53 protein-coding genes (1 of these 53 running past the window's edge) are annotated in these 57,671 nt (G+C 39.5%); 40 read left to right on the forward strand and 13 right to left on the reverse strand.

Annotation, left to right across the window (positions count from 1 at the left end):
• The 15 genes from ACF8D3_RS08440 to ACF8D3_RS08510 all read left to right on the forward strand — a co-directional run.
• Positions 1-729: acetyl-CoA C-acyltransferase (locus ACF8D3_RS08440; RefSeq protein ID WP_392471085.1), on the forward strand; the 729-nt coding region annotated here is incomplete at its 5' end.
• 8 nt (positions 730-737) lie between these two features.
• Positions 738-2,093 (forward strand): 3-carboxy-cis,cis-muconate cycloisomerase, encoded by a 1,356-nt coding sequence (pcaB, locus tag ACF8D3_RS08445; RefSeq protein WP_392471086.1) that lies wholly within the window; start codon positions 738-740, stop codon positions 2,091-2,093.
• Positions 2,090-2,875, forward strand: a complete 786-nt coding sequence (pcaD, locus tag ACF8D3_RS08450; protein WP_392471087.1) for a 3-oxoadipate enol-lactonase — start codon at positions 2,090-2,092, stop codon at positions 2,873-2,875. The genes pcaB and pcaD overlap by 4 nt, the downstream gene beginning before the upstream one ends.
• 41 nt (positions 2,876-2,916) lie before the next feature.
• Complete coding sequence (locus ACF8D3_RS08455; RefSeq protein WP_004880304.1) at positions 2,917-4,269, forward strand: MFS transporter; 1,353 nt, start codon at positions 2,917-2,919, stop codon at positions 4,267-4,269.
• A gap of 31 nt (positions 4,270-4,300) precedes the next feature.
• Positions 4,301-4,714 carry a 4-carboxymuconolactone decarboxylase gene (pcaC, locus tag ACF8D3_RS08460; RefSeq protein ID WP_392471089.1) on the forward strand — a complete coding sequence of 138 codons (414 nt, stop codon included), beginning with the start codon at positions 4,301-4,303 and terminating at the stop codon, positions 4,712-4,714.
• 10 nt (positions 4,715-4,724) lie between these two features.
• Positions 4,725-5,450: a protocatechuate 3,4-dioxygenase subunit beta gene (gene pcaH / locus ACF8D3_RS08465; protein ID WP_023014362.1), complete on the forward strand. Its 726-nt coding sequence runs from the start codon at positions 4,725-4,727 to the stop codon at positions 5,448-5,450.
• A gap of 12 nt (positions 5,451-5,462) precedes the next feature.
• Positions 5,463-6,092 carry a protocatechuate 3,4-dioxygenase subunit alpha gene (pcaG, locus tag ACF8D3_RS08470; RefSeq protein ID WP_392471090.1) on the forward strand — a complete coding sequence of 210 codons (630 nt, stop codon included), beginning with the start codon at positions 5,463-5,465 and terminating at the stop codon, positions 6,090-6,092.
• A 69-nt stretch (positions 6,093-6,161) separates the two neighbouring features.
• A complete protein-coding gene (gene aroD / locus ACF8D3_RS08475; RefSeq protein WP_392471150.1) occupies positions 6,162-6,995 on the forward strand; it encodes a type I 3-dehydroquinate dehydratase in 834 nt (277 codons plus the stop codon).
• A gap of 20 nt (positions 6,996-7,015) precedes the next feature.
• Positions 7,016-8,476 (forward strand): nitrous oxide reductase family maturation protein NosD, encoded by a 1,461-nt coding sequence (locus tag ACF8D3_RS08480; protein WP_392471091.1) that lies wholly within the window; start codon positions 7,016-7,018, stop codon positions 8,474-8,476.
• A gap of 19 nt (positions 8,477-8,495) precedes the next feature.
• The gene (locus ACF8D3_RS08485; RefSeq protein WP_061392301.1) at positions 8,496-9,824 is read left to right on the forward strand and encodes a carbohydrate porin; all 1,329 of its coding nucleotides are present in this window, start codon (positions 8,496-8,498) and stop codon (positions 9,822-9,824) included.
• A gap of 16 nt (positions 9,825-9,840) precedes the next feature.
• Positions 9,841-12,264 carry a glucose/quinate/shikimate family membrane-bound PQQ-dependent dehydrogenase gene (locus ACF8D3_RS08490; protein ID WP_392471092.1) on the forward strand — a complete coding sequence of 808 codons (2,424 nt, stop codon included), beginning with the start codon at positions 9,841-9,843 and terminating at the stop codon, positions 12,262-12,264.
• Between the two features lie 202 nt (positions 12,265-12,466).
• Positions 12,467-12,967, forward strand: coding sequence for a 2-oxo-4-hydroxy-4-carboxy-5-ureidoimidazoline decarboxylase (gene uraD / locus ACF8D3_RS08495; protein WP_392471093.1), 501 nt, complete (start codon positions 12,467-12,469; stop codon positions 12,965-12,967).
• A complete protein-coding gene (gene uraH / locus ACF8D3_RS08500; RefSeq protein WP_278396670.1) occupies positions 12,967-13,302 on the forward strand; it encodes a hydroxyisourate hydrolase in 336 nt (111 codons plus the stop codon). Before uraD ends, uraH begins: the two co-directional genes overlap by 1 nt.
• Positions 13,303-13,354: 52 nt before the next feature.
• The gene (locus ACF8D3_RS08505) at positions 13,355-14,728 is read left to right on the forward strand and encodes a nucleobase:cation symporter-2 family protein (RefSeq protein WP_392471095.1); all 1,374 of its coding nucleotides are present in this window, start codon (positions 13,355-13,357) and stop codon (positions 14,726-14,728) included.
• Positions 14,729-14,919: 191 nt separating this feature from the next.
• Positions 14,920-16,215, forward strand: coding sequence for a hypothetical protein (locus ACF8D3_RS08510; RefSeq protein ID WP_061392297.1), 1,296 nt, complete (start codon positions 14,920-14,922; stop codon positions 16,213-16,215).
• 148 nt (positions 16,216-16,363) lie between these two features.
• On the opposite strand, the gene hpxO is transcribed toward ACF8D3_RS08510, so the two are convergent.
• Together hpxO and ACF8D3_RS08520 are read right to left on the reverse strand one after the other, a co-directional pair.
• Positions 16,364-17,521, reverse strand: a complete 1,158-nt coding sequence (gene hpxO / locus ACF8D3_RS08515) for an FAD-dependent urate hydroxylase HpxO (protein WP_392471098.1) — start codon at positions 17,519-17,521, stop codon at positions 16,364-16,366.
• 227 nt (positions 17,522-17,748) lie between these two features.
• Positions 17,749-18,459: a FadR/GntR family transcriptional regulator gene (locus tag ACF8D3_RS08520; RefSeq protein WP_061519317.1), complete on the reverse strand. Its 711-nt coding sequence runs from the start codon at positions 18,457-18,459 to the stop codon at positions 17,749-17,751.
• A 160-nt stretch (positions 18,460-18,619) separates the two neighbouring features.
• On the opposite strand from ACF8D3_RS08520, the gene alc reads away from it, so the two are divergent.
• Both alc and ACF8D3_RS08530 read left to right on the forward strand, forming a co-directional pair.
• Positions 18,620-19,624 (forward strand): allantoicase, encoded by a 1,005-nt coding sequence (gene alc / locus ACF8D3_RS08525; RefSeq protein ID WP_392471100.1) that lies wholly within the window; start codon positions 18,620-18,622, stop codon positions 19,622-19,624.
• 266 nt (positions 19,625-19,890) lie between these two features.
• The gene (locus ACF8D3_RS08530; RefSeq protein WP_392471102.1) at positions 19,891-20,424 is read left to right on the forward strand and encodes an ureidoglycolate lyase; all 534 of its coding nucleotides are present in this window, start codon (positions 19,891-19,893) and stop codon (positions 20,422-20,424) included.
• 12 nt (positions 20,425-20,436) lie between these two features.
• Here ACF8D3_RS08530 and ACF8D3_RS08535 read toward each other — a convergent pair whose 3' ends face one another.
• Positions 20,437-21,450 carry an isopenicillin N synthase family dioxygenase gene (locus ACF8D3_RS08535; RefSeq protein ID WP_392471103.1) on the reverse strand — a complete coding sequence of 338 codons (1,014 nt, stop codon included), beginning with the start codon at positions 21,448-21,450 and terminating at the stop codon, positions 20,437-20,439.
• A 673-nt stretch (positions 21,451-22,123) separates the two neighbouring features.
• Here ACF8D3_RS08535 and ACF8D3_RS08540 point away from each other — a divergent pair.
• From ACF8D3_RS08540 to ACF8D3_RS08555, 4 genes are read left to right on the forward strand one after another with little or no spacing between them, the layout of a single operon-like run.
• Entirely contained in the window at positions 22,124-23,104 is a 981-nt protein-coding gene (locus ACF8D3_RS08540; RefSeq protein WP_392471104.1) for an ABC transporter substrate-binding protein, read from the forward strand.
• 52 nt (positions 23,105-23,156) lie between these two features.
• Positions 23,157-23,978, forward strand: a complete 822-nt coding sequence (locus ACF8D3_RS08545; RefSeq protein ID WP_392471105.1) for an ABC transporter ATP-binding protein — start codon at positions 23,157-23,159, stop codon at positions 23,976-23,978.
• A complete protein-coding gene (locus ACF8D3_RS08550; protein WP_192412396.1) occupies positions 23,971-24,765 on the forward strand; it encodes an ABC transporter permease in 795 nt (264 codons plus the stop codon). Before ACF8D3_RS08545 ends, ACF8D3_RS08550 begins: the two co-directional genes overlap by 8 nt.
• A complete protein-coding gene (locus ACF8D3_RS08555; RefSeq protein ID WP_392471106.1) occupies positions 24,762-26,204 on the forward strand; it encodes an amidohydrolase family protein in 1,443 nt (480 codons plus the stop codon). The genes ACF8D3_RS08550 and ACF8D3_RS08555 overlap by 4 nt, the downstream gene beginning before the upstream one ends.
• 81 nt (positions 26,205-26,285) lie before the next feature.
• Here the strand turns inward: ACF8D3_RS08555 and ACF8D3_RS08560 are convergent, their stop codons facing one another.
• The 4 genes from ACF8D3_RS08560 to ACF8D3_RS08575 all read right to left on the reverse strand — a co-directional run bounded on the left by ACF8D3_RS08560 (position 26,286) and on the right by ACF8D3_RS08575 (position 29,754).
• Positions 26,286-26,726, reverse strand: coding sequence for a hypothetical protein (locus ACF8D3_RS08560; protein ID WP_392471107.1), 441 nt, complete (start codon positions 26,724-26,726; stop codon positions 26,286-26,288).
• Positions 26,727-27,075: 349 nt separating this feature from the next.
• Positions 27,076-27,639 carry a dihydrofolate reductase family protein gene (locus ACF8D3_RS08565; protein WP_123774884.1) on the reverse strand — a complete coding sequence of 188 codons (564 nt, stop codon included), beginning with the start codon at positions 27,637-27,639 and terminating at the stop codon, positions 27,076-27,078.
• A 101-nt stretch (positions 27,640-27,740) separates the two neighbouring features.
• Positions 27,741-28,691: an allantoinase PuuE gene (gene puuE, locus ACF8D3_RS08570; protein WP_392471108.1), complete on the reverse strand. Its 951-nt coding sequence runs from the start codon at positions 28,689-28,691 to the stop codon at positions 27,741-27,743.
• A gap of 133 nt (positions 28,692-28,824) precedes the next feature.
• Positions 28,825-29,754: a LysR family transcriptional regulator gene (locus ACF8D3_RS08575; protein WP_392471109.1), complete on the reverse strand. Its 930-nt coding sequence runs from the start codon at positions 29,752-29,754 to the stop codon at positions 28,825-28,827.
• 177 nt (positions 29,755-29,931) lie between these two features.
• On the opposite strand from ACF8D3_RS08575, the gene ACF8D3_RS08580 reads away from it, so the two are divergent.
• From ACF8D3_RS08580 to ACF8D3_RS08620, 9 genes are all read left to right on the forward strand, one after another.
• Entirely contained in the window at positions 29,932-30,987 is a 1,056-nt protein-coding gene (locus ACF8D3_RS08580) for a Rieske 2Fe-2S domain-containing protein (protein ID WP_392471112.1), read from the forward strand.
• A 199-nt stretch (positions 30,988-31,186) separates the two neighbouring features.
• A complete protein-coding gene (gene hutC, locus ACF8D3_RS08585; RefSeq protein WP_392471113.1) occupies positions 31,187-31,939 on the forward strand; it encodes a histidine utilization repressor in 753 nt (250 codons plus the stop codon).
• A complete protein-coding gene (locus tag ACF8D3_RS08590; RefSeq protein ID WP_278394410.1) occupies positions 31,936-32,517 on the forward strand; it encodes a HutD family protein in 582 nt (193 codons plus the stop codon). Before hutC ends, ACF8D3_RS08590 begins: the two co-directional genes overlap by 4 nt.
• Positions 32,518-32,765: 248 nt before the next feature.
• Positions 32,766-34,433 (forward strand): urocanate hydratase, encoded by a 1,668-nt coding sequence (gene hutU, locus ACF8D3_RS08595; RefSeq protein ID WP_019384744.1) that lies wholly within the window; start codon positions 32,766-32,768, stop codon positions 34,431-34,433.
• An 87-nt stretch (positions 34,434-34,520) separates the two neighbouring features.
• Positions 34,521-36,053, forward strand: a complete 1,533-nt coding sequence (hutH, locus tag ACF8D3_RS08600; protein WP_392471114.1) for a histidine ammonia-lyase — start codon at positions 34,521-34,523, stop codon at positions 36,051-36,053.
• Between the two features lie 74 nt (positions 36,054-36,127).
• Entirely contained in the window at positions 36,128-37,540 is a 1,413-nt protein-coding gene (locus ACF8D3_RS08605; RefSeq protein ID WP_392471115.1) for an amino acid permease, read from the forward strand.
• 52 nt (positions 37,541-37,592) lie between these two features.
• Positions 37,593-38,798 carry an imidazolonepropionase gene (gene hutI, locus ACF8D3_RS08610; protein ID WP_392471116.1) on the forward strand — a complete coding sequence of 402 codons (1,206 nt, stop codon included), beginning with the start codon at positions 37,593-37,595 and terminating at the stop codon, positions 38,796-38,798.
• Between the two features lie 31 nt (positions 38,799-38,829).
• Positions 38,830-39,750, forward strand: coding sequence for a formimidoylglutamase (hutG, locus tag ACF8D3_RS08615; protein WP_392471117.1), 921 nt, complete (start codon positions 38,830-38,832; stop codon positions 39,748-39,750).
• 48 nt (positions 39,751-39,798) lie between these two features.
• Positions 39,799-41,070, forward strand: coding sequence for a Glu/Leu/Phe/Val dehydrogenase (locus ACF8D3_RS08620; protein WP_392471118.1), 1,272 nt, complete (start codon positions 39,799-39,801; stop codon positions 41,068-41,070).
• Between the two features lie 61 nt (positions 41,071-41,131).
• Here ACF8D3_RS08620 and ACF8D3_RS08625 read toward each other — a convergent pair whose 3' ends face one another.
• Positions 41,132-41,959 carry an SDR family oxidoreductase gene (locus ACF8D3_RS08625; protein WP_392471119.1) on the reverse strand — a complete coding sequence of 276 codons (828 nt, stop codon included), beginning with the start codon at positions 41,957-41,959 and terminating at the stop codon, positions 41,132-41,134.
• Between the two features lie 35 nt (positions 41,960-41,994).
• Entirely contained in the window at positions 41,995-42,711 is a 717-nt protein-coding gene (locus ACF8D3_RS08630; protein WP_392471121.1) for an enoyl-CoA hydratase/isomerase family protein, read from the reverse strand.
• A 119-nt stretch (positions 42,712-42,830) separates the two neighbouring features.
• Between ACF8D3_RS08630 and ACF8D3_RS08635 the strand changes: the two genes are divergently transcribed.
• Positions 42,831-43,889 carry a helix-turn-helix domain-containing protein gene (locus ACF8D3_RS08635; RefSeq protein ID WP_392471122.1) on the forward strand — a complete coding sequence of 353 codons (1,059 nt, stop codon included), beginning with the start codon at positions 42,831-42,833 and terminating at the stop codon, positions 43,887-43,889.
• A 280-nt stretch (positions 43,890-44,169) separates the two neighbouring features.
• On the opposite strand, the gene ACF8D3_RS08640 is transcribed toward ACF8D3_RS08635, so the two are convergent.
• Complete coding sequence (locus ACF8D3_RS08640; protein ID WP_392471123.1) at positions 44,170-45,585, reverse strand: PLP-dependent aminotransferase family protein; 1,416 nt, start codon at positions 45,583-45,585, stop codon at positions 44,170-44,172.
• 223 nt (positions 45,586-45,808) lie between these two features.
• On the opposite strand from ACF8D3_RS08640, the gene ACF8D3_RS08645 reads away from it, so the two are divergent.
• Positions 45,809-46,627, forward strand: a complete 819-nt coding sequence (locus ACF8D3_RS08645) for a hypothetical protein (RefSeq protein WP_392471124.1) — start codon at positions 45,809-45,811, stop codon at positions 46,625-46,627.
• Between the two features lie 40 nt (positions 46,628-46,667).
• Positions 46,668-46,835, forward strand: coding sequence for a hypothetical protein (locus ACF8D3_RS08650; protein ID WP_278595610.1), 168 nt, complete (start codon positions 46,668-46,670; stop codon positions 46,833-46,835).
• Between the two features lie 76 nt (positions 46,836-46,911).
• Here the strand turns inward: ACF8D3_RS08650 and ACF8D3_RS08655 are convergent, their stop codons facing one another.
• Entirely contained in the window at positions 46,912-47,916 is a 1,005-nt protein-coding gene (locus tag ACF8D3_RS08655; RefSeq protein ID WP_392471125.1) for a helix-turn-helix domain-containing protein, read from the reverse strand.
• Between the two features lie 165 nt (positions 47,917-48,081).
• Here ACF8D3_RS08655 and ACF8D3_RS08660 point away from each other — a divergent pair, with 165 nt between their 5' ends.
• The 6 genes from ACF8D3_RS08660 (at position 48,082) to ACF8D3_RS08685 (ending at position 55,698) form a co-directional block, all read left to right on the forward strand.
• Positions 48,082-49,080 carry a putative solute-binding protein gene (locus ACF8D3_RS08660; protein ID WP_392471127.1) on the forward strand — a complete coding sequence of 333 codons (999 nt, stop codon included), beginning with the start codon at positions 48,082-48,084 and terminating at the stop codon, positions 49,078-49,080.
• 71 nt (positions 49,081-49,151) lie between these two features.
• Positions 49,152-50,063 carry a metal-dependent hydrolase gene (locus tag ACF8D3_RS08665; RefSeq protein WP_392471128.1) on the forward strand — a complete coding sequence of 304 codons (912 nt, stop codon included), beginning with the start codon at positions 49,152-49,154 and terminating at the stop codon, positions 50,061-50,063.
• Positions 50,064-50,204: 141 nt separating this feature from the next.
• Positions 50,205-51,212 (forward strand): putative solute-binding protein, encoded by a 1,008-nt coding sequence (locus ACF8D3_RS08670; protein WP_392471130.1) that lies wholly within the window; start codon positions 50,205-50,207, stop codon positions 51,210-51,212.
• 209 nt (positions 51,213-51,421) lie between these two features.
• A complete protein-coding gene (locus ACF8D3_RS08675) occupies positions 51,422-53,830 on the forward strand; it encodes an FdhF/YdeP family oxidoreductase (RefSeq protein WP_392471131.1) in 2,409 nt (802 codons plus the stop codon).
• A gap of 52 nt (positions 53,831-53,882) precedes the next feature.
• Positions 53,883-54,671: a formate dehydrogenase accessory sulfurtransferase FdhD gene (gene fdhD / locus ACF8D3_RS08680; protein WP_392471133.1), complete on the forward strand. Its 789-nt coding sequence runs from the start codon at positions 53,883-53,885 to the stop codon at positions 54,669-54,671.
• A gap of 85 nt (positions 54,672-54,756) precedes the next feature.
• Positions 54,757-55,698 carry a Dyp-type peroxidase gene (locus ACF8D3_RS08685; RefSeq protein ID WP_392471135.1) on the forward strand — a complete coding sequence of 314 codons (942 nt, stop codon included), beginning with the start codon at positions 54,757-54,759 and terminating at the stop codon, positions 55,696-55,698.
• 45 nt (positions 55,699-55,743) lie between these two features.
• Here the strand turns inward: ACF8D3_RS08685 and ACF8D3_RS08690 are convergent, their stop codons facing one another.
• Positions 55,744-56,139 (reverse strand): acyl-CoA thioesterase, encoded by a 396-nt coding sequence (locus ACF8D3_RS08690; RefSeq protein WP_392471136.1) that lies wholly within the window; start codon positions 56,137-56,139, stop codon positions 55,744-55,746.
• Between the two features lie 13 nt (positions 56,140-56,152).
• Complete coding sequence (locus ACF8D3_RS08695) at positions 56,153-56,791, reverse strand: TetR/AcrR family transcriptional regulator (protein ID WP_004880214.1); 639 nt, start codon at positions 56,789-56,791, stop codon at positions 56,153-56,155.
• Positions 56,792-57,279: 488 nt separating this feature from the next.
• Between ACF8D3_RS08695 and ACF8D3_RS08700 the strand changes: the two genes are divergently transcribed.
• Positions 57,280-57,671, forward strand: partial view of a metal-dependent hydrolase gene (locus ACF8D3_RS08700; RefSeq protein WP_023014400.1) — the start only. Its footprint extends 568 nt past the window's final position; only the first 392 of its 960 coding nucleotides appear in the window; its start codon is at positions 57,280-57,282; its stop codon lies off the right edge, out of view.

Raw genomic sequence — 57,671 nt, forward strand, 5'->3', positions numbered from 1 at the left:
GACACCATGCCACAAACGGCTGAAAACGTTGCAGAACAATTCAATGTCAATCGTGCCGATCAAGATCAGTTTGCCTTGGTGAGCCAACAACGTACTGCAGCAGCGCAAGCCAAAGGCTTTTTTAAACAAGAGATCGTGCCCGTTATCATTCCTCAGCGTAAGGGTGATGCGATTGTGGTGGATACCGATGAACATCCACGCGCATCAACCACGATTGAAGCCTTAACTAAACTCAAAGGTGTGGTAAAGACCGATGGAACCGTTACAGCAGGTAATGCATCAGGGATCAATGATGGTGCAGCAGCACTCTTGATCGCCTCAGATGAAGCGGTTGCTAAATATCAACTAAAACCACGCGCCAAAATTATTGCCGCAACTACAGTAGGTGTTGAACCACGCATTATGGGATTTGCGCCTGCACCTGCGATTAAGAAATTACTGCAACAGACCAATCTGACATTAGAGCAGATGGATGTGATTGAGTTAAACGAAGCCTTTGCAGCTCAGGCATTAGCGGTAACTCGTGATTTAAGTTTAGCGGATGATGATGCACGTATTAATCCGAATGGTGGTGCGATTGCTTTAGGTCATCCATTAGGAGCATCAGGCGCACGCTTAGTCACCACCGCATTGAATCAACTTGAGCAGATTCAAGGACAGTACGCATTATGTTCGATGTGTATTGGTGTGGGTCAAGGCATTGCGCTCATTATTCAACGTGTTGAGTGAGGTTTGATATGAGCCAGTTATATGCCAGCTTGTTTTATCAGCCTGAAGTCACGGACATTTTTAGTGATCGTGCTTTGTTGAACTACATGATTCAAGTCGAAGTTGCTTTAGCAAAAGCTCAGGCGCAGGTTGAAGTCATTCCCATATCTGCTGCAACGATCATCGAGCAAGTTGCACAAAATGCATTAGAAGCTATTGATTTTGATGATTTAGCCGTTGCGTCAGGTTTGGCTGGAAATATTGCAATTCCTTTTGTGAAGCAATTTACAGCAATCGTAAAACAACAAGATCAAGATGCTTCTCGATATGTGCATTGGGGTGCGACTAGCCAAGATATTATTGATACAGCGATGATTTTGCAGTGCCGTGATGCATTGCTATTGATCGAAAAACAATTGCAATTTGCTTATCGCATTTCGATTAAACAGGCACAGCAATATCGTAATCAAGTCATGATCGGGCGTACATGGTTGCAGCAGGCATTACCTATTACTTTGGGTCATAAATTTGCGCGTTGGGCAGCAGCATTTAAACGTGATTTAGATCGCTTACAAGCTATGAAATCTAGAGTTCTAACAGCTCAGTTAGGTGGCGCAGTGGGTTCTTTGGCTTCTTTAGGAAATCAAGGCTCGGCAGTCGTTCAAGCTTTTGCAGCTGAGTTAAATCTAACTGTTCCTGAATGTACGTGGCACGGTGAGCGTGATCGTATAACTGAAATGGCTGCCACGCTCGCAATCATTGTTGGGAATACTGGGAAAATCGCTAAAGATTGGTCATTGTTAATGCAAACAGAAATTGCAGAAGTATATGAGCCGACAGCGAAAGGACGTGGTGGTTCATCGACAATGCCTCACAAACGAAATCCTGTTGCAGCAGCGTCAGTTCTTGCAGCTGCGAATCGTATACCGGCACTGATGGCTAGTGTTTATCAAAGTATGGTGCAAGAGCATGAGCGAGCTCTAGGTGCTTGGCACGCGGAATGGTTGGTGATTCCTGAAATTTTTCAGTTGTGTGCAGGCGCATTAGAGAGGACTACTGACGTGCTTGAAAATATGCAAGTCAATCCTGATGCCATGCAGCGCAACCTTGAATGTACCAATGGATTGATTATGGCTGAAGCGGTGATGATGGCACTTGCAACCAAAATCGGGCGATTGAATGCGCACCAGCTAGTTGAGCAAGCTTGTCAGCAAGCCGTTAATCAGCAACAGCATTTAAAAATCACATTATCCGAGATGGATGAAGTCAACGTACATTTGAGTCCAAGTGAACTGAATGAGATTTTCAAACCTACATCTTACCTCGGAAATATTCAGGCGCAAATTGATGCGGTTCTAAAAGCAGCACAAGGAGATTCGGCATGATGATCAAAATAAGCAATCGTCAAGGCCATCAATTGGCTGTTCAAATATCGGGTTTGCAAGACGCACCTGTACTCATGTTCTCAAATTCTTTGGGTACTGATCATGGGATGTGGCAAGCGCAAGTTGCAGCTTTTGCTGAGCACTATCATGTCATTACTTATGATACTCGTGGGCATGGTGATAGCGATGTAATTGCCGATACAACTTTGCAAAATCTTGCTGAAGATGTGGTGGATATTTTAGATGCCTTAACAATTGAAAAAGCCCATTTTTGTGGAATTTCAATGGGTGGCATCACAGCGCTTGAATTAGCGATCCATCATGCTGAGCGTTTTCATAGTATTACCGTTGCGAACTCTGCTGCCAAAATTGGTACAGCCGACGCATGGGATATGCGGGCAGATAGTGTTGAACAAACAAGTCTAGCAGACATCGTGAAAACGACACATACCCGTTGGTTTAGTGAACATTTTGATTATGTACATGATGTTCTGGCTCAAAAAACAATTCAGAGCTTAGCGGTTACACCAGCACAGGGATATGCCAACTCTTGTAGAGCATTGGCAAATTCAGATGTGCAATCAAAGCTGAGCTTGATTCAAATCCCAACTTTAATTATCGCAGGTCAATTTGATCCTGTTACTACGGTTCATGATGCAGAGTTCATGCATCAGTCTATTGCAAACAGTCAACTTGAAATCTTGGCAGCGTCTCATTTGTCCAATATTGAACAACCCCAAGTTTTCAATCAGGCATTGGCTAAGTTTATTCAAAAAATATAACCGCAAAGGTTAGAAAGGAATTCGCCTACAAGGAGGCAACTATGGCACAGGAATTTGCTGCCCCAAAAAACAGTATGGATGCACAGGCACTGATTAATGATGCACCAGTAAGCAAGTATCAATGGATGATTGCAATCATTTGTTTTCTCATTGTATTTGTAGATGGAATCGATACTGCTGCGATGGGTTTTATTGCACCAGCATTAGCACAGGATTGGGGAATTGATCGTTCTCAACTCGGTCCTGTAATGAGCGCTGCACTTGGCGGGATGATCATTGGTGCATTGGTTTCAGGCCCAACTGCGGATCGTTTTGGTCGCAAAATCGTTTTAACGATTTCAATGTTGATCTTTGGTGGTTTTACTTTGGCGTCTGCTTTTGCAACTGATCTGAATAGTTTAGTTATATTGCGCTTCTTAACGGGTATTGGTTTAGGCGCTGCAATGCCAAATGCAACCACATTATTCTCAGAGTATTGCCCGCAACGAATCCGTTCTTTGCTCGTCACTTGTATGTTCTGTGGTTATAACCTTGGCATGGCGATTGGTGGCTTCATTAGCAGCTGGTTAATTCCAACATTTGGATGGCACAGTCTATTTTTGGTCGGGGGAGTTTCTCCATTAATCCTCATGATATTGGTGATTGTACTTTTGCCAGAATCATACCGCTTCCTAATCGTCAAAGGTAAAGACTCTCAGAAAGTACGCAACATTCTGAATCATATTGCACCTGAAAAAGTACAGCGTGCTGAAAGCTTCCATATTCCAGAAGAGCAATCTGCTGTTGCAGAAAAGAAAAATGTATTTGGCATGCTGTTCTCTAAGCAATATGCCAAAGGCACAGTTTTGTTGTGGTCAACTTATTTCATGGGATTAGTGGTGATTTACCTACTCACCAGTTGGTTGCCAACTTTGATGCGTGAAACAGGTGCGACTATGGAGCGTGCAGCATTTATTGGTGGCTTATTCCAGTTCGGCGGTGTGTTGAGTGCTTTGTTTATTGGTTGGGCAATGGATCGCTTTAATCCAAATCGCATTATTTCAGGTTTCTATTTTATTGCTGGATTGTTTGCAGTGGCGGTTGGGCAAAGTCTTAGCAATCCAACATTATTGGCCATTCTCGTATTGTGCGCAGGTATTGCAATCAATGGTGCGCAATCGTCTATGCCTGCGTTAAGTGCTCGCTTTTATCCTACTCAATGTCGTGCAACAGGCGTGGCATGGATGACAGGTATAGGTCGCTTTGGAGCAGTATTTGGAGCTTGGATTGGCGCAGTTTTATTAGGTAATGATTGGTCATTTACTGCGATTTTAAGCCTATTAATGATTCCTGCAACAGCAGCTGCGGTCGCGATCTTTGTGAAATCTTTAGTTGCTCATACAGATGCAACCTAACTTTAAATCTCTCGATATCAGGACAACGCCAATGAATGATGAGCAGCGTTATCAACAAGGACTCAAAGTCCGTACAGAAGTACTTGGTGAAAAACATGTCGGTCGTTCTTTAGAGAACCTAAATGATTTTAATCAAGATTTTCAGAATTTTATTAGTCGGTTCGCTTGGGGGGAAGTGTGGTCACGTGAAGGTTTACTACGCCACACCCGTAGTTTAGTCACCATCGCCATTTTATTGGCTTTGGGACGAGAAGATGAATTGAGAATGCATTTACGTGCTTGCTTTAACAACGGGGTGACCAAGGATGAGCTTAAAGAACTGATTTTACATAGCTCATTGTATGCAGGGTTACCAGCCGCAAATGCGGCCATGCATATGGCTGAAGAAGTGTTCAAAGAGCTTGGAATAGATGTGCAACCCGTTTCAGTACAAGCAAAAGATTAAGGAGACAGTCATGTTACATCACACATTGGGTGCATATCCGCAACGCGATACTGAGGATCATCCGCCAGCATATACACCGGGCTATAAAACCAGTGTATTACGCTCGCCAAAGAATGCATTGATTTCGATTAATGAAACATTGACTGAGGTGACTTCACCGCATTTTGAGCCAAGTATTTTTGGGCCTAAAGACAATGATTTGATTTTGAATTATGCCAAAGAAGGTCTGCCGATTGGTGAGCGGATTATTGTTCATGGCTATGTGCGTGATCAGTTTGGTCGCCCTGTAAAAAATGCCTTATTAGAAGTTTGGCAGGCCAATGCATCGGGTCGCTATCGTCATCCAAATGACAAGTTTATTGGTGCAATGGACCCTAACTTTGGTGGGTGTGGTCGTACATTAACTGATGAAAATGGATTCTATATTTTCCGTACCATTAAGCCCGGCCCATATCCTTGGCGTAACCGTATCAATGAATGGCGTCCTGCACATATCCATTTTTCTCTTATAGCTGATGGTTGGGCACAACGTTTGATTTCGCAGTTCTATTTTGAAGGCGATACCTTAATTGACTCATGCCCAATTTTAAAAACCATTCCATCTGAGGATCAACGTCGTGCTTTGATCGCGTTGGAAGACAAAAATAATTTCATTGAATCAGATAGCCGTTGCTACCGCTTTGATATTCATCTTCGTGGTCGTCGTGCGACTTATTTTGAAAATGATTTGACTTAATGGAGTGACAGAATGAACGCGTGGAATTTTCAGGAACTTAAAGAAACACCATCACAGACAGGTGGTCCTTATGTTCATATCGGTTTATTACCTCAACAAGCCAATATCGAAGTCTTTGAACATAACTTCAATAATCAGTTGGTAAATGAGCAAACTCAGGGTGAGCGTATTCGTCTTGAAGGTCAAGTGTTTGATGGACTTGGTTTGCCATTAAGAGATGTATTACTGGAAATCTGGCAAGCAGATGCCAATGGAGTTTATCCAAGTCAGGCTGATACACAAGCAAAAACTGCTGATCCAAATTTTCACGGTTGGGGACGCACAGGCGCAAATTTTGAAACTGGTTTCTGGAGTTTTAACACCGTAAAACCGGGTTCAGTTTCAGGACGTAAAGGTACGATCCAAGCACCGCATATCGCAGTGGCTTTATTTGCTCGTGGTATCAACATTGGTTTGCATACGCGTATTTATTTTGAAGATGAAGCAGATGCCAATGCGAACGATCCTGTTTTAAATAGCATCGAGTGGGCTACACGTCGGCAGACACTGATTGCAAAACGTACAGAAGTCGATGATGAAATTGTTTATCGCTTTGATATCCGTATTCAAGGTGAAGATGAAACTGTGTTTTTTGATATTTAAGAGTTAATAACGAAAGATTGCTTTGTCTTGGGAAAGACGGGCAATCCATTAAGGATGATGAAGATGAAAATGAAAACACTGGCAGCGTTCACGCTGCTTGTAAGCCCTTTTTTTGCGGTTCAAATGGTACAGGCACAAGAAAATACGCACAGCCCAGTTCAATTGGCTGAGTTGGTGAAATCACCTGTTAAAACAATTGTACCGATCACAGCGAAAACTAAAGATCAGGCTTTGGCACAAGCAAAAGTGATTGCGGCAAATCCAGATGTAGATTTGGCTGAGTTTCGTATCGATTTACTTGATTTTGCAAATGAAACTAAACAAGTGATTGCATTGGGTCAGGAGCTAAAACAGATTCTAGGCAATAAGCCTATGATTGCGACAATTCGTACGCATAACGAAGGTGGCAAGCTCACGATTAGCGATGTTGATTATGGAAAAACTTACCAAGCTTATTTAAAACATCCTTTTATGGACATGTTGGATGTTGAAATGTTTCGTGACCAACAGATTGTCAAAAATATCGTGAAATTGGCGCATGATAAAAATGTACTGATCGTCATGTCGAATCATGATTTCCAAAAAACGCCAAGTGAAGATGAGATCGTTAAACGCTTATTAAAACAAGATGAACTTGGGGCAGATATTTTAAAAATCGCAGTCATGCCACAAAGCAAACAAGATGTCTTCACTTTGATGAATGCAACTTTAAAAGTGAGTGAGTTGTCCAAGAAACCACTGCTCACAATGTCAATGGGAAGACTTGGAACGATTTCCCGAATTGCAACAGCAAATATGGGTGGTAGCTTTAGTTTTGGCATGATTGGCGAAGCTTCAGCACCAGGTCAAATTGATGTAACTCAACTAAAGCAGTTTTTAAAAGCGGTTCAACCGACACAATAATTGAAAAGGATTTGTTAGACATGAAATTGATTTCTTTACGTTTAAGTGCTTTAGCGATGGGTTTGGCTATATCTGGTTTGGCTACAGCAGAAACATATGTGGTTGATCGTTATCAAGATGATTCTGAAAAAGGCTCATTACGTTGGGCGATTGAGCAGGCAAATACTCAGCCGACTGTAAGCAGTGAAATTTTGATCCAAGCGGTAGGAAAAGCACCTTATGCAATTAAGGTCAATAGTCCGCTTCCAGAAATTAAAGCACCAGTAAAAATTATTGGTACACAGTGGGCCAAAGCTGGTGAGCATATCGCGATTGATGGTTCAAACTATATTAAAGGCACAGGAGTAGAAGCTTGTCCGGGAGCAGTTGCAGGGCAATTTGGTACTAATGTTCGAACGACAACTTTACCGGGAATTGTTTTACGTGACATTAACGGTGTAACTATCCAAGGTTTAGAGATTCGTCATTTCTGTATTGGCATTTTGATGAATCGTGCGAGTAATAACCTCATTCAAAACAACCGCATTATGCATAACTATGGTGGTGCAGGAGTGATGCTGACGGGTGATGATGGTAAAGGCAATCCAACTGCAACGACGACCAATAACAATAAAGTGCTCGATAACTATTTCCAAGACAATGGTGATGGGCTTGAGTTAACACGTGGTGCGGCATTTAACTTAGTCGCAAATAATCATTTTATTTCAACTTCAGCAAACCCAGAGCCGTCACAAGGCATAGAAATTCTTTGGGGGAATGATAATGCCGTGGTTGGGAATAAATTTGAGAATTATTCAGATGGTTTACAAATCAACTGGGGTAAACGTAACTATATCGCCTACAACGAACTCACCAATAACTCAAATGGTTTTAACTTGACGGGTGATGGCAATATTTTGGATAGCAACAAAGTGCATGGCAATCGTATAGGAATCGCCATTCGTTCAGAAAAAGATGCAAATGCACATATCACACTGACTAAAAATCTAATTTGGGATAACGCCAAAGATATTAAACGCTGTGAGGCAGGTGGGAGTTGTGTTCCAAATCAACGTTTAGGCGCGATAGTTTTTGATGTTCCAGGCTTAGAACATGCGCATTTTGTGGGTTCTCGTGGGCATGGTGTGAAGATTGATCCTGCAAATTTACAGAAAACTTGCCAACAGCCAAATGAGCAAGGCTGTAATGCGCAGCCCAACCAAGCAATTCAAGCACCGAAATTGAGTTTCTCAAAAGGACAAGTGAATGTGGTTGTAATAGGGCAACCAAACCAGCGCTATCAAGTTGAATTATTTGGCAATCGTTTAGCGAGTTCAAATGAAGCAGAAATTTACTTAGGTTCAATTGTTGCTGCGACCAATGCACAAGGTGAGGCTAATGTTTCATGGAAACCAACAACAAAAGTAGCATCTCTAACTGCAAATGTAACTGATCAACTCGGTGCAACATCTGAACTTAGTACAGCGCTAAAAATGAAATAAAAAAGCACGGAGGCTTTTTATGAACTCAAATAAACTATTTATTAAATTAAGCTGCTTGGCAGTTGCTATCTGTACAGCGCAAAGCAGCTTTGCAAATGAACCGTGGTCACAAGATCGTCAATGGCTACTTGGTGATTGGAATGGTCAACGCCAACAACTTGAACAAGAGGGTTATAAGTTTACTGCATCGATTATGAGCCAAGGGGCGACCAATCTAGATGGCGGATATAACGATACCAACACATTTAAAAATGCAGCACAGTTAGCATTAGGTGCAAATTTTGATTTAGAAAAAATTGCAGGATGGAAAGATACAACAGCCAATATTGTCATTACAAAACGTGATGGTAATGCGCTGACTCTTGAGCAGATTAAAGACCCACGCTCAAGTGCATTAGGTAACTCACAAGAAATTTATGGTCGAGGCAAAATCTGGCGTTTAACCCAAGCATGGGTAAAAAAAGGTTTTGCTGATAATACGGTTCAATTCAAGATTGGACGTATGGGCATGTCTGATGACTTTAATAGTTCGCAATGTGAATTCCAAAATCTACTGCTATGCGGTGGTCAGCTTGGAAAATCAATAGGATCTATTTGGTACAACTGGCCTGTAGGGATTTGGGGAACCAATATCAAGTATCAGTTTTCCCCTGAATGGACGCTTGGAGTCGGTGTCTATGAAGTAAATCCTGACAATGTAAAAACCGAAAAAGACAGTGACGGTTTTAATTTGGATATGGATAACGTGAAAGGCGCAACGATTCCAGTAGAGCTAGTGTGGCGACCTAAACTTACGATATTTAATGGTTTGCCGGGAGAATATAAGGTTGGTGCGTTGTATTCGACTGCTGAAGCAAATGATATTGCGACGACCGATAAAGTCCATGATGGCAAGCATAGTTTTTGGTTGAATACTCAGCAGCAACTCACGCAGAAAGGCGACGATGCAAAACGCGGTTTATACGCCAGTTTTAATGTCGTTGTGAATGATAAAGCCACTACGGCAGTTCAAAGCACTCAGCAACTCGCACTTTGGTACAAAGGGGCTTTTGATAGTCGTCCACATGATTCGATTGGTTTTGGTATTGCCAATTATTTAGTCAATGACCGTTATAAAGATCGTCAAATCGCAACGAATACGAGTCGTGGTTATGACGAATATGATGCATTCGCAACAGATTATGTCCCAGTTCAACGAGATGAACTCAATGTTGAGCTGAACTATAGCTATCAATGGTCACCAGCAGTCATGTTAAGACCAAACCTACAATATATTCATCAACCCGCGGGTGTAAAAGAGGTGGATGATGCTTGGGTTGCTGGATTGAGCATGCGAGTGAATTTCTAATATAGGAGTATGACGTATGTCTGAATCTTCAAGCTCACATACCATACTGAAGATATGGTGTCTGATTTTAGGCTTAGTATTACTGCTCACAGGACTGTTTTTTACAGTCGGTGGCGCTAAGCTAGTAACATTAGGGGGATCATGGTATTTCGTGATCTCTGGTGTATTTACGTTAGCATCAGCAATTTTCATTTTTAAAAAGAAAGCAGTTGGCGTTTGGCTATTCAGCTTAGTGTTCATCGGTACGATTATTTGGTCACTTCTTGATGCGGGTTGGGAGTTTTGGCCCTTATTTTCACGTTTGATGTTCCCAGCGGGTTTATTTGCGGCGTTGATGTTTACATTACCTTCGATTCGTCGTTATCAAATTCAACCGAGTGCTGATTTAGCTGCTTATGGCTTTGGTATGCTGACTGTTCTAGGCATGTGCGTCGGTCTCTACCAAATGTTCCAACCTCATGCGACAGTTTCGGCTTCAGGTCAGGAGCTACCATTAGTTCCAGTTAAAACTGATATGAAGCAGACCAATTGGCAGCATTATGGACAGGATTCAGGTGGTAGTCGCTTTGCCGCATTAGATCAAATTACTCGAGATAATGTTCATCAGTTAAAAGAAGTATGGCGTTTTCGTACAGGTGATTTTACGACGGGTACAGGCAATGGTGCAGAAGATCAAATGACACCTTTACAAGTCGGCAATAAGATTTTCTTGTGTACACCACATAACAATATTTTTGCTTTAGAGGCTGACTCTGGCAAGCAATTGTGGAAAGCAGAAGTTAATTCAAAAGCGGATGCGTGGGAACGTTGTCGTGGTGTTGCTTATTTTGATTCGACTCAACCTTTAGCCCAGCCAACATTAGCTGGTGCCACACCCGTTAAAACGGTTGCAACAGATACAGTATGTTTAAGACGTGTGTATACCAATACACCAGATGGACGATTAATTGCAGTAAATGCGGATACAGGAGAACGTTGTAAAGATTTTGGTGTGAACGGTACGGTGGACTTACTCAAAGGTTTAGGCGAGGGTACTAAAGCGCCACGTTTTGAAGTAACTTCAGCGCCGACGATTGCTGGAACAGTGCTCGTCGTTGGAAGCCGAATTGCAGATAACTTCGCCGCAGATATGCCGGGTGGGGTAATTCGTGCATACGATGTCATTACAGGTGAATTGCGTTGGGTATTTGATCCACGAAATCCTGATCCAAATTACATGCTTAAAGAAGGTGAAACATATAAACGTAGTTCAGCGAACTCTTGGGCAGCGATGTCATATGATCCGCAAATGAATACCGTGTTTTTACCAATGGGGAGCTCATCTGTCGATGTCTGGGGTGGCAATCGTCAACCTTTAGATCATAAATACAATTCATCTGTTTTAGCTTTAGATGCGACAACAGGCAAAGAAAAATGGGTTTATCAAACGGTTCATAATGACTTATGGGATTTTGATTTACCGATGCAGCCAAGTTTGGTGAACTTCCCGATGAAAGATGGCAGCAATAAACCTGCTGTTGTAATTGGAACTAAATCAGGTCAATTCTTTGTCTTAGATCGCTTAACAGGTCAGCCTTTGACAAAAGTGATTGAACAACCTGTCAAGCCAGCGGATATCGAAGGTGAACAATATAGCCCAACGCAACCTCGATCAGTTGAAATGCCACAAATTGGTAATGCAACTTTGACTGAGTCTGATATGTGGGGTGCGACACCTTTTGATCAGCTGATGTGTCGTATCAATTTTAAATCGATGCGTTACGAAGGGTTATATACAGCACCTGGTAAAGACAAATCTTTGAGTTTCCCAGGCTCCTTGGGTGGTATGAATTGGGGCAGTATTGCGTTTGATCCAACTCATCAATACATGTTTGTAAATGACATGCGTTTAGGTTTATGGATTCAGTTAATTGAACAGACACCTGAAGATTTAGCGCTTGAAGCCAATGGTGGTGAGAAAGTGAATACAGGTATGGGCGCAGTGCCAATGAAAGGTACACCATATAAAGTCAACAAAGATCGCTTCTGGTCTAAGTTGAATATTCCATGCCAAAAACCGCCGTATGGAACAATGACTGCAATCGATATGAAAGCACGTCAAATTGCATGGCAAGTTCCAATGGGTACTGTAGAAGATACTGGTCCGATGGGAATCAAAATGGGGCTTAAAGCACCAATTGGGATGCCAACGATTGGTGGGCCGATGGCAACGCAAGGAGGTTTAGTCTTCTTTGCTGCGACACAAGACTACTATTTACGTGCCTTAGATTCATCTACAGGTAAAGTCTTATGGAAGTCTCGTTTACCCGTGGGTAGCCAAGCAACACCGATTAGTTATGTTTCCCCTAAATCAGGGAAGCAATATGTACTGATTACCGCTGGTGGTGCACGTCAATCACCAGATCATGGTGATTATGTGATTGCTTATAGCTTAAATTAAGCATTTAATTGATCCGTTCTAAAGCCTGCAAAAGCTTACTTTTGCAGGCTTTTTTATTTAAATCATGCAAGCCATGTATTTTATAAAATCTCATAATCGATAATCAAAAAGATGAAACCAAACTAGAAAATTGGCATATTCATTGCTTAATATAAATACATCTGGTCAGACCAGTCAGACAATGCAATAAATTGGAGCAAAAATGGACTTGGAACAATTCAATCAATTGGATACAACGCATGCCGAAGCGGCATTAAGCCCATGTGTCCATATTCATTCATGGATTGAGCATTTAGTTCAGCATCGTCCATATTCAACTCGTGATGCATTGTATCAGACTGCCAAAATTCAAGCTCAAACATGGCAATGGTCAGAGATAGCAAATGCTTTAGCGCAGCACCCTCGGATCGGTGAGAAAAAAGCAGCGAGTGCATTGTCTGAAAAAGAACAGCGCTTTTCAGCCAAAGAGCAAGGACAACTTGGGGCAGATGAAGACCTTCAACAAGCACTGTATCAGGGCAATTTAGATTACGAATCTAAATTTGGACATATATTTTTAATTCGTGCGGCAGGGCGAACTGGCGCAGAAATGTTAGCTGAGTTACAACGCCGTTTAAACAATAGTGTGGTGCAGGAACAGCAAGAAGTTCAGCAACAATTGGCTGAGATTGCACTTATTCGCTTAGAACAGGAGATTCAATAATGGCTGGTATTAGTACACACATTCTAAATGCTTCACTCGGAAAACCAGCAGTTGGAGTTACTGTCAAATTATTTCGAGAAGTAGAGCAACAATACGTGCTATCTGATGAGCAACAGACGGATGCTGATGGACGTATTAAAGCATTTGAGTTTGAGTCTTTTACGCAAGGGAATTACCAGCTGATTTTTGAAATTTCAGACTATTTTCAATCGTTAAATACAGAGAGTTTTTATCCGAGAGTGTGCATTGATTTTAAAGTGCTTGATACACAACAGCATTATCACGTACCGCTATTAATCAGCCCTTTTTCTTACTCAACCTACCGTGGCAGCTAATTTAGAAATTAACCGATGTAGACATGATTAATCTTATTTGAGGAATAACTTCATGCATCAAGACAAAGTGCACAGTGATGTCGATATGGATGTTTCAGCAGAACATCAATATTTGGGGATGAACAAAAATATCATCTATGGTTTGCAACATGTGCTGACCATGTATGGCGGAATTATCGCTCCACCACTGATTATTGGTGCAGCCGCAGGTTTAGACGGTTCGGAAATCGCATTATTAGTTGCTGCAGCACTGTTCGTCGGGGGAATTGCCACAGTTTTACAAACCATTGGTTTTAAACATTTCGGGGCGAAATTACCCATTGTGCAAGGTGTCTCGTTTGCAGGGGTTGCCACGATTCTTGCCATTGTCAGTACTGGTGGTGGGCTACCATCTGCATTTGGTGCAGTCATTGTGGCTTCGATTATCGGATTATTTCTAACTCCTTTTTTTGCCAAAATCATTCGATTCTTTCCGCCAGTCGTGACGGGTTGTGTGATTACCATGATCGGTATATCGCTTACACCTGTAGCGATTCGTTGGATTATGGGGGGAAATCCAAAGGCAGAAAACTGGGGCGATCCAGCAAATGTCGGACTTGCTGTTATGACTTTGGCAATCGTGATCATCTTTAGTATGTTACGCAGTCAAATTCTACGTCGACTGGCAATTTTAATTGCTATCGTATTGGGTACGATTCTGGCTTATTTCGCTGGCTTTGCAGATTTTTCAAAAGTTGCATCAGGTTCTATTTTTGCTTTACCTAGCTTTTTCCATTTTGCTTCTCCAGTTTTTGAATTCTCTGCAATTCTATCTATGACCATCGTGACTTTAGTCATCATGACGGAAACAACAGCGGATATTATTGCGATCGGAGAGATCGTGGGCACTAAAGTTGATTCAAAACGTATCGGTGATGGTCTGCGTGCAGATATGTTGTCGAGTGCAGTTTCACCGATCTTTGGTTCATTTATGCAAACCGCATTTGCCCAAAATGTAGGGCTGGTTGCGATTACAGGCATCAAAAGTCGTTTTGTAGTTGCAACTGCGGGTGGAATCTTAATCGTGTTGGGATTATTGCCAATCGTAGGTCGTTTAGTGGCTTCGATACCAATGCCAGTACTAGGGGGCGCGGGAATCGTGTTATTTGGCACAGTGGCGGCGAGCGGTATCCGTACTTTGGCGAAAGTTGATTATAACGATCACAAGAACTTAATTATTGTAGCGACTTCGTTGGCTATCGGGATGATTCCAATCGTAAATCATGAGTTCTATGCACAGTTTCCGATTTGGGTACAAACACTTCTTCATTCAGGTATTAGCTCCGCTTGCCTCACCGCAATTTTCTTAAATATTGTGTTTAACCACTTACCGTTTACCAAGAAGTCTTCGGAAGTTGCAACACTACCTGTAAATTCAGGTCATTAATTTCAACCTTAATGACCTCAGTTTTTAACAAGCAACGTTTTTAATTTTAATCATCAACTATTTAAAAATCGCTTATTCAATTTTGAATAGGTCTTGGGGAGCTTTTGACTTCAAAAAAGTTAAAAGTTGGGGTTTTGACAACTTAAAAAATGGATTGAGTTGATTTTTAAATGCATCATTCGGGGAACTTTATGAAAAATTTTACTTTGAAATCTGTAACTTTGCTGATTGCAATGGGGAGTATGAATCAGGTTTGGGCTGCGGATACCAGCTTAAATGGACTCTTTAATTTAGGGCAGGACTGTAAAGTCCAAGATAATTCAGTGCAATCCGTACAAGAAATGTTGGGATGTGGAACGCTACATGGTGTGGTGAAATCGACCTATTACTCGTTAAATAATGGTTATTTTGTTGATAATTTGAACCAAGATACGGTCACCATTGGTGGTTATGTTCGATATGAAACAGCGCCATTTCTCGGTGTACAAGCAGCGGTTGGTTATGACTTACAACGTCGTTTAGATGATAAAAATCAAAATGATGAAGTTGACGAGTTAAAAGAAGATCGTGATGGTTTAGCTGAAGCATATTTGACTTGGAAAAATGATCTTGCGCGAGTCACCATTGGTAATCAACGTTTGAATTTACCGTTTATGGGAGATTATGCAGACCGTCGTGTTTTGATGTATTTATACCAAGCCGCAGATGTTCAGGTCGGCAATAATACTGACTTTTTACGTCTAACTAAGGTGAATAAATACAAAAGCTATGGCGAAGATGAATTTACCAAGACATCTCGTCAAAACTCAAATATCGAAACAGATGGTTTATGGTCATTTGGTTTGGGTAAAAGTTTTGATTTAGCCAGTGATAAAAAATTAAAGGCGCAGCTTTGGTATCAAGATTATGATGATTACACGCGTTTGATCTATACTCAAGCCGATTTATCTTTTCCCAAATTAAATTATTCGCCAGAGTTTTCTGTGCAATATATTTCAGGGAAAGATCAAGGCAAAGCATTGCCTGGTGAGGTGAATAGTCAAATTTTTGGTGCACAAGCTGCGTTGAAAGTATTGCCTAAAGCGAGTTTGAAAGTGGCCTATAACTATATCAAACCAGATAGCGAAAGTTATTTAAATGGAGCTTTATTAACGCCGTACGCAACCAAAACTTCTTCAGGGGAAATCTTCGCACAACCATTTTTTACCAGCACACAAGATCTTGGTGCAGGAAATGCTTTTATGCTTTCACTTGAAGGTAAAGTGACTGATCAAGTGATTGCAGGGGCACGTTATTCATTTATGGATTTGAAAGAAAAAGAGAATGTAGCAAGTCGAAATCAATCTGAATATATGATTTTCGGGATCTATAATTTTACAGGTGCTTTAAAAGGTTTCAGTGTGAGTAATTTCTTTGGTATCCAAACTTCACCACGTTATGAAAAAGACTTTTTACAAAACCGCTTTACATTGAGCTATAAGTTTTAATTTTTTCTGAAATCACAAGAGCCTATCTATATCTGAGATAGGCTTTTTTATTTTCAAAAATTAGATCGAAATTATGAATAAATCAGCTATCTAAAATATTTAGACAAAAAAAACCCCCATTGAAGGGGGGAGTTAAAACTTGTAGCTATCAATCTAAAGGATTTCCAACAATATTGCTAATAATTCCTTGCATGATGTGTGATCCTTGTTCTGTATAGAGTGATTGATACCATTCTTCAGTCACTTTTTGATCTTTCATATGTGTTACATCGCAACGTTTACGCGCACGTAGTACCATTTCTTTGGTGCGATCATTACGTTTATTTTGATAACGCTCAAGCGCATCATCCAATCCGAAAGTATTTATCTGCAAAGCGCGTGCCAAGTAGATCGCATCTTCCATCGCTTGGCAACCACCTTGACCTATATCAGGGGTGGTACTGTGCGCCGCATCGCCTAATAACACCACGCGACCTTTATAAAAATTCATAAAAGGTTCAATGTCATGAATTTCGACACGATTGGTTCTTTGCTCATCTAAGCAATCAATCAATTGATGCACAGGTGCACACCAGTCTTGAAAATGCTCTTTTAATTCAGTTTTATATTGATCACGTTGGTTAGGTAAACCGACCTCTATGGGTACATCAAAGAAGAAATAGAATCGATTTTCCGCGACAGGCATGAGAGATACACGTTTTCCTTCACCTACATAAGTTGTCCATTGTTGTGCTGGTGCAATAGCCTCATTAATTTCAACCAAACCATTCCAGTTTACATAGCCTGCGTAGCGGCGTTCCACTTGATAGCCAAGAACAAATTTACGTGTAATTGAATGTGTGCCATCTGCACCAATTAAAAGATCAGCTTGGACTTGAGAACCATCGTGAAAATGCAAACAGACATGATTAGCATGATCTTCAATTGCCATCATTTTCATACCGAGTTTGATATCTTCCAGACCAAATTGCTGCATCAATAATTGTTGTAAATCAGCACGAGCAACAGGATAGGCTCGTTGCCCAACTTCTTTATAGAGTGGAGTTAAGCTGAATTGAGTCATGGTGTGCTGATTCAGTCCATCAACATAGGCAAGAGATTGCATATCTCCGCCCAATGCTTGAATCTGATCAGTCAGCCCTAAATAGTTAAGGCACTTTACACCATTTGACCAAAGTGAAATCGCAGCTCCAACAGGTAGAATCTCAGCAGCTTGTTCGTAGATCGTGACTTGATGACCAAACTTTTTTAAAGCGATACCAGCCGTTAAACCGCCCATACCTGCACCAACAATCGCAATATTCATTTTTAAGACCTTAAATATTTTATCAATACATCAAAAATTTCTAAGGAGTATTAAGCGAGAAGCGTGCCAATTTTATAAACTGGTTTTACTGGTCGTACCAGTTGTTTTGCATCATTAAAATGCAAGATAGGGTGAGGCGCAATATCATTGTTCAGAACGTGAAATAAAGTGGTGCAACTTGTACTGATCTTATCGGTTAGACATATTCAAAGTTAATTTGCGTACGTTTAGCTATCATGTCGAGAAAAATAAACACCAGCTCTTTGTGCAGCACCAATAATATGTGCGCGCATGGCTTTTTCAGCAGCAGGTGCGTCTTGTTGGAAAAGTGCTTGCAATATCAAATCATGTTCTTGAATGGTCTTGAATGCTAAGTTTGGTTGAACAAATGGAAGAATTTGACTCTTTTTAATCCATTCAGTATGCATTTTAAGAGTTTGAATAATAGATTGATTGTGACTCAACTCGATCACATGTTGATGAAACGCATAGTCAAATTCAGAAGCGGCTTGCCAGTCCTGTTCTTTGATTGCATGTGCTAGATTTTCATAATATTGCTGCAATATTGTTTTATCTTGTTCAGTTAAATATTCACATGCAAGTAGGGCACAAAAGCCTTCAAGTACATAGCGTAATTGATAAAAGTCTTTTAATGAAACTCGATGTTCTCCATCCCATTGTTCAGCCGCTTGGCTATGTTGTGAGATGACATAAACGCCTTTACCTGCTTTGATTTCTAAGAGACCTAAGGCTGCAAGACGAGTCAGGGCTTCACGTAAAGAGGCGCGGCTTATGCCGAGTTGTGCCGCTAAATCACGTTGCGAGGGCAAGGCTGATCCAATCGCATAGCTGCCTTGTTGAATGCGTTGATGAATCACTTCCACAGCTTGCTCAGTCACCTGAGATGATTTTCCATTGAGCACAGCTTGTGGGTTCATTGGCGACGCATCCAAAAATAATAAACAGTTTGATTCTACACAAAAATTACGATTTTTTTAGTGACTCAATTAAAAATTAGGAATATTTTTATAACAGGTCAGACCAGTTGGACTGGATTTTGCATAATTGAATTGAAGTAAAAATATTTAGGATTGATCAATGACGGTGCATATAGCGAAAACAGTAACTTTACCAGATCATTTACAGGGTTTAACGAATTTGGCTGATACCCGAATTGGTGCAACCATTGTGTCTTGTTCAGATGATTTTTTCGCAGAAGCCAAAAGAATGCTTCAAACTGAACCAGCCAAATTCATCGAAGGTAAATATGATGACAATGGTAAATGGATGGATGGTTGGGAAACCCGACGTAAACGCGAAGCAGGCTATGACTGGTGTGTTGTCCGTTTAGGAGTTACTGGAACAGTCTCTGGTTTTGACATTGATACTTCATTTTTCACAGGAAATTATCCTGCATCGGCGTCAATTGAAGGATGTTATGCACCTGATGAGCAACTCGATCAGGTGGAGTGGATTTCATTATTAGAAAACTCAGTATTGTCACCTGATCATCATCATTTTTTTGAGTGTCATCCTCAAAAGATTACGCATATCCGTATCAATATTTTTCCAGACGGGGGAATTGCCCGTTTACGTGTCTATGGAAATGTTGTTTTAGAGCATGTAGATACGATTCAGCAAATGGATCTAATTGGATTGAAAAATGGTGGGCGAATCGTTGCCTATAGTGATGCACATTTTGGTCATCCCAATAACTTATTAAGTCCTGATCGTGGCATCAATATGGGTGATGGATGGGAAACCAAGCGTCGCCGTGAACCTGGATTTGATTGGTGCATTATTGCTTTAGGGCAGGCAGGTCATGTTGAAAAAATTGAAGTTGATACCGCTTATTTTAAAGGAAATTATCCTGCATTTTGTTCAATCCAAGCTGCGTATGTTAAGGATGCAACCGATGCGCAATTGATTCCTCAAAGTATGTTTTGGTCTTTTTTATTGGAGCAGCAACCTTTATCCATGGATGCAATTCATGAATATCTTGCAGAAGTTTTACAGCATCAAAAAGTGAATTATATCCGTGTAAATATGATTCCTGATGGTGGGATTAGTCGCATTCGTTTATGGGGAAAAATTATTAAGTAGTATTAGATATGAAATTTAGGTATTTATTTACTATCGCGTAGGCGGCATGGATGCCACCCGTTGGACTGCATTACATGGACGTAATGTCAGTCTAACAAATGGTTTTGCCTACTTTTCCCGAAATGAGAAACAACGTTTCGTAAGGTAGGGCGAACCGCAGGTTTATCCTGAGATTTGATGATAACTCAGAATGACTCTGCTAATCATTTTCCAATAATTAGATAACTTTTAAATTAAATTCAAGGTATTAAAGTGAAAATCAATCTATGAAGAAAAGTATCCAGATTCAGCCATTAACTCAAGCCAACTTCGCAGCTTTTGGTGATGTGATTGAAAAAGAAAACCATGATTTTTTTCCAATTAATCAAGGTTTGACAGAGCGCTATCATGCATTGTCTATTACACAAGTGTCTGGTGACAATGTTGCTGTCGGTATAAGTGTTTTCCATAATTTATCTGCAACAGAGATTCCATTCAAAATTGATATGTTGGAGCGTCATCCTTATGGTTCACAGTCGTTTATCCCATTACAACAACAGAAATTTGTGATTGTGGTGGCATTACCATTTGATGAAACACGACCTGATGAACAACAGATTTATGCCTTTTTATCCAATGGTCGGCAAGGTGTGAATTATCATCAAGGGGTTTGGCATCATCCACTCATTACTTTAGAAGCCAAAAGTGATTTTTTAGTGGTGGATCGTATCGGTGAGGGCAAAAATTGTGATGTGCACCATTTGGTTCAGTCATGTTGGATTATTGAACAACAGCTGCAGTCAGAGATAGTGAGTCTCTGACCGCAAATTTACTCAGTATTTCCCTTCAAAATTTGCACTAATTCTTTGTTTTAAATATTCCTTAGCCGTGATCGCTGGGTATTTCTTTTTAGGGCTTTCAATCACAACATCTTCATTGGCTTGACAAAAAAATGCCAAACTATATCGTGCACCCTGATATTCATGGGCTTCAGGATTTTTGACACGATGGAAATTAGATGGCAATTGATCATCGCTCCAACGCATCAGCATATCGCCAATATTACAGGTAATCACATCGTCTCTTGGTTCAATGCAGGTCCATTGTTGTTGTTCCATATCTTTACCAGGACAGACTTGCAAGCCGCCTTGACCTTTGCGCTGGAACAATAAAGTTAAGCAATCAAAATCAGTGTGTGCACCTGCACGCCATAAACCAAGTTGATCTTTAATGGCTGGATCGATTGCATAGTAGTGCAACATCCGCAGAGTACTTTGATATGTTTCTTGGTCTGGATCATGTGCAAGCGCAAAGAAATTATCTGCAAAGCCAAGTTTGTAGGCGAAGCAAGATAATATTTTCATACCGACTTGCCAGCAAGATTTCTCAAACTCTAGCATGGTTGCTTTAAATGTCGGTAATTCTTGTTCGCTTGGATATAAGCCAGCCATACGTGGGCGAGTGATTTGATAAGATTCTTTTTGATCAGGTGTACTGGTGGATGGTCGAATTTGCGCTTTACTTTCCCAGCCCGCATTACGGTTCAATGGGTATTGTGCTTTGATGTGTTCAGGAAGATTGAAAAAGTTTTCAGTCATTTCAAAGGCATTTTTGATTTGATCTAAATCAATGCCATGATTTGAAACTTGAAAAAAACCAATATCTGTTGCGGCTGACCAGAGCTGATCTGCTATGTCATACTTACGTTGTTCAAAGTCAGATAAATCAATCACGCGAACTTCACGTTCAAATGTTTCTTGACCTAAAGCGCCCATGCGAGATTCTTTCTGAAGTTCTTCGAGGCTGTAGTTATTTTCTTCAGCTAAGTTGGTCATGTTTGTATTCATATTTCACCTCAATTTTTGGATAGACCATGACCCAATCAAATTGAATGAAAGGCGACTGGGTCATTTTTTCAAAAAAGAGCAACACTTTCTAAATCAATAGAAAGTGAGCTTATTTCTGAGCAATGACCCACATATATTTTTAGATATATGCTGAACGCTTCTACTCTGACAAATCTATATAAGCATTTTCTATACCAATGTTTATAAATAAGTCATGAACGAGATTGCTATATAAAAAGTCTTAGATTTTCGACTGTTTAGCTAAAAATAAATCAATAGGTTTGGTGGCTAATTTAATATTTGATTCTTTTTTGCGCATGGTATGGACTTAAAATGGTGCATTTTATTTTTTTATCTAAAATAATTCAGAATAAAGCGCAGATGTTAGTGAAGAATGAATAGCTAACATCAATATGCAATCTAGTCTGTTAATCTATCTATATGAAAAATATCTATTAAATAAATACTGGCATGGTGTTTGCTAAATCATAAGTGAGTATAAGCGGTTAGTGTGTATTACACATGGGACATTGCTCTACAGCGTTAGCTGTTCCTCTTTTGGGGACAAAGTCATTATTTGGCTTTGAGAGAATCTGTGTGCTTTTATACATTTGGTTTTGATTCCCCTAAAAGAATAGCGAAATGAGTTCATACATATTTAGGGGTCTTACTTATGAAAATTCAGCACTATGTAGGCAAAGGACGATTAACTGTCATTGCAAGCGCATTATTATTCAGTTCATTTACTCAAGCTGCCGATAAATTGGTTCTACAAACCACATGGTATGCACAAGCTGAACAAGGTGGTTACTATCAAGCTTTAGCACAAGGGATTTATAAAAAATATGGTCTAGATGTCGATATTAAAATCGGCGGGCCACAAGTCAACAATATGACTTTATTACTCTCAAAACGTGCAGACATTATTATTAATTACGATTTACAAGTTCTTAAAGGAATTGAAAGCAATTTTCCAATCAAAGCGATTGCTGCACCATTTCAATTTGATCCACAAGGCATACTCACACATAGCGATGTTAAATCTTTAGCAGATCTAAAAGGAAAAACGATTCTTGTCTCGACGAGCGGTCAAGCAAGCTGGTGGCCTTGGTTGAAAGGTAAATATCATTTAAATGCAGCTCAAGCACGTCCGTATACATTTAACATGCAGCCATTCCTTGCAGGGAAAAATGTTGTGCAACAAGCCTATGCGACTTCAGAAGTGTTACAAGCGAAAAAAGCTGAACCTTCAAGTAATTTCTTCTTATTTGCCGATGCTGGTTATCCTGCTTATGGCGGTATTTTGGTTACACGCAATGATGTGATTCAAGCAAAGCCAGATGTGCTTCGCCGTTTTGTTCAAGCCTCGATGGAGGGTTGGAAAAATTATTTAGCAGATCCGAAATTAGGAAATGCAGTAATTAAAAAAGAAAATCCAAATATGAATGATGAGCTACTGGCTTTTGCTGTAGATCAAATGCGTAAACGCAATTTAATTGACGGTGGCGATGCAAAAAAAATGAGTGTTGGTGTGATGACCGATGCCCGTTGGAAAGCAACACGTGACTTTATGGTGGGTGCAGGTTTACTCAATGCCAAAACCAATTGGAAATTGGCTTATACAACACAGTTCGTTAATACTGCGAAGAAATAAGCTGTTTTGAATCGGTTAAGAAAATAGGGCATTTGCACGAAGGGGAAACCATATGAATTCAGCTTTATCTGTTGATATTCCAGTCAAAGAATCATCAAATTTCGTAACGCCAATGATTATGGTCAGAGGCGTAGAAAAAACTTATCCAAATGGCACACATGCATTACAACGTTTAGACCTCAATATTGCGCGTGGTGAAATTGTCTCTTTGCTTGGACCATCGGGGTGTGGCAAAAGTACATTATTGAAAATGTTTGCTGACCTTGAGCAGCCTTCGGCGGGTCATGTGCGTTGGAACGGCAAGGCTGATATTCAGTCACAATGCAAAATGGCAATGGTATTTCAGGAAGCCACTTTAATGCCGTGGTCAAATATTGAAGATAATGTACGTTTACCTTTGGATTTAAGGCATGTTGCCAAGTCAGAAAGTACGCCAAAAGTCCACGAAGCTTTAAAAGCTGTAGGTTTGGATAAATTTGCCAAAGCCTATCCAAGAGAACTATCTGGCGGTATGCAAATGCGTGCTTCACTTGCAAGAGCATTGGTTACAGAACCTGATTTATTACTGATGGATGAACCCTTTGGCGCTTTAGATGAGTTTACGCGGCATAAATTAGATAGTGACATTCGCAAACTTTGGTCAGAGCGTGATCTAACGGTCGTGTTCGTTACCCATAGTATTTATGAAGCAGTTTATTTGTCTTCACGTGTGATTGTGATGGGTGCACGCCCAGGGCGAGTGGTTGCAGATCTACCTGTTGATGGACCGTATCAACGCGATGAATCTTTTAGAACCTCTGAAGGCTTTATCAAACAATGCTCTCATCTTTCTGAATTATTAGCCGAAGCAAGTGGAGGGCATGATCATGATTAAACCTTTATTGCAAAATCCTGCGATCCAGCGTATTGCTGCGCCACTGAGTTTAGGTTTGTTGCTACTTCTAGTTTGGCAACTGAGTTTTCAACAGATGAATATTCCTGTTTATATCGTGCCGAAACCGAGTGACATTGCAATGAGCATGATCAATCAATCTGGTTTGCTATTTGGTAGTTTATGGGTCACTTTGAAAATTACGATGTTGGCGTTTGCGTGTGCAGTCATCATTGGAACTTTGGTTGCTTTCGTATTTGTACAAAGTCGTGTGCTTGAGGCATGTTTTATGCCGTATGCAATTTTATTTCAGGTTACGCCGATTGTTGCAATTGCGCCATTGGTAATTATTTGGATTCAAAATACAACTTTGGCTTTGGTTGTGTGCGCCATGTTAGTGGCAATTTTTCCAATTTTAACCAATACAACTCTCGGGTTACGCAGCGTAAATAAAGGCTTGCTTAATTTATTTCAGATTAATAAAGCAAGCCGTTGGCAAATTTTAATGCGCTTACGAGTACCAAATGCATTGCCTTATTTCTTTGGTGGTTTACGAATTTCCTGTGGTTTGGCTTTGATCGGTGCAGTGGTATCTGAGTTTGTTGCAGGAGCAGGTGGTACTAGTGCTGGCTTGGCGTATCAAATCCTACAAGCGGGTTTCCAGTTAGATTTACCATTAATGTTTGCCGCTTTATTTTTAATTACTTGTACAGGTCTAGGATTATTTGTCGCGATGTCTTTGTTGAGTCGGATTTTCTTAAATAAATGGCATGAGAGTGAACAAGTATGATGAACAACAGTTATTTAATTAAAAATGCCCATGCGATTTTGACAGGTTTATCAGCGAATGCCGCGCGGTCTTCTGCTACTGATATTCGTATTCAAGATGGTAAAATTAAGGAAATAGGTCAGCTTAGGCAACAACCACATGAACAGGTGGTGAGTGCAAAAGATTGCGTTATTTATCCAGCGTGGGTCAATACACACCATCATTTGTTTCAATCTTTACTGAAAGGTGAGCCGCAAGGCTTAAATCAAAGCTTAACAGTTTGGCTTGCCAGCACCCCATATCGTTTTCGTGGTGCATTTGATGAAGAAACATTTAGAGTTGCAGTTCGTATTGGCTTAATTGAATTATTACGTTCGGGCTGTGCAACAGTTGCCGATCATCACTATTTATATTGGCCAAAAATGCCGTTTGATGGCGCTGCGATCTTATTTGATGAAGCAGATAAGTTGGGCATGCGTTTTGTGTTGTGTCGAGGTGGTGCAACACTCACGCGAGGTTTAGAAAGTGAATTACCACAGGCGTTGCGCCCTGAAAAGTTCGATGACTATATGGCGGATATTGAGCGCTTAGTGCATTTATATCATCAACCAAATAGTCATGCTTTTCGTAAAATTGTGATGGCGCCGACATCAACTTTGCACTCAACAACAGCGCAACAGTTTCGGGAAAGTGCCAAGATCGCGCGTCAACTAGGTATCCGAATGCATAGTCATTTATCTGAAACGGTAGATTATCTGGATGCGGCAAAAGCCAAATTTAACATGACGCCTGTGCAATATTGTGCCGAAAATGATTGGGTGGGAGATGATGTTTGGTTTGCGCATCTCGTGAAGCTATTACCAGAAGAAATTCAAATCTTGGGGCAAACCCATACAGGTATTGCACATTGCCCACAAAGTAATGCGCGTTTGGGCAGTGGTATTGCTGATTTAGTGACTTTAGAAAAGGCTGGCATGACCATTTCGATAGGTGTTGATGGAGCAGCATCAAATGAGGCTGCTGATATGTTGTCAGAAACACATGCAGCTTGGTTATTGCAACGTGCTCGAAAAGGGATGTTGGCTGTCCCACAGTACGAGGGTGGGCAATTTGAAGGCGGGGCTGATGCTGCGACTATTGAAGATATTGTACGTTGGGGCACAGTTGGAGGCGCTAAAATCTTAGGCTTAGATCAAGTGGGTACGATTGAAGTAGGTCAACAAGCTGATTTAGTGCTGTATCGTTTAGATGATCCTCGTTATTTTGGCTTGCATGATATGGCAATTGGCCCTGTTGCAAGTAGTGGTCGGGCACATATCCAAGCAATGTTTATCGCAGGGAAAATGGTGATGGAAAATGATCAAATTCCTGATTTAGATATGATGGAATTGGCTGCACAAGCTAAGGATGCAGTAAAACTCTTGCAACAGAGGAGTGTGGAAATGGCGAAAATAGCCTAAGCTAAAATAATGGATTACCTTATGAAATTGGATAGTACTTTTTCTTAAATAGTAACTATCCAAGAGTTAAAATCAGAGTGTCTATATTTTAGCTAAAAATTCGGTTGTATTTCCGCCTTCACATTTCCAATCTGCAAATACACCAATAAGTGAGCAAATTGCACAGCGACAGCCTATGTAGTACCAGCGGACATCATTTGATCCATCATAAAGTGCAACTGCAGATTCCAGTTCAAATTGTTGATTGTCACAAATACAAATATGTTCTTCTAGCTCAGCATCCTCAATATATTTAGCACTATCTCCCATTAAATGTGAGTGGTGACATTGAGTACAGATCCGCCTAGCAACTCCTTCATTTTCATCACTTTCTAAATAGAAAATATGGTTTCCATATCTACAAAAACTTGATGCAAATTCTTTTGTTTCATAGCCATTTAGGCGGCTATAACGAATGATCTCTAAACGCAAATCGTCTCGATTTATACCATACCAATATTTTTCTTTTTGATATAAAGACACTAAACACCTCTAATTCATTGTAAAGAAGCATCGTCATATTTCATGATTCAAATCTCCAAAAATCATCATTACTTATCATTAAATAATGGTACGGATTTAAATTTCAGTTTTATCGTGTTTAGTTATTTTCCATTTGGGTATTAAGAAATGTCGTATAAACGCATTTCATCAATTTGCAATCAGGTCATAAAATTGTATCAGCTAAAAAATTGGAAAAATCTTCCGAACAACCCATTTTATTTAACAAAATGGGTTATTTAGATTGGATTGAGGTGTGTTCTTCGATTGACTAGTGCGATCTACATTGTAGGTAAAACAGGCTGTTTAAAGGGGTTCAAAATTCTACCCCTCAAATCGTTGTACTACGCTCAACGGTATAATGCAGTTCAACCATGCCTTCACCCATTTGATGGACAGAGATCAATTTAAGTGTCGGGGCAAACACTCTGCGGGGAAATAAGGGCTTACCTTGTGCAAGGGTAACTGAACCAATTTGTATAATGAGTTCATCAAGTAAATTTGCATCGTAGAACTGTCCAGCCAATTCTCCACCACCTACAATCCAGATATTCTTGTCTCCGATTATGGATTGTATTTCAGCATAAACGGGAGTGATGTCTCCTTGCACAAAATGGATATTTGCCCCTTCAATTAAGGGTAGTTCACGACTGGAAAACACCCAAGCTGGCTGAGTATAAGGCCAAGATGAACCTGTTTCAGCAGCAACCTCTTCAGAATTATTTAATATCCATTCATAAGTTGCTGATCCCATCACTAAAGCACCAACATTTTTAATAAATGACGGATAACTTGAGTTATCCAGTTCACCTAAAGTAAATAACCATTCTAAAGAATCATTTTCAGTAGCAATAAATCCGTCTAGGCTACTCGCTGCAAAATATTGTACTTTCATCCTGATCATCTCCTTTATATAAAGGAGTATCTTAAAACGGATGTTTATTTAGATAAATTTTTTAAGTCGCATAAGCGACACTGAGTGTCGCTTTAATAAATCTAAGCTTGATAAGGATGATATTTATACCAATGTTCTGCAATTTGCTGACGCGTACATATCCAAACCTGATCATGGCTTTGAACATAATCCAAAAAGCGTTGCAATGCCTTAAAACGCGCAGGACGACCTAAAATACGGCAATGCATCCCAATCGATAACATTTTTGGGGATGTTGCGCCTTCTGTATACAACACATCAAAAGCATCTTTTAAATATTCAAAAAAATCCTCACTCCGATTAAAACCTGTTGGAGAAGCGAACTTCATATCATTGGTATCAAGGGTATAAGGAATAATAAGATGCGGACGAGTTTCGCCATTCTCTTTCGTCAATGATGACCAAAAAGGTAGGTCATCGCCGTAATAGTCACTGTCATATTGCACATGATCATAATCAGCTAACAGCTGACGTGTATTGGGACTATCGCGACCTGTGTACCAACCTGTCGGATACTCACCGAATAAATCTCTTAAAATTTGCATCGCCTCAGCCATGTGCGCTTTCTCTGTTTCAACATCGATATTTTGATAATGAATCCAACGCAAGCCATGAGAAACAACGTCATAGTGATTTTGTTTGATTGCTTCAACCACTAAAGGATTTCGTTGTAATGCCATCGCAACGGCAAAAATCGTCATCGGTAAATGACGTTTAGTAAACTCCTGTTGAATTCGCCAAAACCCGACACGTGAACCATACTCGTAGATGGAATCCATCGAAAGATGACGAGCAGGATAACTATCAGCCCCGCTAATTTCAGAGAGGAACTGCTCTGAGCCATCATCACCATGCAGAATATGTTTTTCACCGCCTTCTTCATAATTTAAAACAAATTGAACCGCAATTTTAGCTTGATTTGGCCACTGCGCATGAGGAGGGTGATTGGCATATCCGAGCATATCCCGAGGGTATTGAGCAGTGAGATGAGGCGATTTTTCTGAGATAGTCATGTGGATGCCTGATGATTCATAGTACGTGAAACTTCACATCAAATTACTCGATGATCTATTTTGGTGTCAAATAATAAATTTATTTAAATCATATGCTTATTTGATTTAATTTGGTGCGAATATCTTGCTTTATTCAAGTGGAATATTTCATCATGCCCGATTTTAGTGCCTCCATTTCTTCAATGATTTGATTCATCATGATTTGAGAAATTCTTGAAAGTTGTCGTTTTGGTGCAACACATAATGCAAGGGTGATGGGGTGCAATCCATTTTCTTTAATTGTTCTAAACTCAAACTCGCCACTTTCTATAAATGGGTAAACATCAAGATAACTCATGATGCTAATCCCCAAGTTTTGCTTGAGTAAAGAAATCATCATCCGAATATCATTACATTCAATTTGATGTCTTGGATTAAAGTCATGTTTCTTATATAAAGCAGTGACATGATCATGGATAATTAAAGGTGCAGCTGGAATAATGTGATTAGATTCAAGTGTATCTGAAAAATAGATGTGCTCTTTTGTAGCGAGAGGATGTTGTTTGGACATGACAATCCCAAGTGGCATTTCAATAAAAGCATTCACATGTAATTGGTGTTGATGTTTAGGATTTAGGATTAATCCAAAATCAAGTTCGGCATTTATCACCATTTCAGCCACGTGATCGCTATCCAAAATGCGGATATTGAAATTGATCCATGCATATTGTTGATGTATGGATTGAATGACTTGCGTCACAAAGCTTTCACTTAAAGCAGAAATCATTCCAAACTCAATTGTGCCACGCTGTAGCCCCTGAATTTCATTCAAACGCTTTTGTGTCATTTGAAAATCTTTTTGCCAACTGCGTAAATCAGCATAGAGAAGCTCACCAGCTAATGTGAGTTTTAAACCATTTGGCAGCCGTTCAAATAATGCAACGCCAAGCTCTTCTTCCGCAAGAACAATTTGTCTGTGTACCGCTGAAACTGAAATATAAAGTTGATCGGCAGCTTTTCGCAGACTTCCTGTTTTAGCGACCGCAATAAAATATTCAGCAAAACGTGAAAATGGTAATGCCATTGCACATTCTCTTTAGATAAAAGCATTGCGGAGAGAAAAGCAATTTTAGTGCCGATCTGTTCTAGTTTTTAGAATGCTTCATTGAGATCATTCTAATAGACGAAAAATAAGATATCCCCCAAACTATTTTTAGACAAAGAGATCAATGATCTACAGAAAAAATAGTGTGAGCACAACATGAATGCGATTCCTCTGATTAACCTGCCAAATAAGCCATGCCATAGCCAATTTGATGATCAAGATTGGCAAATCTTGGCGCAACATTGGTATCCTGTTGCGCGTGTTGAAGATGTGACCACGAAGCCTCAGCAAGTCACACTGCTTGATCTGAATATGGCAATTTATAAAACTGAGTCAGGAACTATTCATTTAATTCGAGACATTTGCCCACATCGAGGTGTGCCATTAAGTAAAGGATGGGTGAATGGGGAAACGATAATTTGTCCCTATCATGGGCTACATTTCAATGAAGAAGGCAAATGTACCAAGATTCCTGCGCAACCTGATCTGACAAAAATTTCAGATCGTTTCACCCTAACCAAGTTTCCTGTCGTTATAAAATATGGCTTGGTGTGGACGAGCATTTTAGGTCGAGATGAAAGCGCTGCGAATTTCCCAGCACTAGAAACGTGGGAGAGTGATCAGCATCAAGCGATTTTGCCACCTTATGTTGATATTGCGGGTTCAAGTGGTCGTCAATTAGAGGGTTTTATTGATGTGGCGCATTTTGCATGGGTGCATCATGAAGCTTTTGCAGACCGTGAAAATCCAGTTGTTCCGAAATATTCGACAGAACGTACCGATTATGGTTTACACACTGAATATGTCAGTAATGTGAGTAATTATCCACATGGGATGCAGCATCTCGCACCCGATAATTTTTTATGGGAGCGTATTTTTGACGTGTATCCGCCGTTTTCAGCAGTGCTGACGATTCATTTCCCAAATGATGGTGTATTAAAAATTTTAAATGCTTGTTGCCCGATGTCGCACAACAAAACACGTTTATTTGTGCCTTTGACCCGTAATTTTGATACGACAGGGGATTTACAAGCCGTCTATGATTTTAATGCACAGATTTTTGCTGAAGATCAAGAAATGGTGGAAGCTCAGAAGCCTGAAGAGTTGCCTTTAGATATTAGTATGGAAGCACATTTTGAAGCCGATCGCTCATCAACAATGTATCGTCGTATTTTGGCTGAATGGGGGCTAAGTAAACGCTATAGGGTTTAACGATCAATCATCTACTTTATAGAAATCATTTTAATTCGCATCAAAAGTGTTTATTTATTCGTATTAATCGATCTTTCATTAAAGAAAGATTCGCGATTTAACAGACAATCCAGATGACTTATTTGTATAAGCTTGTATATACAAATATTCAAAAATTCATTTACAATGACTTCGGGTATTTTTGTATGAGTTTTAGTCGATGTCAACAGCTTCCAAGCAGACTGATCTGGACTTGTCTTTAGCTGAAGACAGTCCTGTTCCTTTGTATTTACGTGTGAAACAAATGATTTCACAGAAGATCTACGAAGGAACGTGGACGGTAAATAAAAAGATTCCTTCTGAAAGTGAATTGGTAAAGTTACTGGGTTGTAGTCGTATGACAGTCAATCGTGCGTTACGTGAACTCACCAGTGAAGGCTTACTTGTACGCATCCAAGGCGTAGGTTCTTTTGTTGCCGAAGGGCAAGGACGAACTGCTTTATTTCATGTGAATAATATTGCTGAAGAAATTATCGCGCGTAATCATAAGCATCATGCAGAGGTATTGATTTTAGAGCAAATTCAAGCGAATACTGAACAAAGTGTTTTGATGCAAATACGAGAGGGACAAAAGTTATTCCATTCAATCATTGTGCATTATGAAAATGATGTGCCTGTGCAAATAGAGGATCGTTTAGTCGATCCAGTTTTGATTCCTGAATATTTGGCACAAGATTTTACTTCGATTACTCCCAATGCATATCTTATGTCAAAAGCGCCTGTTACAGAGGGTGAGCATGTAGTCACTGCAATTTTGGCTTCTGCTCAAGAAAGTAAATGGTTAAAGATCAATAAAACTGAACCTTGTTTGTTGATTCGTCGTCGTACATGGTCGCACAAACAACTCATCTCTAGTGCACGATTGATTTATCCGGGTAGCCGCTATTACCTTGAAGGCAAGTTTACCCAATGATTGAGCATCGAGACTTAACTCATTATAAAAAGATGCGATGGAAAAATGGTGCTGGCTATACATTTGAGCTTGCCCGAAGTGCAGGTGATGACTTAGACGCATTTGACTGGCGTATTTCGATGGCTGATGTCAAAACATCGGGTGACTTTTCTAAATTTTCTGGTCTACAACGTATCTTGACGGTGCTAGAGGGTCAGGGACTTGTGTTGCATATTGACGGTGAGGCTAGACAACTCAATACTTTGCAGTCCGCGCAATTCAGCGGAAGTAGTGCCGTGAGTTGTGAGTTAATTGCAGGAACAGTCCGTGATTTTAATTTGATTTATGATCCGCAAAAATTGCTTGCTCGCTATCACTGGATTACTCAAACTTCAACAACTGAGATTTTCAGCTCGGCTGATCTGGTTTTCATTTTTAATCAAAGTCTTGAAGCATTGGAAATTATAATTGATCAACAAATCTTCCATCTTAAACATCAAGAAAGTCTCTTGATTGACCAAGAAAAACGATTGAAAAGTATTGTTTTAACTGAACAGCAATTAAAGCAAACTTGTCTAATCGAACTCACAAAAATTTAACTTTTCCTTACTTTTTTGAAACCCATACAATTTGTAGTTGTATGGGTTTTTTATTGAGATTTAAAAAATAAATCTTTTTATTTCATTGCTTTGAAATTTATTTTTATGAATGGAATGAAATGCATCTTTTCAAGATAAAAGATTTGTGTAGTATATGGATGTATATACAAGTTAATACATTGCTATACAGTAAAAGCAGTTTAATTTGCGGTTCAAATCTCAAAGGAAGGAGTCCGATCGTGACTACAATGACAACAAAATTTCGTGACATAGAAATTCGCGCACCACGCGGTACAAAGCTCAATGCGAAAAGCTGGTTGACCGAAGCACCGTTACGCATGTTGATGAATAATCTTGACCCTGACGTTGCAGAGAATCCGAAAGAGCTTGTTGTTTACGGTGGGATTGGTCGTGCTGCACGTAACTGGGAATGCTTTGACAAGATTGTTGAAACGCTTAAAAACTTAGAAACAGATGAAACCTTATTGGTTCAATCTGGCAAGCCTGTTGGTGTATTTAAAACGCATAAAGACGCGCCACGCGTTTTAATTGCAAACTCGAATTTAGTACCGCATTGGGGGAACTGGGAGCATTTCAACGAATTGGATGCCAAAGGTCTTGCAATGTATGGCCAAATGACGGCGGGTTCTTGGATTTATATTGGTAGCCAAGGCATCGTTCAAGGAACTTACGAAACTTTCGTCGAAGCTGGTCGCCAACATTATAATGGCAATTTAACGGGTCGTTGGGTACTTACTGCTGGTTTAGGCGGTATGGGCGGTGCTCAACCATTGGCTGCAACACTTGCTGGTGCATGTTCACTGAATATCGAATGCCAACAAGCCAGTATCGATTTCCGTTTACGTACTCGTTATGTCGATGAGCAAGCAACGGATTTAGATGATGCTTTAGCGCGTATTGAAAAATATACTAAAGAAGGCAAGGCGATTTCGATTGCACTGCATGGCAATGCTGCTGAAATTTTACCTGAGCTGGTTCGTCGTGGTGTCCATCCTGATATGGTTACGGATCAAACCAGCGCACATGATCCATTGAATGGTTACCTGCCAATTGGTTGGACATGGGAAGAATATCGTCAACGTGCTAAAACTGAGCCTGAAGCAGTTGTTAAAGCTGCTAAACAATCTATGGCGAAGCATGTTCAAGCAATGTTAGATTTCCAAAAAATGGGCGTACCAACCTTTGACTATGGCAACAACATCCGTCAAATGGCACAAGAAGAAGGCGTGGAAAACGCATTTGATTTCCCAGGCTTTGTTCCAGCTTATATTCGCCCATTATTTTGTCGCGGTGTAGGTCCATTCCGTTGGGTTGCACTTTCAGGTGATCCAGAAGACATCTATAAAACAGATGCAAAAGTAAAAGAGTTAATTCCTGATGATGAGCATTTGCATCGTTGGTTAGATATGGCACGTGAACGTATTAGCTTCCAAGGTCTACCAGCGCGTATTTGCTGGGTTGGTCTAGGATTACGTGCAAAATTAGGTTTAGCATTTAATGAAATGGTACGTAGTGGTGAACTTTCAGCACCAATCGTGATCGGTCGTGACCACTTGGATTCAGGTTCGGTTGCTAGCCCTAACCGTGAAACCGAGTCAATGCAAGATGGTTCAGATGCCGTTTCGGATTGGCCATTACTCAATGCTTTATTAAATACAGCTGGCGGTGCAACTTGGGTGTCATTACATCACGGTGGTGGTGTAGGGATGGGCTTCTCTCAACACTCTGGAGTTGTGATCGTATGTGATGGTACAGATGAAGCAGCAGCGCGTATTGCTCGTGTACTCACCAATGACCCAGCAACAGGGGTCATGCGTCATGCTGATGCAGGTTATGACATCGCGATTGATTGCGCGAAAGAGCAAGGTTTGAACTTGCCAATGATCACGCAATAAAAATACATGGATAACGATTACGGTGCTTTTTGCAATTGTGCAAGCAGCATCGTAAGAGAACAATAGAGTGCAAAACAGGACGCCAACATGGAACTTCTTATTCAACCCGGCAAACTTACGCTAGCTGATCTCCGCAAAGCATATTTAAATCCGATCAAAGTTAAGTTAGATGACAGCGCATCGGATGCGATCAATGCCAGTGTCGCTTGCGTCGAAAAAATCGTAAATGAAGGGCGTACTGCCTACGGTATCAACACTGGTTTTGGTTTACTTGCATCGACTAAAATTGCACCTGAAGATTTAGAAAAATTACAACGCTCTTTGGTTCTTTCGCATGCAGCTGGTGTTGGTGAAGCATTGGATGATGCGATGGTACGTTTAATTATGCTACTCAAAGCAAATAGCTTGGCGCGTGGTTTTTCAGGTATTCGCCGTAAAGTGATTGATGCCATTCTTGCATTGATTAATGCAGAAGTTTATCCGCATATCCCATTAAAAGGTTCTGTTGGTGCTTCTGGTGATTTAGCACCTTTGGCGCATATGTCTTTGGTATTACTTGGTGAAAGTAAAGCACGTTACAAAGGTGAATGGTTGCCTGCGGTTGAAGCTTTGAAAAAAGCAGGTTTAGAGCCGATTTCACTTGCTGCAAAAGAAGGCTTGGCATTACTTAACGGTACGCAAGTTTCCACTGCTTATGCATTACGTGGTCTATTTGAGTCAGAAGATCTTTTTGCTGCTGCGACAGTATGTGGCGGCTTAAGTGTAGAGGCAATGTTGGGTTCACGAGCGCCATTTGATGCACGTATCCATGCAGTCCGTGGTCAACGTGGTCAAATTGATGTGGCAGCTGCTTATCGTGACTTACTTACTGAGTCTAGTGAGATTGCACATTCACATGAAGACTGTAGCAAAGTTCAAGACCCTTATTCATTACGTTGCCAACCACAAGTGATGGGTGCTTGTTTAACTCAAATTCGTCAAGCCGCAGAAGTATTGGAAATCGAAGCCAATGCTGTATCAGATAACCCATTGGTATTTGCAGCTGAAGGCGATGTGATTTCAGGTGGTAACTTCCACGCTGAACCTGTCGCAATGGCAGCGGATAACTTGGCTTTGGCTTTGGCTGAAATTGGTTCTTTATCTGAGCGTCGTATCTCAATGATGATGGATCGCCATATGTCACAACTTCCACCATTTTTGGTGGCAAATGGTGGTGTGAATTCAGGCTTTATGATTGCGCAAGTGACAGCTGCAGCTTTGGCAAGTGATAACAAAGCACTGGCGCATCCAGCAAGTGTTGACAGCTTACCAACTTCTGCAAACCAAGAAGATCATGTTTCGATGGCACCAAATGCGGGTAAACGCTTGTGGTACATGGCTGATAATGTGCGCGGGATTTTAGCGGTAGAGTGGCTTGGTGCATGCCAAGGTCTAGATTTCCGTGAAGGTTTAAAAAGTTCTCCTAAACTTGAACGTGCGCGCAAAGTGCTACGTGATCAAGTGCCTTACTACAGTGAAGATCGTTTCTTTGCACCTGATATTGAGCAAGCAAGTGGATTGTTAGCTAGTGGCTGCTTAAACGAATTACTGATCGAAAAGCTACTGCCAAGCCTAGCTTAACTGAAATGTGATCTATAAAACGACCACTAGGAGTGGTCGTATCTAACTAAATTTCCTAAGGATTGGAGATAATAATGTCACAGAGCTCCACATTACAGCGGGGTTTAAACACCCGTCATATCCGTTTCTTGGCTTTAGGTTCAGCGATTGGAACGGGACTTTTTTACGGTTCTGCAACAGCAATAAAAATGGCAGGCCCTTCAGTTTTGCTCGCATATATCGTTGCAGGGATTGCAATTTATATCGTTATGCGTGCATTAGGTGAAATGGCTGTTCAAAATCCAGTTTCTGGTTCATTTAGTGAATATGCTTCTCAATACATTGGCCCATTGGCAGGTTTTACTACGGGTTGGACTTATGTTTTTGAAATGATCATTGTCGCTTTGGCTGATGTCACTGCTTTCGGGATCTATATGGGATTCTGGTATCCCGATGTACCTCGATGGATTTGGATTTTATCGCTGATTATGTTCCTAGGTGCGATCAATCTTATACACGTCAAAGTATTTGGTGAACTAGAGTTTTGGTTATCGATTGTCAAAGTCACTGCGATTGTTGCGATGATTTTAGGTGGTTTGGGACTCATGTTCTACGGATTCCATGCGGATCACAGCGGTTTCACTACAGGTATTCAAAATTTATGGGTACATGAAGGTTTTATGCCGAATGGTATCGCAGGTTTAGTTGCGTGTTTATCAGTCGTGGTGTTTGCATTCGGTGGTATTGAAATCATTGGGATTACTGCTGGTGAATCTCAAGATCCTAAAACCTCTATTCCTAAAGCGATCAATGCCGTTCCAGTACGTATCTTATTGTTCTATGTACTAACAATTTTTGTCTTAATGTCGATTTTCCCGTGGAATCAAATTGGTAGCCAAGGCAGCCCATTTGTACAAATTTTTGAAAATTTAGGGATTGGTTCAGCGGCAACGATTTTAAATATTGTGGTGATTACAGCAGCTGTATCTGCCATTAACAGTGATGTGTTTGGTGCAGGTCGTATGCTGTTTGGTATGGCAAATCGTGGTCAAGCGCCACAAGTTTTCCAAAAGCTTTCTCGTAATGGGGTGCCTTGGATGACTGTTGTGGTGATGGCAGGTGTGTTGTTGATTGGCGTGGTATTGAACTATCTGATCCCAGAAAATGTGTTCATCATCATTGCCTCAATCGCTACATTTGCCACAGTTTGGGTATGGCTGATGATCTTACTTTCACAAGTTGTGATGCGCCGTAAATTATCATCTGCTCAAATCAAAGAGCTCGATTTCCCAGTGATTGGTTGGCCATATGCACCTACATTTGCGATTGCATTCATGGTGTTTATCTTGGCAATGATGGGATATTTCCCTGATTCACGACCAGCAATTTATGTGGGTATTACGTGGTTAATCTTACTTTGTATTGCATACAACATTTGGGTCAAACCTAAACCGAATGCTGTCAAAGTTGATGATCATCTATCACCAAGTATCAAAATGGAAAGCTAATAACAGAATGACTTGAGCGCAGATTGCGCTTGAGTCATTTGAGGAATAGTCAATGAAAAAGCTTTGGAAAAACTGTCATATTGCAACCATGCAAAATGGACAATATTCCAGTATCGAAAATGCTGCAATCGTTACTGATAGTGAAATCATTCACTGGATTGGTTCGCAACAAGATATTCCATCTGATGATTATGCAGAGATAGTAGATTTAGCTGGCGCATGGGTAACACCGAGTTTTATTGATTGCCATACGCATAGCGTTTTTGGTGGCAATCGTAGCGTTGAGTTTGAAAAACGCTTACAAGGAGTGAGCTATGCTGAAATTGCAGCGAGTGGGGGCGGTATTGCCAGTACAGTGCGTGCAACGCGCGAGGCGAGCGAAGAACAATTACTTGCATCTGCATTGAAACGAATTCGCTGTTTACTTCAAGATGGTGTAACAACCATCGAAATTAAATCCGGTTACGGTTTGGATTATACCAACGAGCGAAAAATGCTCCGTGTGATTCGCCAAATCGCTGATATGCTGCCGATGACAGTGAAAAGTACTTGTTTGGCTGCACATGCTTTACCGCCTGAGTATAAAGATCAGAGCGATGCATATATTGAGCATATCTGTACAGAAATGCTGCCTAAACTGCATCAGGAAGGTTTAGTTGATGCGGTAGATGCATTCTGTGAACATTTGGCATTTTCTCCAGCGCAAGTTGAACGTGTATTTCAGACAGCTCAAGCGCTTCATTTACCTGTGAAGCTTCATGCCGAACAACTTTCATCGTTAGGTGGTTCGAGTCTAGCTGCGCGTTACCATGCATTGTCAGCCGATCATTTGGAATATATGACTGAAGATGATGTCAAGGCGATGGCTGCTGCGGGTACAGTTGCGGTGTTATTACCGGGTGCATTTTATTTATTACGTGAAACGCAGTTCCCACCATTAGCTCTTTTACATCAGCATGGGGTACGTATTGCTCTATCAACGGATTTAAATCCGGGGACTTCGCCAACACTATCGCTGCGTCTTATGTTGAATATGGCCAGCACTTTATTTCGTTTAACGCCTGAACAAGCCTTAGCTGGTGTCACGCTTCATGCCGCATATGCGCTTGGATTGCAAAACACGCATGGCTCGTTGGAGCAGGGTAAGGTCGCTGATTTTATTGCTTGGGATATTGAACATCCTTCCGAGGTTGTTTATTGGCTCGGCGGCGATTTACCTAAGCGTATTGTTCGCCATGGCAATGAAATCTCAGTTTAAGGTCTAACACAATTTAAAATAGTGAAGCATTATGAATCATTCATTTAAGTGGCAAGGTCGAAATGATGGCGAGGGTGAAGCTCACTTACGCCTACATCAAGTGGTCAATATAAGCCAGCATCCCTCATATGCATTGATTGGCTTTAGTTCGGATGAAGGGGTAAAGCGTAACAAAGGGCGAATCGGTGCGGCAGATGCGCCTGATATGATTCGTGCACAACTTGCTAATCTTCCAGTCCACCAGCCGATTAGTATTGCTGATCTGGGCACAGTAGTTTGTGATCAGGGTAAATTAGAACAGGCTCAAGCTGAATTAGCTGATTGCGTAGAAAGAGCGCTGCAACAAGGTATTAAACCTGTGGTGTTAGGTGGTGGCCATGAAGTTGCATTTGGAAGTTTCTCAGGATTGTTTCAATATATTCGCAACAACGAGCCGAATGCAAAAATTGGAATTATCAACTTTGATGCACATTTTGATTTGCGTGAAGCTGAACAAGTCACTTCAGGTACGCCATTCTTAAACGCTGCAAAATTGTCCGAACAGCATCAGCAAGATTTTCATTATTTATGTATTGGTGTGGCAAAACATTCAAACACAAAAGCGCTGTTTGAAACCGCTGATCGACTGAATTGCGAATATATATACGATCAGCAACTTCACTTACTAAATATTGATCATTTGAACAAAAAAATTAACAGTTTTATAGAAAAAATCGACCACTTATACATTACAGTAGATATGGATGTATTTAGTGCCTGCATTGCTCCCGGTGTCAGTGCACCAGCGGTCAAAGGAATTGATCTAACAGTCTTTGAACCATTGTTACAAGCCATTAAGAAAACAGGAAAAATTCGTGTTTTTGATGTGGCTGAATGCAATCCACGGTTTGATTTGGACAATCGTACAGCCAAATTAGCCGCGTATATTATTTTTAATTACTTATTCGATTGATGGATCTGCTGCGTTGATCCATCAATTTTAGTTTTATAAGGATAGACAATGTCTAATTTATCTTATGTCTCCCAAAATGACGGTCCATGGCAAACTTACCTCGAACAAATCGATCGTGTTGCGCCATATTTAGATGATCTCAAAGACTACATTGACACACTGAAACGTCCTAAGCGTGCTTTAATCGTTGATGTGCCAATCGTAATGGATGATGGTTCGATTCGTCATTTTGAAGGTTATCGTGTTCAGCACAACTTATCTCGTGGTCCGGGTAAAGGCGGTATTCGCTACCATCCAGATGTGGATTTAAATGAAGTTATGGCGCTTTCTGCGTGGATGACGATTAAAACTGCTGTTGTAAACTTACCATTTGGTGGTGCTAAAGGCGGTATTCGTGTTGACCCTCGTCAACTTTCTCCTCGTGAGTTAGAGCGTTTAACACGTCGTTATACTAGTGAAATTGGTCATATTATTGGCCCTCAAAAAGATATTCCAGCTCCAGACGTAGGTACAAATCCAAACGTAATGGGTTGGATCATGGATACTTATTCATCTGGTCAAGGTCACACTGTGACTGGCGTTGTAACTGGTAAGCCAGTTCATTTAGGTGGTTCTTTAGGCCGTATCAAAGCGACTGGTCGTGGTGTATTTATCACGGGTCAACAAGTTGCTGAAAAAATTAAATTGCCTTTAGAAGGTGCTAAGGTTGCAGTTCAAGGTTTTGGTAACGTAGGTAGTGAGGCAGCTTATTTATTTGCTGATTCAAAATCTAAAATCGTTGCGATCCAAGATCATACGGGTACGATTTCAAACCCTGAAGGCATTGATGTAGCTGCATTGAAAACCTATCTTGAAAGCAATCCAGGTGTTGGTGGATTTGCTGGCGCGCAAGCAATCAGTGATGAAGCATTCTGGGATGTAGAGATGGATATCTTAATTCCAGCTGCATTAGAAGGTCAGATTACTGTAGAACGCGCTCAAAAATTAACTGCGAAGTTAGTCCTTGAGGGTGCAAACGGTCCAACTTACCCTGACGCTGACGATATTTTAGTTCAACGTGGTGTAACGATTGTTCCAGACGTAATCTGTAATGCTGGCGGTGTAACTGTATCTTACTTCGAGTGGGTACAAGATATGTCGAGCTACTTCTGGTCTGAAGAAGAAATTAACGAAAGACTTGATAAGCTGATGATCCAAGCGATCAATGACGTATGGCACACTTCAAGTGAAAAAGCTTGTACGTTAAGAACAGCAGCCTTCATTTTAGGTTGTGAGCGTATCTTAAAAGCGCGTAAAGAACGTGGTATTTTCCCAGGTTAATGGATTTAATCTGAACACGATTCGACGACCTTAAAACCATTGTTTTAAGGTCGTTTTTATTTTAATCAAGGAAAAAATCTTTCTGTAGATTAGTATTTCCCTCAATACAAGCATAATCTTCAAAATCAGTGATACCGACTCTAGATAATGCTTGTTCATCAGTCAAACTATGTCCACTAAGCTCACCTTTTACAGTTGTGTAAATTGTATAGGCTGCATCAGCCATGATTTCAGGTTTACGACTGACGTGTTGTGTATTTTCCTCACCTAAATTCTTTGATACAGCTGCCGTTGCAATATAGGTTTCTGGCCATAAGGTATTACAAGAAATCCCATATTGGCGAAATTCCTCAGCCATGCCTAAAGTAAGAATCGTCATTCCATATTTAGACAGTGCATAAGGGGATAACATACCTAACCATTTAGGTGACATATTTACGGGTGGAGATAGACTAAGAATATGTGGGTTTTCCGATTGTTTTAAGAAGGGCAAAGCCGCTTGCGCACATATGAATGTCGCGCGATGGTTAATATTCTGAATTAAATCATATTGTTTTAATGAGGTTGATTCGATACCAGTGAGTGCAATTGCACCTGCATTATTGATGAGTACGTCAATACCATCGAAAGTTGATGCTGCTTGTTGGATGGCGAGCTGAATTTGTTGTTCATCACGCACATCTAAAATTAAAGGAAGTGCTTTGCCACCTGCTGCTTCGATTTCTTCAGCAACACTATAAATTGTTCCAGATAGCTTCACCGTTTCCACTGCTGTTTTAGCCGCGATCACAACATTTGCTCCCGTTTGAGCAGCTTTTAAGGCAATCGCTCTGCCGATTCCACGGCTCCCACCTGTAATAAAAACTGTTCTTCCTTGCATATTTTTCATCATCATTCCTCATTGTATTTTTATAAAAAAGCGAATTAAATCATAAATGGATGTGCATACTTTTCTTGATCAAAAATTTGGCGTTGTTTTGCTATCTGCACAAGACGATTGCGTAGTTGTGTTTTGATCACAGCATAAGTTAAACGATGCTTTTGTGCCATTTCCTCAGCAAATTTCAAAGTTTCTGCTTGTAATGATTCAACGGGGTGAATTTGACTGACAACTTGAGATTGTAAACATTCAAGACCCGTCATGGTTTTACTGGTTAATGCCATTTCCCATGTTGCATGACGATTTGGCAGCAATTGCACGATTTCGGCAATTGTATCGGTGAATGGAATAGTGAGGTTGACCTCTGGGAAGCAGAAACGACCTTTATCTGCACGCATAAATCTAAAATCACATGCTGAAGCCAAGATTGCGCCACCAGCATAGGCATTACCATTGATTTCAGCAATCACAGGTAAATTGAGTAGCGCTAATCGAAGCAACATATTTTCAAGTTGAACTGTAAAGGCTTTTTTCTCTTCGATTGATTGCTGCATGAGCCAAGCTAAATCCAAACCATTGCAAAAAGTCTTGGTATGATCACTTCGAATAATGAGGCTGGCATTATTTTGATCACTTTCGATTTCATCAAAAATTTCTAAGTATTCTTTCAAGACTGTTTTATTCAGTGCATTTTCTTGATCGCCATTCTGTAAGGTCAAAAGGTAAACGGATTGTTGTTTATCGAGAGACATGGTTGCCATTTCCGCAACTCCTATGAGCTTATATTCATCATTTACTGACTGATTATTTCGAATATAAGACTCGCGCAATAGGTGAGACTATGCCATATTAATGATCATTTTAGGACATGAGCAACTTTATGCGTGATCCTTTTGGACTATTCCAAGAAACGATTTCAGTGTCATATGCGCATATATTATTAGAAATTACACATGAGTATGACATTGACTATCAAACTGTTTTACAAGATACAGGTCTTGTTTTCTCAGAAATGAAACAGACTGATGCCAAGATGAGTGCGCATCAATGGTCTAAATTGGTAGTTAATGCATTACAACTCACGGATAATCATCGTCTTGGAATTGAATATGGGCAGAAGTTGCGCCCAACTTCTCATGGTGCGTTAGGCTTTGCTTTTCTAAGTTGTGCTGATGTTGAAACCGCTTTGAACTTATGCCAACAGTATTTCTGTACGCGCATTCAAAATTTTGTACCCGAATGGCGAGTTGAAGAGGACTTTGTCTATGTCTATTTAGATGATGTTCATCCTGTAAAATTAGGCAATGAACAACAATCAGCTCAATTAAGAGCTTTTCTCATTGAAAGTTTAATTTTTGGAGCAATTCATTTTCTAGCTTTATTTTCACAAGAACTAGCCGAAGAGTGTGATGTGTATTTAGATTGGCTACAATCACAAGACTATGCTGCTATTTCATTAGCATCTATTTCTCTGAATTTTAATCAAAAACGTAATGGTTTTAGATTTCCAAAAAAATATCTGCATTGTAAAAATCAAAATGCCGATCAAATGTCTTTTCAGCAGGCACTTTTATACTGTGAAAATGATAAAGGCAAGTTGATTAAGGAAACGTATCGAGACCTACAAAAAAGTATTCGTTTAGAGTTACTCTACAATGCAAGCAATGGTTATCCAACATTACCGATGATCGCTGAACGTTTGAATATGTCTGAAAGAACGATCAAAAGACATTTGCAAGCTCAAGGAACAAACTTTCTTCAGATATTATCTGAAGTGCGATTTAGTGAAGCAAAAAAGCTATTACAACAACAGCAATATAGTATTCAGGATATCGCAGATATTGTGGGCTATGAAGAAGCCACCAACTTTATTCGTGCTTTTAAAAAGAATTTTGGAGAGACACCAAGTCAGTATCGAAAAAGGTTTTTATTACAATGAAATGATATTATTTTTAAGGCTGTTTAAATAGTAATAAGTGAGTTGAATGTAGTCTGGTCGAACCCCCATCTTGTTTCAGTATAAACCTGCGGTTCGTTCTACTTTACGATACGTTGTTTATCATTCGGCAAAAGTAAGCAAAACCATTGTCATCCACAAAACCTATTTAATTTTTCACCTACTTTAACTTTGTTGATAAACACGATCTTTTTAATCGCTCGCAGCTTTGGGATGACGTTTCGGTGGATCAAAATTTAAGTATCATTCAAAGAAATTAGTTTCATTCATCTGACATAGAATGCTGAATCGTTTGAATAAACAATTCCACCGAATACTTAATCTGCTCGCTCCATTCAAAAGAACAATTCATACGAATATAGTGCTGATGTGATGGCAAGACATTAAAAAGAGGACTAGGTGCAACACCTATTTGCTGTTGAATCAATTTTTCATAGACTTGCATACTACTGATTTTTTCAGGGAGTTGAATCCATAGGAAATAACCACTTGGATAATTATAAACTTGGCAATCAGCAGGTAAATGTTGTTTCAGGTAATTAAAAAATTGTTTCTTATTCTTCTCCAAAGCGCGTCTTAATACTCTTAAATGCTTTTCATAATGATGATGCGCTAAAAACTCAACCAGCACGTTTTGAATCAATGCATTTGCAGAAATCGTGCTCATGAGCTGTAGGTGTTGAATATGTTCAGAAAATTTACCCGCATAAACCCAACCAATACGAAAGCCAGAGCCCAAAGTTTTAGAAAATGATGAGCAGTGCAGTACTAAATTTTGCTGATCGTAATATTTCATTGGCAATGGTTTTTTAGAGCTATAAAACAATTCCTCATAAACATCATCCTCAATTAAATGGATTTGATGTTCATGCAAAAGTTTCGCGATTTTATATTTCATTTCATCACTGACGGTAAAGCCGATTGGATTATGTGCATTCAACATGAACCAGCATACTTTGATCGGATAAGTTTTTATAACCTGCTCAAAAGCTTCAAAATCAAAACCATGTTGAGGATGTTCAGGAATGGTAATAACTTTCAAACCTAAGCGTTCCGCAGCTTGCCATGCGCCATAAAAAATGGTCTGTTGTAATAAAATATAATCGCCCGGCTGCGTAATTGCTTGTAATGAAAGATTAAGTGCATCTAAGCCGCCTGATGTGATCACGATGTCATCAGCTTCGGTCGGAATTCCTTGCATACAATAACGTTGGGCGATCAGCTTTCTTAATTCAAGATTTCCGGGTGGCAAATTAGTGGTCTGATCATAACTATGTCGATTTCGAGACAGTTGTCCCATGATTTGAATTAATTTGGGTGGATAGAGTAATTGGCTATCAGGAAAAGCAGAGCCTAAAGGAACAATCTGTTTTGGCTGAATCGATTTGAGATATTTAAATACAAGTGAGTTAATTTCAATTTTAGGGTTCAAAGAAACCACAGAATAAGCTTGTGGGATTTGAGAAGCCGTTTGTTCAGCAACGAAATAACCCGATTTTTCTTTAGAGTAAATAAGACCTTGAGACTCTAACTCTTGATAAGCATTCATCACGGTAATTAAGCTAAAACCTGAACGTTGCACTTGCTCTCGAAGAGAAGGTAATTTTGTATGTGGTTGCCATGTACCATTTTCAATGAGTAACTTCAGGTTTTGCGCTAGCTGTTCTGATTTATACATAAAATTTGGAGTCTAAACCTAATCTGTAGTTGTTAGATTTCATAAATAATTATTATTTTATAACAGATTTTTGGTGAGTCGTGCATCTGTTATATTTTTTTAGTGTAACTCTGTAGCTATTCAATAACTTTCCAGACGCTCAAAATAACAGCATGAACTCAGAGCATGATTTGAAGGTTTTCATGCTCTAGAAATGATGATTTAGGTTGAATGGTGTATCACAATGTTTATCACGAAAGAACTCAATTCGATCATACAACTGTTCAATGGCTTAGCACCATCGCAAGCTGTACAAGAGCAGTTGCAGTTTGAGTATGTAAATCTTGAAGCGACATTGTTACGAGCAAAGGTGCTGAGGGATTTTTCTAAAGATCAGGTTGTATATATAGCTCAAGCGAAAATCGATGAAAATGATAATAATCTTGGTTATTTATTTGCGCCATTTATCATTGCCAATCTAAATCAACCTGTGATCTATAGCACGCCTGTTTCAATGTCTGTTTTAAGCATTTTGAATCAATATTATCAGGCTGAGAAAAATCTAAACCTGAGAATCGAAGAAGTGATTCAGAGTTTAAAACTTCATATTGATTTGGTTGATCAAGTAAACACCGAGCAAGACTTTTTATTTAGTCGTTTGATTAAAGCGCTTTGTCGAGCAGATGTTTCACAGATTTTTTTAATCACGCATTTAACTTTGGATATACAGCAACTGAAACAGTTACAGAAATATTTGAATGTTGAAATCTTTGTTATTAAAGCAGATCGATCTGAGAACCTAATTCAAGATGAAATGATTCATCTCAGAAAACTACTGTTCAAGAACAAAGATGAGATGCACAAAGAGGTGTGCGGTTTGTATTCAAATCTAAACGCAAATTTGGTCTCTCAAACTGGAAATTTTAATCATTCACAAGCCAAGCATTTGATCGAAGATATGTTTTATTCAGAGCATATCTTTGAAAAATTGTCGGTTTATGCCGAGTATCTACAAACCCGTATTCAAAATGGTGCAAGTTACAAAGCCTTATCCATCGCCTGAATTGAATAACTGAATTTTGTATATTTTAGGAGTAAAGCTCATGTCACAAGAGCAATCAAAATTTCCATATTTAGCAGTTGGCATCAGTATCTTGTTAGGTTGTTTGTTTCTCGTTTTTTTCTTTCTCGCTATCAGTCATCAACCTGATTATATGCCTTCGCAACAGCAGAAACAGACTACTGTAGAGGTTAAAAATTCAACTCAATAAGCCTGTCGAAGTTTTAGATCAGTTTCTCTCTTACTGGCAATCTGAGCGCTTGCCAGTAATTTTTTTATACTAAAAATTAGTATCGTCTTGGTGATTTTCCTGTCCAGCGTTTAAAGGCTCGTGAAAAATTTTTGGTATTGGTGTATCCGAGGTGATTGGCAATATTTTCAAGAGATAAGCTAGGGTTCTTGATCAGTTGGATGGCTTTTTCACAACGGATTTTGTCCACTAATTCTCGAAAATTTGTACCTTCACTTTCTAACTTTCGTTGTAAGGAACGCTCAGAGATTCCGATTTTTTTTAAAATGTCAGATAGAGGACTGATGCCCATTGCCTCGTCATAGATGAGATCTTGTATTGAGCTACTAAAGCTATTTTGTCTTAATAACTTACGCAATTGAGACTTACATTCTTCTCGTGATAAGCGCTCTGCAATTGCATCTGCATGGAGTAATGGAAAATCTAAAATTTCTTTATTAAATTCTAAGCGCGTCATTGGACGATTAAATCTGACCTCGCCCGGAATTAAGGGAAGTAATTTATCAAAATAATCTGGTTTACTAAATTGTACGTCCGCTAACCCGCTTAACTCTTGTCCTGAAATGCTTTTTCCCATCTGTGCAAATCCAAGCAATAAAGCAATTTGGATGACTTCGTCTAAATAATAACTCTCAGTTTGTTCGAAGATGATTGCAGCATGATCATCAAAAACTTCGAGCTTTATTTTATGAATGCTAGATTGAAGTGAAATAAACTCTTGAGCAATATTCAGTGCTTGTGTGACATTCCCTGCGAGCATTGCAGTCATACCCATCAACCCATGACAGGTAATTGTCATTTGCATACCTAAATAAAATCCAAATTCTAAGTTTGGAACTTTTGTTAAATCTAATGCGCGTTTCAATATCCCCATGACGATTTTGGCATCTGCACGCCACAACGGTTGTAGTAATTGATCCGTATTAAGACCTGATCCAGCTAATAATTCTTCTGCTGAAATATTCCAACGAGAAACCACGTCGACCATTAATGCGATATAAGTTCCGGGAACAGTCTTTTCAATTTTTGTATTTATTTTCATAAAAACCCATGTCGGAAAATGATACTAAAATGGCTTATTCAGAACTATTACAACATTTTCTTTTATTGAAAAATAGCCTTGTCAGCAAAGTCTACTTGACTTTAATCAACGTAAATTACTGCCGTGATGCAGAAAAATACATTCCAAATATTGCTAGGGTGGGGAATGAAAAAAGGAATTTTAATTACCGCGATAACAATTTTTTCAACAACTGTACAAGCCAAAGTCGATGTCTGCGTATTTGATCTGCTCGGTAAATCAGGTGAGGCTTATAAATCAGTAGAAGAATGGGCACTTGCTGCAAAAGCTTGGAATGCAGACTTAAATTTAATTCCTTATCAAGATGAAGCTAAAGCACAAAATGATTTTGATACAGGCAGGTGCGATGGTGTTGCGATGACATCTATGCGCGCAAGAAAATACAACAAGTTTGCAGGTTCGATTGATGCATTGGGAGCAGTGACAAATAATTCTATTGCACAAAAAGCGATTACCTATGCTTTAGATCCACGTAATAAGCACCGTTTGGTAACTAAATTAAATGGTGATGAATTTGAGGTCGCTGCAATTGCTCAAATTGGTTTGGCGTATGTTTATGTACGCGATAAAACGATTAATACAATTGAAAAGGGCAAGGGCAAAAAGTTCGCTTATTTACATTACGATCAAGCACAAAAAATGATTGTAGAGCGTTTGGAGTTGGTTGGTGTCCCATCAGAGATTTCGGACTTTGCTAAGAAATTTAATAACGGCCAAGTCGATGTGATTGCAGCCCCAGCTTATGCCTATAAACCCTTAGAGATTTCCAAAGGTTTAGGAAGCAATGGAGCAATATTTGATTTTCCTGTTATTAACTTAACCGCTGACATCATTCTCCGACCTAATAAATTTCCTAAAGGTTTTGGACTGAAATCACGGGCATGGGCAATTAAGCAGCTTCCAAAGAGTTTTTCCACGATTGCACGTTTAGAAGCGGATATTCCTGCGAAATATAAACAAGCTCTTTCTTCCGAAGATAGACATCGTTACCAAAAGATGATGCGAGATGGCCGCATTGAACTTACACAACTTGGTGTGTATGACCCTGTCATGATGAGGGTTTTAAAACGTGCGCGTTGTGCTGTAGAACGAACCAATTTTGAATGTTCTTTAAGTGGAGAGTGAGCAATGTCATATCCAGTTAAAAGATATTTTCAGGAAGTTAGAAATTTATTAGTTTACAAGTTGAGATCAATATGAACGCACAAACGCAACACCACAAATTGGTTGCACGATCTGTAAAATTTGATTTTTCAAATTCACCAGTACAGTGGATTCCAAATGATCCTATATGCTCACATTTAATTAATGGGATTAACCTAATTTTGCCTGCGGGAGAGTTCTGGTTTTGTCGTGTTTACAATAAGACTCTCCCATATCTGAATAATTCGATATTGATGGATGATGTCAAAGGATTCATTCGTCAGGAAGCGACCCACGCTCGTGCTCATCAAACTGCTCAAGAATTCCTGAAGCAACATGATTATGATCTAGAACCTGCTTTTAAAAAAATTAACTGGATTTTCACGATTTTGTTAGGTGAGCGCCCACTAGGCATTAAAGCATTAGAAAAGAAGTCTTTAGAGCATTTCTGGTTAGTTACTCGGGTAGGTGTTGTTGCTGCGATTGAGCACTTTACTGGTGTGCTTGGACAGTGGTGTATGGACAATACTTCGTGGGATAAAGCAGACCCAGTGATTGCTGATATGTTCCGTTGGCATTTAGCTGAGGAAGTGGAACATCGTTGTGTCGCGTTTGATCTATTTAAAGAAATGATACCGAATCCTGTCTTATTTTATCTTTATCGTCAGTTTTTGATGATGCTTGTTTTTCCTATTTTTATTTACATGCTAGCTGATATCGCGCGTGATTTAGGCAAGCAAGATCCAGATACAAAGATACAAAAGCTTTTTAATCGCAACTTTTTCAGATTATTACCGATTTATCAGAAACAAGCGAAAGCAACAGACAATGCTCCGACATTAACGTTTATCACGAAAGCAATTGTTCGTTGGGTTTCCCCAAACTTTCATCCTGAAACTGAAGGAAATACACAACAGGCTTTAGATTATTTAGCGCGTTCCCCAGCTGTTCAAGCAATCAGATGAAGGTGTTTTCTTTATTAAGAATAAACACGGTGATTTATCTGTGTGAGTTTAAAAATGATCTGGATGATCATTTTTAATTAAAAAAAGTTTTAACTATTGAATGTATAAAAACAAACATTATGTTTGTGAAAGGAAGTAAAAATGAAAAAAATGGCTCTTACGCTCGCAACGACTTCAATTTTAGCGATATCTGCTTCAGCTCAAGCAGCTGTTAATGTATGTGTGTTTGACTTATTAGGCAAGTCAGGCGAAGCATATAAAGGAATGCAAGACTGGGCTTTAGCCGCGAAAGGTTGGGGCGCAGATATAAATCTCGTGGCACTTACAGATGAACAGGTTGCTGACAATAATTTTAAAGCAGGTAAATGTGATGCAGTTGCGATGACTTCTATGCGCGCACGACCATATAATAAGTTTGTTGGATCAATTGATTCTTTGGGGGGAGTTCCGAGTGATGAAATTGCAAAACGAGCGATTACATTTGTTTCCGATCCACGTAATGCGGCGAAAATGACGACCAATCTCAGCGGCAATAAATATGAAGTTGCAGGTATTTCTCCACTAGGTTCAGCATTTATTTTTGTTCGTGACAAAAGCATTAATTCGATCGAAAAAGCTGCAGGCAAAAAATTTGCTGTTTTAGGTTATGACGATGCCCAAAAATTAATAGTTCAGCGCGTAGGTGCTCAAGCTGTACTTTCAGATATTTCGAACTTCGCTGCCAAGTTTAATAATGGTCAGGTCGATATGATTGGTGCGCCAGCATACGCTTATAAACCATTAGAGTTAAGTAAGGGTTTAGGCACAAATGGGGTGATGTATAATTTTCCTGTATTACAAGTGACAGCAAATCTTGTTTTACGTCCTGAGAAATTCCCAGCAGGTTTTGGACAGAAATCTCGAGATTGGTTTGTCAAACAACTACCTAAAACTTTTGTTACCATCAAAAAGCTAGAAGCTGAAATTCCTGCAAAATATAAAATGAATTTAACAGCAGAAGATAAACTCAAATATCAAAAAATGATGCGCGATGGACGTATTGAGCTAACACAACGTGGGATCTACGATGCCAGTATGATGAGTGTTTTAAAGAAAGCTCGTTGTTCAGTCGATAAAGCCAATTTTGAATGTTCTTTGTCGGGTGAATAGTAGAATTTTAATGAACTGTTTTTAAGCAACTGAATCAAATTTTTACATAGCATAATGAACGAAAAATTTATGATAAAAGCTTAGTTTCACTAGGCTTTTTTCTATTTTATAGATGAATGATCACACAAAACAAAAATAGAAAATAACCTCATTTCATGTTAAGTGTAATAACCATAGACACAAATGACAGCTCAGATGAGGGCGATTCCATGGATAATTCAGAACAGACCATAAATACGCAAGAAAATAATGGCTACGCTCGAATTGAGCCATATACTCAACCTGCTGGTGGATGGGGTGCATTGCTGAGTGTCGCTCGAAACCTTAAACGGCAAGATATCTTAAAAAAAGGTTCTATTACCTTACTGAATATTAATCAACCAACAGGCTTTGACTGTCCAGGTTGCGCATGGCCTGAGAAAAAAGATGCGCATGCATTTAATTTCTGTGAAAACGGAGCTAAAGCAGTCGCATTTGAAGCAACAAGTAAAACAGTTACACCTGAGTTTTTTGCTGAACATACAGTAAGTTGGCTCGCTGAACAAAGTGACTTTTTTTTGGAAGACCTCGGACGTTTGACTGATCCGATGCGCTATGATGCTGCGACAGATAAATATGTTCCGATTTCTTGGGATGAAGCATTTCAGCTGATTGCAAAACATTTACAAGCTTTAGAACATCCAGATCAAGCTGCTTTTTATACCTCTGGCCGCGCAAGTAATGAAGCTGCATTTTTATACCAGCTGTTTGTCAGAAGCTTTGGAACGAATAATTTTCCTGATTGTTCGAATATGTGCCATGAAACCACAAGTGTCGGTTTAAAAGATTCGATTGGTTTAGGTAAAGGTACGGTTATCCTCGACGATTTTGACGAGGCTGATGCTATTTTTAGCTTTGGTCATAATCCTGGAACGAATCATCCACGAATGCTCGCAACACTGAGAGAAGTATCTAAACGTGGTGGCAATATTATTGCAATTAACCCAATTAAAGAGCGTGGTTTAGAACGATTCCAAGACCCTCAAGCGCCTTTAGAAATGATGACCAATGGTAGTACGCCAATCAGCCGATATTATTTTCAACCAAAAATTGGTGGAGATTATGCATTACTGTTTGGCGTAATGAAACATTTGTTGGAATGGGATAAAAAAGCCATTGCGAAAGGCAAAGCAAGCGTATTTGATCGAAGTTTTATCGAGATGAATACAGTTGGCTTTGATGAAATGCTTGCTGAAATTGATCGTACAGAATGGTCAAAAATTCATAAGTACACAGGATTGTCACCCGAACATTTAGAATCGATTGCCAAAATGTTCCTCGACTCTAAAAAAGCGATTTTCTGTTGGGGAATGGGAATTACTCAACATCGTCATGGAACAGCCAATATCCATATGCTCGCAAATCTGTTGTTAGCTAGAGGACATATTGGTCGTCCGGGTGCAGGTTTATGCCCAGTTCGTGGCCATAGTAATGTGCAAGGTGACCGAACCATGGGGATTAACGAAAATCCTAGTGAGCAAATGTTAGATAGTATTGATCGTGTATTCGGCATTAAATCACCTCGTAAACATGGTCATGGTGTGGTTGATACGATTAAAGCGATGTATGAAGGCGATGTTAAGGTCTTTATTGGGCTAGGCGGTAACTTTGCGGTTGCCACACCTGATACGCCTTATACGCAAGAGGCCTTGCGTCGTTGTTCTTTGACGACACATATCACAACTAAGCTTAATCGAAGCCATTTGGTCTGTGGTCAAGATGCCTTGATGTTGCCTTGTTTAGGTCGTACTGAAATTGATATGCAAGTTCATGGTCCGCAAGCGATTTCGGTTGAGGACTCGATGAGTAACGTGCATTTATCGGCAGGGCGTAATCCTCCAATTTCTGAAAATATTTTGTCCGAGCCTGATATTGTTGCACGTATGGCAGAAGCGGCATTGCCTGAAACAAATGTCAAATGGCGTTGGTATATCGAAAGTTATGATCGTATTCGCGACTCTATTGCCGATGTTTTTGACGAGTTCCATGATTTTAATCAGCGTGTATATCAACCGGGTGGTTTTCATCTAGAACATCCTGCTAATCAGCACGTTTGGCATACGCCAAGTGGTAAAGCACAATTTTTGATTACGCCAATAGATGAAGTCTATGAAGATCAAGAAAATCAATATGCTGCGACATATAGTGAACAGAAAGTTTATACCTTAATGACTACGCGCTCACATGATCAGTACAACACCACTTTATATGGTTTAGATGATCGTTATAGAGGTGTATTTGGGCAGCGCCGTGTATTGTTCATGAACCAAACAGATATTGATGAAGCTGGATTTGTTGCAGATCAGTGGGTCGATATTGAGAGTGTATTCTCTGATGGTGTGAAGCGAATAGTGCATAGTTTCCGTATTGTGCCTTATAACATTCCTCAAGGAAGCTTAGCGGCATATTATCCTGAAACAAACCCACTGGTTGCTTTAGGTAGTCATGATAAATATGCAAAAATTCCTGCTTCAAAAAGTGTTCCTGTGATTCTGCACGCAGGTAAAGCACCTGAACATTTTAATTTGGCTATCGCAGTTGATCCTGAACATGCCAATGAGCGAGTGAGTAATACATAGAACTATTCAGGTAAATAATTGGATAGATTGGATGTAAATTTTAGAGGTCAATGTGGATACACAAACACTGGGCTATGAAACGATGCAAGTGCATCGTTTCCATCGGGATATCTCTGAAAATGAATTGGATTATATTGTTCAAGAATATCCTGTTGCACTGATCTATAACGGTATTTCACATGCTGTCATGATGGCAACGCCATCTGATATAGAGGTATTTGCGAAAGGTTTCAGTCTGTCAGAAGGTATTTTAACGAACCTAAACGAGCTTTACTCACTTGAAATCAGTCAGAATGAACTGGGTGTACAAGTCGATATGACGATTTCATCGCGTGCTTTTACAGCATTGAAAGAACATCGTCGAATGATGGTGGGCAGAACTGGGTGCGGATTATGTGGTATAGAAAGTCTGAAACAACTTTACGCAAATCTTCCAACTGTGAATACCACTGTACCATCTAAGTGGTTGGGGCAAATTCCAGATGCAATCGTGCAGTTAAAAGTACGACAAAAAATCAGTGAATTAACAGGTGGTGCGCATGCTGCCGCTTGGGTGGTCAAAGGACAAATTATCGCTTTATTTGAAGATGTTGGCCGTCATAATGCATTAGATAAATTGCTAGGTTACTTAGCTGAGCAAAAATTAAATGTTGCGGATGGATTTGTGGTGATGACCAGTCGTGCCAGTTATGAGCTGATTCGAAAATGCGCTCAATATAATATTGGTTTATTGGCAACTATTTCTGCGCCAACAAGTATGGCAATTGAAATGGCTAAAAAGTTAAATCTAACTTTAGCCAGTTTCTGCCGTGGAGATAGTTTCGTTATTTATACCGAATAATAGTAAATATTTGTGATTATCTTGCTAACTTATTCTGTGACTTGTGTAGGATAGGTTATTAATTTTTATCCTATTCTTAACATTTATGAATACATTCCTAAGACCACAGCCAGTGATTAATAATCTTTCTGGTGAAAATGCTTTATTTATTGTTCTCGGAATTCAAGATCAGGCAGATACTTCTGAAATTATTGACTTTTTAGCGAACTTTTCAGCATTGGTCAGAAGTTTGACCAATCGTTTTCCAAATGGAAATTTTAGTGCGTCTGTGGGGATTGGTTCAAAAGCGTGGGATCTTCTATTTCCAAGTTTGAATAAACCTAAAGAGTTGTATGAATTTCAGGAAATCAAAGGTGAGAAGCACACAGCCGTAGCAACTGCGGGTGATTTATTCTTTCATATACGTGCCAATCAAATGGCAATTTGTTTTGAACTTGCTTCTATTCTGCACGATCAACTCAAAGAAACGACATTTCCAATTAGTGAAACCAAAGGCTTTAGATACTTTGATGGTCGTGCAATTCTTGGTTTTGTCGATGGGACTGAAAACCCTGAGCATGAAATTGCTAAAGAAATTGCCTATGTTGGACAAGAGGATGCTGAGTTCCTCGGTGGTAGTTATGTTTTTATCCAGAAATATTTACATAACATGGAAATGTGGAAAAGTTTAACTACTGAACAACAGGAAAAAGTAATTGGTCGTAAGAAGTATGATGATGTTGAATTAGGTGATGATGTTAAGCCGCAAAATGCACATAATGTCGTGAGTAAAGCACATGATGCAGACGGCAATGAGTTAAAAATTTTAAGAGCCAATATGCCATTCTCTAATCCAACGGAAGGTGAGTATGGCACTTTCTTTATTGGTTATTCTCGTTCATTTAACATCACGAAAACTATGCTTGAGAATATGTTTCTTGGTAAAGAAAATGGTCACGTTGACCGTATCCTTGATTTCAGTACTGCTGTTTCAGGGAGTTTATTCTTTGTTCCAACATTCGATTTTCTTGAAGATTTAGGCGAGTAAATTTGATCCGCTGAAATAATTAAAGTTGTTTCAGCGGAAATATATTTATTGGTTAGTCATACATTGCTGTAACTTGGTACGGAATTGATCAGGAATACGATCTGATTTTTGTGTGTTGAAATCGAAATAAACTTGGACTGCTTTGCCGCGTGCTACGCAATGATCATTTTGCCATGCTTCATGTGCAACGACGAAAGATGAATTTCCGATGTGTTCAATCCATGTTTTGATTTCGATGTTTGCGCCATAATAGATTTGAGCAATAAAATCGACTTCAACTCGTGCAAGAATCAAAGGCAGATTTTTGATTTCCATACTTGGGTTAAATAATCGGAAAATTGGTTCTCGTGCTGTTTCAAACCAACCTGTGATTACTGTATTGTTTATATGTCCGAAAGCATCTGTTTCATAGAATCTTGGCGTAATTGAAAGGCTAAACATTGTTTTTACTCTGTTATACATGTGTTAAGGTGGTTTCTCTTTCAGCTTTAGCAAGTTCTGTTTCGATGTAGCTGATGATCATTGTACTCAAACCTTTCACCATTTCATCGAAGCTAATTTGTGGATTTGGTAAGATTAAATGACGCGCGACATTGAAAATACTGCTATTAATACTGATATATGCTGTCACGCTGAGGTTATTCACTTTTAAATAACGTGGATGACGAATCATATATTTCATTAATACTTCCATCAGCGCCATTTCGATCTGACCAATGTATTTTTCGTATTTCAACTCTGTAGCGTAACGCAGACAAATCAGATAACGATCATCATCGCGTGTGAGTAAGTCTCTGAATGTATAAAAGATCATTTGAAACAATGGTTCTAGTTCTTGCTCAATGATAATCGGGGTAAGCTCTTTCACCATATCCAAGACTTCTTTGACGAAGGTTTTTGCCATAGCGTCATATATTTCTTCTTTATTTTTAAAATACTCATATAGCGAGCCAACACTCACTCCTGCAATATCTGCAATGTGTCTTGTGGTTGTGCCGCTAGTACCGTTAGTTGCAACTGCAATAAAGCCAGCTTCAATAATCGTGTCTACAGTCACTTTTGAACGTGACTGACGTGGTTTTCGAGTTGCCATAATATCTTATTATTAAAATCCGAACATAATGTCAGATTAACATAACCGTCATAAGCATGAAAGATAGGCTTAAATAATCCGAACAAATAAAATTACATATTTTTTAATTTATGAGATTTAACTGTAATGAATGTATATAAATCAATTTAAATTTAAGATCTATAAATTATGAAAAATAAAATTTAAATTATATAATATATTGATATTTAATAATTAATTGTGTTTTATATATAAATTTTTTATCTGATAAAAATCATAAAAAGTTATTTCAATAAAATTAAAAGATGACTGTTTAAGTGAAGAATTTACCCGAATTGAATCCGAACATAAGATCGGTTTACATTGGTTTTAGTGAAGAGTTAGGTTCACAAAAATCTCCCGAATATTTTTTCGTAACTTAGCAAGTTATTGAGTTAGACGAAAAGAGATAATCCTGAACCAAATGTAAAAGGGCAAATGACGCTCAAGTGAAGTAGGTAGGTGTAGCCATGGTTACTAGCACATTAAAGAAAGGTTTAAGTTTATTTAAATCTAACCCAATAACTGAGCAAATTGATTTTGCGAGTAAAAAAAGTATTCCAATTCGTCACTTAGCAATCGGATTTGATGGCAAACAAATTGATCTTTCATTCTATATGAACAATCAGTTTGCTACGATTTTTTTTGCGACACTTTCAGTGTTTTTGACATACGGCGAAGACTTAGTTATTGAGACTGCACGTCATCATCGCGATATGTTGAAAGATCCAATTTTAAAGCAACGTGTAACATCATTAATTGGTCAAGAAGCAATTCATTCAAAATTACACAATGAATTTAATGATGCAATTGTTGATCTTGATTATCCAGTTAGGTTGTATCGCTTCCTTGGCGAACAATT

The sequence above is a fragment of the Acinetobacter sp. YQ_14 genome, assembly GCF_043102985.1.
Taxonomy (GTDB): Bacteria; Pseudomonadota; Gammaproteobacteria; order Pseudomonadales; family Moraxellaceae; genus Acinetobacter; species Acinetobacter venetianus.

Bases quoted from the DNA above. Each gene is read 5' to 3' on its own strand.
- pcaB (WP_392471086.1), top strand. From the start codon at position 738: ATGAGCCAGTTATATGCCAGCTTGTTTTATCAGCCTGAAGTCACGGAC.
- pcaD (WP_392471087.1), top strand. From the start codon at position 2,090: ATGATGATCAAAATAAGCAATCGTCAAGGCCATCAATTGGCTGTTCAA.
- ACF8D3_RS08455 (WP_004880304.1), top strand. From the start codon at position 2,917: ATGGCACAGGAATTTGCTGCCCCAAAAAACAGTATGGATGCACAGGCA.
- pcaC (WP_392471089.1), top strand. From the start codon at position 4,301: ATGAATGATGAGCAGCGTTATCAACAAGGACTCAAAGTCCGTACAGAA.
- pcaH (WP_023014362.1), top strand. From the start codon at position 4,725: ATGTTACATCACACATTGGGTGCATATCCGCAACGCGATACTGAGGAT.
- pcaG (WP_392471090.1), top strand. From the start codon at position 5,463: ATGAACGCGTGGAATTTTCAGGAACTTAAAGAAACACCATCACAGACA.
- aroD (WP_392471150.1), top strand. From the start codon at position 6,162: ATGAAAACACTGGCAGCGTTCACGCTGCTTGTAAGCCCTTTTTTTGCG.
- ACF8D3_RS08480 (WP_392471091.1), top strand. From the start codon at position 7,016: ATGAAATTGATTTCTTTACGTTTAAGTGCTTTAGCGATGGGTTTGGCT.
- ACF8D3_RS08485 (WP_061392301.1), top strand. From the start codon at position 8,496: ATGAACTCAAATAAACTATTTATTAAATTAAGCTGCTTGGCAGTTGCT.
- ACF8D3_RS08490 (WP_392471092.1), top strand. From the start codon at position 9,841: ATGTCTGAATCTTCAAGCTCACATACCATACTGAAGATATGGTGTCTG.
- uraD (WP_392471093.1), top strand. From the start codon at position 12,467: ATGGACTTGGAACAATTCAATCAATTGGATACAACGCATGCCGAAGCG.
- uraH (WP_278396670.1), top strand. From the start codon at position 12,967: ATGGCTGGTATTAGTACACACATTCTAAATGCTTCACTCGGAAAACCA.
- ACF8D3_RS08505 (WP_392471095.1), top strand. From the start codon at position 13,355: ATGCATCAAGACAAAGTGCACAGTGATGTCGATATGGATGTTTCAGCA.
- ACF8D3_RS08510 (WP_061392297.1), top strand. From the start codon at position 14,920: ATGAAAAATTTTACTTTGAAATCTGTAACTTTGCTGATTGCAATGGGG.
- hpxO (WP_392471098.1), bottom strand. From the start codon at position 17,521: ATGAATATTGCGATTGTTGGTGCAGGTATGGGCGGTTTAACGGCTGGT.
- ACF8D3_RS08520 (WP_061519317.1), bottom strand. From the start codon at position 18,459: ATGAACCCACAAGCTGTGCTCAATGGAAAATCATCTCAGGTGACTGAG.
- alc (WP_392471100.1), top strand. From the start codon at position 18,620: ATGACGGTGCATATAGCGAAAACAGTAACTTTACCAGATCATTTACAG.
- ACF8D3_RS08530 (WP_392471102.1), top strand. From the start codon at position 19,891: ATGAAGAAAAGTATCCAGATTCAGCCATTAACTCAAGCCAACTTCGCA.
- ACF8D3_RS08535 (WP_392471103.1), bottom strand. From the start codon at position 21,450: ATGAATACAAACATGACCAACTTAGCTGAAGAAAATAACTACAGCCTC.
- ACF8D3_RS08540 (WP_392471104.1), top strand. From the start codon at position 22,124: ATGAAAATTCAGCACTATGTAGGCAAAGGACGATTAACTGTCATTGCA.
- ACF8D3_RS08545 (WP_392471105.1), top strand. From the start codon at position 23,157: ATGAATTCAGCTTTATCTGTTGATATTCCAGTCAAAGAATCATCAAAT.
- ACF8D3_RS08550 (WP_192412396.1), top strand. From the start codon at position 23,971: ATGATTAAACCTTTATTGCAAAATCCTGCGATCCAGCGTATTGCTGCG.
- ACF8D3_RS08555 (WP_392471106.1), top strand. From the start codon at position 24,762: ATGATGAACAACAGTTATTTAATTAAAAATGCCCATGCGATTTTGACA.
- ACF8D3_RS08565 (WP_123774884.1), bottom strand. From the start codon at position 27,639: ATGAAAGTACAATATTTTGCAGCGAGTAGCCTAGACGGATTTATTGCT.
- puuE (WP_392471108.1), bottom strand. From the start codon at position 28,691: ATGACTATCTCAGAAAAATCGCCTCATCTCACTGCTCAATACCCTCGG.
- ACF8D3_RS08575 (WP_392471109.1), bottom strand. From the start codon at position 29,754: ATGGCATTACCATTTTCACGTTTTGCTGAATATTTTATTGCGGTCGCT.
- ACF8D3_RS08580 (WP_392471112.1), top strand. From the start codon at position 29,932: ATGAATGCGATTCCTCTGATTAACCTGCCAAATAAGCCATGCCATAGC.
- hutC (WP_392471113.1), top strand. From the start codon at position 31,187: ATGTCAACAGCTTCCAAGCAGACTGATCTGGACTTGTCTTTAGCTGAA.
- ACF8D3_RS08590 (WP_278394410.1), top strand. From the start codon at position 31,936: ATGATTGAGCATCGAGACTTAACTCATTATAAAAAGATGCGATGGAAA.
- hutU (WP_019384744.1), top strand. From the start codon at position 32,766: ATGACAACAAAATTTCGTGACATAGAAATTCGCGCACCACGCGGTACA.
- hutH (WP_392471114.1), top strand. From the start codon at position 34,521: ATGGAACTTCTTATTCAACCCGGCAAACTTACGCTAGCTGATCTCCGC.
- ACF8D3_RS08605 (WP_392471115.1), top strand. From the start codon at position 36,128: ATGTCACAGAGCTCCACATTACAGCGGGGTTTAAACACCCGTCATATC.
- hutI (WP_392471116.1), top strand. From the start codon at position 37,593: ATGAAAAAGCTTTGGAAAAACTGTCATATTGCAACCATGCAAAATGGA.
- hutG (WP_392471117.1), top strand. From the start codon at position 38,830: ATGAATCATTCATTTAAGTGGCAAGGTCGAAATGATGGCGAGGGTGAA.
- ACF8D3_RS08620 (WP_392471118.1), top strand. From the start codon at position 39,799: ATGTCTAATTTATCTTATGTCTCCCAAAATGACGGTCCATGGCAAACT.
- ACF8D3_RS08625 (WP_392471119.1), bottom strand. From the start codon at position 41,959: ATGAAAAATATGCAAGGAAGAACAGTTTTTATTACAGGTGGGAGCCGT.
- ACF8D3_RS08630 (WP_392471121.1), bottom strand. From the start codon at position 42,711: ATGGCAACCATGTCTCTCGATAAACAACAATCCGTTTACCTTTTGACC.
- ACF8D3_RS08635 (WP_392471122.1), top strand. From the start codon at position 42,831: ATGCGTGATCCTTTTGGACTATTCCAAGAAACGATTTCAGTGTCATAT.
- ACF8D3_RS08640 (WP_392471123.1), bottom strand. From the start codon at position 45,585: ATGTATAAATCAGAACAGCTAGCGCAAAACCTGAAGTTACTCATTGAA.
- ACF8D3_RS08645 (WP_392471124.1), top strand. From the start codon at position 45,809: ATGTTTATCACGAAAGAACTCAATTCGATCATACAACTGTTCAATGGC.
- ACF8D3_RS08650 (WP_278595610.1), top strand. From the start codon at position 46,668: ATGTCACAAGAGCAATCAAAATTTCCATATTTAGCAGTTGGCATCAGT.
- ACF8D3_RS08655 (WP_392471125.1), bottom strand. From the start codon at position 47,916: ATGAAAATAAATACAAAAATTGAAAAGACTGTTCCCGGAACTTATATC.
- ACF8D3_RS08660 (WP_392471127.1), top strand. From the start codon at position 48,082: ATGAAAAAAGGAATTTTAATTACCGCGATAACAATTTTTTCAACAACT.
- ACF8D3_RS08665 (WP_392471128.1), top strand. From the start codon at position 49,152: ATGAACGCACAAACGCAACACCACAAATTGGTTGCACGATCTGTAAAA.
- ACF8D3_RS08670 (WP_392471130.1), top strand. From the start codon at position 50,205: ATGAAAAAAATGGCTCTTACGCTCGCAACGACTTCAATTTTAGCGATA.
- ACF8D3_RS08675 (WP_392471131.1), top strand. From the start codon at position 51,422: ATGGATAATTCAGAACAGACCATAAATACGCAAGAAAATAATGGCTAC.
- ACF8D3_RS08685 (WP_392471135.1), top strand. From the start codon at position 54,757: ATGAATACATTCCTAAGACCACAGCCAGTGATTAATAATCTTTCTGGT.
- ACF8D3_RS08690 (WP_392471136.1), bottom strand. From the start codon at position 56,139: ATGTTTAGCCTTTCAATTACGCCAAGATTCTATGAAACAGATGCTTTC.
- ACF8D3_RS08695 (WP_004880214.1), bottom strand. From the start codon at position 56,791: ATGGCAACTCGAAAACCACGTCAGTCACGTTCAAAAGTGACTGTAGAC.